At 62.1% G+C, this 57671-nt stretch carries 45 protein-coding genes (2 of these 45 cut by a window edge); 22 read left to right on the top strand and 23 right to left on the bottom strand.

From position 1 onward, the window contains the following. Window positions 1-619, bottom strand: the 5' portion of a protein-coding gene (locus ABD704_RS00510; protein ID WP_344697741.1) for a LacI family DNA-binding transcriptional regulator. It extends 482 nt beyond the left edge of the window; the window shows 619 of its 1101 coding nt (coding positions 1-619); its start codon is at window positions 617-619; its stop codon lies off the left edge, out of view. Between the two features lie 183 nt (window positions 620-802). On the opposite strand from ABD704_RS00510, the gene ABD704_RS00505 reads away from it, so the two are divergent. Next, complete coding sequence (locus ABD704_RS00505; protein ID WP_344697740.1) at window positions 803-1177, top strand: hypothetical protein; 375 nt, start codon at window positions 803-805, stop codon at window positions 1175-1177. Between the two features lie 137 nt (window positions 1178-1314). On the opposite strand, the gene ABD704_RS00500 is transcribed toward ABD704_RS00505, so the two are convergent. Continuing rightward, entirely contained in the window at window positions 1315-2673 is a 1359-nt protein-coding gene (locus tag ABD704_RS00500; protein WP_344697739.1) for an MFS transporter, read from the bottom strand. A 113-nt stretch (window positions 2674-2786) separates the two neighbouring features. Between ABD704_RS00500 and ABD704_RS00495 the strand changes: the two genes are divergently transcribed. Genes ABD704_RS00495 through ABD704_RS00485 form a run of 3 tightly spaced genes read left to right on the top strand, consistent with a single transcriptional unit; the run spans window position 2787 to window position 5766 of the window. Next, on the top strand, window positions 2787-4256 hold the full coding sequence (locus tag ABD704_RS00495) for a carboxylesterase/lipase family protein (protein WP_344697738.1): 1470 nt from the start codon (window positions 2787-2789) through the stop codon (window positions 4254-4256). Next, window positions 4253-4987 (top strand): GDSL-type esterase/lipase family protein, encoded by a 735-nt coding sequence (locus ABD704_RS00490; protein WP_344697737.1) that lies wholly within the window; start codon window positions 4253-4255, stop codon window positions 4985-4987. The genes ABD704_RS00495 and ABD704_RS00490 overlap by 4 nt, the downstream gene beginning before the upstream one ends. Further along, window positions 4984-5766: a type I phosphomannose isomerase catalytic subunit gene (locus tag ABD704_RS00485; protein WP_344697735.1), complete on the top strand. Its 783-nt coding sequence runs from the start codon at window positions 4984-4986 to the stop codon at window positions 5764-5766. Before ABD704_RS00490 ends, ABD704_RS00485 begins: the two co-directional genes overlap by 4 nt. Here the strand turns inward: ABD704_RS00485 and ABD704_RS00480 are convergent. Then, window positions 5747-6583, bottom strand: coding sequence for an ROK family protein (locus ABD704_RS00480; protein WP_344697734.1), 837 nt, complete (start codon window positions 6581-6583; stop codon window positions 5747-5749). The genes ABD704_RS00485 and ABD704_RS00480 overlap by 20 nt on opposite strands. Window positions 6584-6807: 224 nt before the next feature. Between ABD704_RS00480 and ABD704_RS00475 the strand changes: the two genes are divergently transcribed. Genes ABD704_RS00475 through ABD704_RS00450 form a run of 6 tightly spaced genes read left to right on the top strand, consistent with a single transcriptional unit; the run spans window position 6808 to window position 14199 of the window. Beyond that, window positions 6808-8394 carry an MFS transporter gene (locus ABD704_RS00475; protein WP_344697733.1) on the top strand — a complete coding sequence of 529 codons (1587 nt, stop codon included), beginning with the start codon at window positions 6808-6810 and terminating at the stop codon, window positions 8392-8394. A 45-nt stretch (window positions 8395-8439) separates the two neighbouring features. Then, window positions 8440-9897, top strand: a complete 1458-nt coding sequence (zwf, locus tag ABD704_RS00470; protein WP_344697732.1) for a glucose-6-phosphate dehydrogenase — start codon at window positions 8440-8442, stop codon at window positions 9895-9897. A gap of 23 nt (window positions 9898-9920) precedes the next feature. Further along, complete coding sequence (edd, locus tag ABD704_RS00465) at window positions 9921-11735, top strand: phosphogluconate dehydratase (protein ID WP_344697731.1); 1815 nt, start codon at window positions 9921-9923, stop codon at window positions 11733-11735. Continuing rightward, window positions 11732-12700: a glucokinase gene (locus ABD704_RS00460; protein WP_344697730.1), complete on the top strand. Its 969-nt coding sequence runs from the start codon at window positions 11732-11734 to the stop codon at window positions 12698-12700. Before edd ends, ABD704_RS00460 begins: the two co-directional genes overlap by 4 nt. Next, window positions 12697-13314, top strand: coding sequence for a bifunctional 4-hydroxy-2-oxoglutarate aldolase/2-dehydro-3-deoxy-phosphogluconate aldolase (gene eda, locus ABD704_RS00455; protein ID WP_344697729.1), 618 nt, complete (start codon window positions 12697-12699; stop codon window positions 13312-13314). The genes ABD704_RS00460 and eda overlap by 4 nt, the downstream gene beginning before the upstream one ends. 9 nt (window positions 13315-13323) lie before the next feature. After that, window positions 13324-14199, top strand: a complete 876-nt coding sequence (locus ABD704_RS00450; RefSeq protein ID WP_344697728.1) for a sulfotransferase domain-containing protein — start codon at window positions 13324-13326, stop codon at window positions 14197-14199. Here the strand turns inward: ABD704_RS00450 and ABD704_RS00445 are convergent. Together ABD704_RS00445 and asnB are read right to left on the bottom strand one after the other, a co-directional pair. Continuing rightward, window positions 14196-15077: a glycosyltransferase family 2 protein gene (locus ABD704_RS00445; protein WP_344697727.1), complete on the bottom strand. Its 882-nt coding sequence runs from the start codon at window positions 15075-15077 to the stop codon at window positions 14196-14198. The two genes, ABD704_RS00450 and ABD704_RS00445, sit on opposite strands and share 4 nt — an antisense overlap. Then, the gene (gene asnB / locus ABD704_RS00440; protein ID WP_344697726.1) at window positions 15074-17011 is read right to left on the bottom strand and encodes an asparagine synthase (glutamine-hydrolyzing); all 1938 of its coding nucleotides are present in this window, start codon (window positions 17009-17011) and stop codon (window positions 15074-15076) included. The genes ABD704_RS00445 and asnB overlap by 4 nt, the downstream gene beginning before the upstream one ends. Before the next feature lie 87 nt (window positions 17012-17098). Here asnB and ABD704_RS00435 point away from each other — a divergent pair, with 87 nt between their 5' ends. Next, window positions 17099-18151, top strand: coding sequence for an ELM1/GtrOC1 family putative glycosyltransferase (locus ABD704_RS00435; protein ID WP_344697725.1), 1053 nt, complete (start codon window positions 17099-17101; stop codon window positions 18149-18151). Here the strand turns inward: ABD704_RS00435 and ABD704_RS00430 are convergent. From ABD704_RS00430 to ABD704_RS00405, 6 genes are all read right to left on the bottom strand, one after another. Beyond that, window positions 18090-18992: a hypothetical protein gene (locus ABD704_RS00430; protein WP_344697724.1), complete on the bottom strand. Its 903-nt coding sequence runs from the start codon at window positions 18990-18992 to the stop codon at window positions 18090-18092. The two genes, ABD704_RS00435 and ABD704_RS00430, sit on opposite strands and share 62 nt — an antisense overlap. 39 nt (window positions 18993-19031) lie before the next feature. Then, entirely contained in the window at window positions 19032-19967 is a 936-nt protein-coding gene (locus ABD704_RS00425) for an alpha/beta hydrolase (protein ID WP_344697723.1), read from the bottom strand. Beyond that, entirely contained in the window at window positions 19964-21565 is a 1602-nt protein-coding gene (locus ABD704_RS00420; protein WP_344697722.1) for an alpha-amylase family glycosyl hydrolase, read from the bottom strand. The genes ABD704_RS00425 and ABD704_RS00420 overlap by 4 nt, the downstream gene beginning before the upstream one ends. Further along, window positions 21555-23342 (bottom strand): alpha-amylase family glycosyl hydrolase, encoded by a 1788-nt coding sequence (locus ABD704_RS00415; RefSeq protein ID WP_344697721.1) that lies wholly within the window; start codon window positions 23340-23342, stop codon window positions 21555-21557. The genes ABD704_RS00420 and ABD704_RS00415 overlap by 11 nt, the downstream gene beginning before the upstream one ends. Next, window positions 23342-24862 carry a tryptophan halogenase family protein gene (locus tag ABD704_RS00410; protein ID WP_344697720.1) on the bottom strand — a complete coding sequence of 507 codons (1521 nt, stop codon included), beginning with the start codon at window positions 24860-24862 and terminating at the stop codon, window positions 23342-23344. Before ABD704_RS00410 ends, ABD704_RS00415 begins: the two co-directional genes overlap by 1 nt. 62 nt (window positions 24863-24924) lie before the next feature. Further along, window positions 24925-27972: a TonB-dependent receptor gene (locus ABD704_RS00405; RefSeq protein WP_344697719.1), complete on the bottom strand. Its 3048-nt coding sequence runs from the start codon at window positions 27970-27972 to the stop codon at window positions 24925-24927. A gap of 156 nt (window positions 27973-28128) precedes the next feature. On the opposite strand from ABD704_RS00405, the gene ABD704_RS00400 reads away from it, so the two are divergent. The 3 genes from ABD704_RS00400 to ABD704_RS00390 are packed head-to-tail and all read left to right on the top strand — an operon-like array spanning window position 28129 to window position 32813. Continuing rightward, on the top strand, window positions 28129-29154 hold the full coding sequence (locus ABD704_RS00400) for a LacI family DNA-binding transcriptional regulator (protein WP_344697718.1): 1026 nt from the start codon (window positions 28129-28131) through the stop codon (window positions 29152-29154). A 57-nt stretch (window positions 29155-29211) separates the two neighbouring features. Then, window positions 29212-31683, top strand: a complete 2472-nt coding sequence (gene galA, locus ABD704_RS00395; protein WP_344700441.1) for a beta-galactosidase GalA — start codon at window positions 29212-29214, stop codon at window positions 31681-31683. Continuing rightward, on the top strand, window positions 31680-32813 hold the full coding sequence (locus ABD704_RS00390; RefSeq protein WP_344697717.1) for a glycoside hydrolase family 53 protein: 1134 nt from the start codon (window positions 31680-31682) through the stop codon (window positions 32811-32813). Before galA ends, ABD704_RS00390 begins: the two co-directional genes overlap by 4 nt. 1 nt (window position 32814) lies before the next feature. On the opposite strand, the gene ABD704_RS00385 is transcribed toward ABD704_RS00390, so the two are convergent. Continuing rightward, window positions 32815-34443, bottom strand: coding sequence for a sodium/sugar symporter (locus tag ABD704_RS00385; protein ID WP_344697716.1), 1629 nt, complete (start codon window positions 34441-34443; stop codon window positions 32815-32817). 146 nt (window positions 34444-34589) lie between these two features. Between ABD704_RS00385 and ABD704_RS00380 the strand changes: the two genes are divergently transcribed. Continuing rightward, complete coding sequence (locus tag ABD704_RS00380; protein ID WP_344697715.1) at window positions 34590-36095, top strand: MFS transporter; 1506 nt, start codon at window positions 34590-34592, stop codon at window positions 36093-36095. On the opposite strand, the gene ABD704_RS00375 is transcribed toward ABD704_RS00380, so the two are convergent. Beyond that, entirely contained in the window at window positions 36092-38167 is a 2076-nt protein-coding gene (locus ABD704_RS00375) for a glycoside hydrolase family 97 protein (RefSeq protein WP_344697714.1), read from the bottom strand. The two genes, ABD704_RS00380 and ABD704_RS00375, sit on opposite strands and share 4 nt — an antisense overlap. Before the next feature lie 268 nt (window positions 38168-38435). On the opposite strand from ABD704_RS00375, the gene ABD704_RS00370 reads away from it, so the two are divergent. From ABD704_RS00370 to ABD704_RS00360, 3 genes are read left to right on the top strand one after another with little or no spacing between them, the layout of a single operon-like run. Beyond that, window positions 38436-39653, top strand: coding sequence for an efflux RND transporter periplasmic adaptor subunit (locus ABD704_RS00370; RefSeq protein WP_344697713.1), 1218 nt, complete (start codon window positions 38436-38438; stop codon window positions 39651-39653). Between the two features lie 3 nt (window positions 39654-39656). Further along, window positions 39657-42845, top strand: a complete 3189-nt coding sequence (locus tag ABD704_RS00365) for an efflux RND transporter permease subunit (RefSeq protein ID WP_344697712.1) — start codon at window positions 39657-39659, stop codon at window positions 42843-42845. Then, on the top strand, window positions 42842-44329 hold the full coding sequence (locus ABD704_RS00360) for an efflux transporter outer membrane subunit (protein WP_344697711.1): 1488 nt from the start codon (window positions 42842-42844) through the stop codon (window positions 44327-44329). The genes ABD704_RS00365 and ABD704_RS00360 overlap by 4 nt, the downstream gene beginning before the upstream one ends. Here the strand turns inward: ABD704_RS00360 and ABD704_RS00355 are convergent. From ABD704_RS00355 to ABD704_RS00340, 4 genes are read right to left on the bottom strand one after another with little or no spacing between them, the layout of a single operon-like run. Beyond that, entirely contained in the window at window positions 44275-45258 is a 984-nt protein-coding gene (locus tag ABD704_RS00355) for a DUF2891 domain-containing protein (RefSeq protein WP_425565345.1), read from the bottom strand. The two genes, ABD704_RS00360 and ABD704_RS00355, sit on opposite strands and share 55 nt — an antisense overlap. Further along, window positions 45255-46211, bottom strand: a complete 957-nt coding sequence (locus ABD704_RS00350; protein ID WP_344697710.1) for a DUF979 domain-containing protein — start codon at window positions 46209-46211, stop codon at window positions 45255-45257. Before ABD704_RS00350 ends, ABD704_RS00355 begins: the two co-directional genes overlap by 4 nt. Continuing rightward, complete coding sequence (locus ABD704_RS00345; RefSeq protein ID WP_344697708.1) at window positions 46208-46882, bottom strand: DUF969 domain-containing protein; 675 nt, start codon at window positions 46880-46882, stop codon at window positions 46208-46210. The genes ABD704_RS00350 and ABD704_RS00345 overlap by 4 nt, the downstream gene beginning before the upstream one ends. Then, window positions 46879-50364: a hydantoinase B/oxoprolinase family protein gene (locus ABD704_RS00340; RefSeq protein ID WP_344697707.1), complete on the bottom strand. Its 3486-nt coding sequence runs from the start codon at window positions 50362-50364 to the stop codon at window positions 46879-46881. Before ABD704_RS00340 ends, ABD704_RS00345 begins: the two co-directional genes overlap by 4 nt. A gap of 53 nt (window positions 50365-50417) precedes the next feature. Here ABD704_RS00340 and ABD704_RS00335 point away from each other — a divergent pair, with 53 nt between their 5' ends. Further along, window positions 50418-51416 carry an NAD-dependent epimerase/dehydratase family protein gene (locus ABD704_RS00335; RefSeq protein ID WP_344697706.1) on the top strand — a complete coding sequence of 333 codons (999 nt, stop codon included), beginning with the start codon at window positions 50418-50420 and terminating at the stop codon, window positions 51414-51416. 3 nt (window positions 51417-51419) lie between these two features. Further along, entirely contained in the window at window positions 51420-52382 is a 963-nt protein-coding gene (locus ABD704_RS00330; protein WP_344697705.1) for an NAD(P)H-dependent flavin oxidoreductase, read from the top strand. Here the strand turns inward: ABD704_RS00330 and ABD704_RS00325 are convergent. The 4 genes from ABD704_RS00325 to ABD704_RS00310 all read right to left on the bottom strand — a co-directional run bounded on the left by ABD704_RS00325 (window position 52375) and on the right by ABD704_RS00310 (window position 54770). Then, window positions 52375-52806, bottom strand: a complete 432-nt coding sequence (locus tag ABD704_RS00325; RefSeq protein WP_344697704.1) for an acyl-CoA thioesterase — start codon at window positions 52804-52806, stop codon at window positions 52375-52377. The genes ABD704_RS00330 and ABD704_RS00325 overlap by 8 nt on opposite strands. Then, window positions 52803-53945: an iron-containing alcohol dehydrogenase gene (locus ABD704_RS00320; protein ID WP_344697703.1), complete on the bottom strand. Its 1143-nt coding sequence runs from the start codon at window positions 53943-53945 to the stop codon at window positions 52803-52805. The genes ABD704_RS00325 and ABD704_RS00320 overlap by 4 nt, the downstream gene beginning before the upstream one ends. Window positions 53946-53957: 12 nt before the next feature. Further along, a complete protein-coding gene (locus ABD704_RS00315; protein ID WP_344697702.1) occupies window positions 53958-54443 on the bottom strand; it encodes a DUF1465 family protein in 486 nt (161 codons plus the stop codon). 129 nt (window positions 54444-54572) lie between these two features. Further along, the gene (locus ABD704_RS00310) at window positions 54573-54770 is read right to left on the bottom strand and encodes a DUF465 domain-containing protein (protein ID WP_344697701.1); all 198 of its coding nucleotides are present in this window, start codon (window positions 54768-54770) and stop codon (window positions 54573-54575) included. Between the two features lie 158 nt (window positions 54771-54928). Between ABD704_RS00310 and ABD704_RS00305 the strand changes: the two genes are divergently transcribed. Then, window positions 54929-55093, top strand: coding sequence for a DUF465 domain-containing protein (locus ABD704_RS00305; RefSeq protein WP_344697700.1), 165 nt, complete (start codon window positions 54929-54931; stop codon window positions 55091-55093). 49 nt (window positions 55094-55142) lie between these two features. Here the strand turns inward: ABD704_RS00305 and dksA are convergent, their stop codons facing one another. After that, window positions 55143-55607 carry an RNA polymerase-binding protein DksA gene (gene dksA, locus ABD704_RS00300; RefSeq protein WP_344697699.1) on the bottom strand — a complete coding sequence of 155 codons (465 nt, stop codon included), beginning with the start codon at window positions 55605-55607 and terminating at the stop codon, window positions 55143-55145. 295 nt (window positions 55608-55902) lie between these two features. On the opposite strand from dksA, the gene surE reads away from it, so the two are divergent. Next, window positions 55903-56676, top strand: a complete 774-nt coding sequence (gene surE, locus ABD704_RS00295; RefSeq protein ID WP_344697698.1) for a 5'/3'-nucleotidase SurE — start codon at window positions 55903-55905, stop codon at window positions 56674-56676. A gap of 147 nt (window positions 56677-56823) precedes the next feature. Here the strand turns inward: surE and ABD704_RS00290 are convergent, their stop codons facing one another. Then, a protein-coding gene (locus tag ABD704_RS00290) for an aspartyl protease family protein (RefSeq protein WP_344697697.1) crosses the window boundary here: on the bottom strand, window positions 56824-57671 show its 3' portion. Its footprint extends 145 nt past the window's final position; the window shows 848 of its 993 coding nt (coding positions 146-993); its start codon lies beyond the right edge, outside the window; its stop codon occupies window positions 56824-56826.

Genomic DNA, 57671 nt, shown 5'->3' with positions numbered 1-57671 from the left:
GGCTGGCCACGTGATTGGGATGTCCCTTGATGAACCCAATTTCTCGATGCCCGAGTTTGAGAAGGTAGCGAGTCATCTCCATGGCTGCCGCATAATCGTCGATGCGTACATTGAGGCTCTGCTCATTGGGCGCGCCCATCGCGACCGTGACGAAGGGGATCTGCATGGAGTCGAGTTCAGCGAGGATCGGTTGCGATTCTGAAAGCGGCGGGGGCAGTACAACGCCTTCGACGTCGCTGGTGGCAAAGCAGCGCGTGACTTCGGCCTGCGCGTTCGCATCCTCGGATTCGCAGGACTCGCAGGACTCGATGACGAGGTGAACGCCCGCGCTACGCGCCGCGTGAAGCGCACCGATCAGGAATTGCGATAAATAGGCCGCGCTCGGGTTTGCATAGAGCAGGCCGATATGGGCTGCGCGGCCCGCCGCCAGGCTTCGCGCTGCGGTGTTCGGTGAGTAGTTGAGGCTCTCGATCGCGTCGAGGACGGCGGTCCGCGTAGACTCACGGACGTTGCGGCCCTGGTTGATGACTCGGGACACGGTCATCGCCGAGACGCCCGCTGCGCGCGCGACGTCCTCGATCGTGATCGCCCCTCGCCCGCGCCGGCTTGGCCTCGGCATCAACGCACCCCTTCTGGCCCAGCTAAGTGAGGCTCGGCACCAATGCAAATGAAGCGCGCCACACCTGATCCTCGCTCACGCCGCTTTCGTGGTACAAGGCCCATGCACTTCGTCGTGTCTCAGGTCTCTGGCCCCAAGGAATGACGAACGTTCCAAGCGCCAATTGGCGAAGGGAGAAGCACCATGCGTAAACTGATCGTGATCGCCGCTGTTGGGGTCTTGAGCTGCACGCGACCGGCTCAGCCTGCGCAGGATTCGTTTGCCAGAGAGCTTGCCGGCCATGTCGCCGAGGCGCCGAAGACCTGCATCAACAACTACCAGTCTCAAAACATCCGCATCATAGATTCGAGCACCCTCGCCTATGGCACCGGCCGCACAATCTATGTGAACAAGCTGCCTGGCTCCTGCCCCGGGATCCGAGAACTGAATACGCTGGAGGTCATGGCGCAGGGCAATCAATATTGCCGCGGAGATCGAATCCGCGGGATCGAGCCCGGCGCGATAATTCCTGGGCCCTGGTGCGTGCTTGGCGATTGGACTCCGTACCGCATGAAATAGCGAGGCGATCCGCTAGTCGACGCCATGCCCGGTCGAGAAGTAGTGCATGCAATGTCGGAACTCGCGCGCAACTACGAGTACGCGGCAAAGCGCCTCCCGGACGCAAGCCAGACCATCGATCGGAAGCTGGCCGCCGCCTAGTGAATCGACGCGGCGGCGGGCTCTTCACGCAGATGTACTTGCGCACGCCGCGACGCGACGGCGAACATGCAGAGCACGGCATAGCAAAGCGCCGGAATGATTAGCGCCGCGTGATAGCTCGTCAGCTCCGAGAACTTGCCGACCAGCAATGGCACCAACGCGCCGCCGACAATCGCCGTGCAGAGCAAGCCGGAAGTCGCCTCGGCGCTGGCCGATGAGCGCTCAAGCGTGATGGTGAAAATCACCGGAAACATGATCGAGTTGAACAGGCCGATGCACAGGGCCACAAAGCCAGCCGACACGCCGCCGACTGCCGCGACGTAAACGCACATGGCGCAGGCGATCGCTGTAAAGGTGGCCAGCAGGCCGGAAGCGTTGAAGCGCGCGAGTAGCGCTGAACCAACCGCGCGGCCCACCATGGCACCGCCCCAGTAGAAGGCGACGGCCTTGCCTGCTTCTTCGACCGAGACGCCGTGAATGCCGTCGCTTCCCATCGTGGCTCCTAGCAGCGGCACGCTGAATGGCGCGTCGGACAGTCCCCAGATCGCGTTGTCGTTCAGAAACGCGGTCATCTGCGTCCCGATCGAAACCTCGGCGCCAACATAGAGAAAGATCGCGAGACCGCCGAACATCGCCCAGCGCGAGCTAAGCGCATCACTAATCAGGGAGCCAATGCTCTGTTGCGACGTCCTCTGCGGCGCGTTGGGAAGCGCCGACGTCACAGTGCGACGGGACAAGAACATGAAGATCGTCAGAAGAGCGATGAGGCCGCATAGCCAGAGATAGGCCATGTCGATGCCGGCAAGCGCGTGGGCCCGGACTTCTGGCGTGATGACTGTCCCTTCCTTCACCTCGACGCCCTTCAGGAAGAGGTGCGCTCCAAGGATTGGCGCGATGAACGTGCCGAGCGAGTTGAACGTCTGGCTAAACGTCAGTCGGAAGTGGCTGTAGTCTGGATTACCAAGCGCCGCGACGAGCGGGTTGGCCGCCACCTGCAAGATGGTAATTCCGCTCGCCAGCACGAACAGGCCGACGAGAACGAGCGGGAAAACCGCGAGGTTCGCCGCCAGCAGTATCAGCGCACATCCGGCGATCATCGTCACCAACGCCATGACGATCGACGACATCGCTCGGGTGCGCGAAAGCAAAGCCGCCGCAGGGAATGAAATAAGCCCATATGCAATGAAGAATGCGAAGGCGATGAACTGCGCCTCGAACCGGCTCAGGGTGAAGATACCTTTGACGGCCGCGACGAGTGGATCATTCAGGGCGGTAATAAAGCCCCAGGCGAAGAACAGGCAGGTGACAATGATGAATGCACCGGTGACGCCGGCGGACTGCCGCTGTTGCTGCACTCGTTTTCCCCTCGATCGATTTGCGCTTTGGCCACAGACTTGGCATCGAAAAATCCGTCGCACAAGGCAGCGAGTTAGCGCTAACGTTGAGACGTCACGAACGGGAGCGGCGGTTGCTTAAACCTCTCCTCGTCGCCTTCTCCGCCCTAATTCTGGTTTCTTGCACCGAACCCAAGGCGCCGGTCGTCAAGGTGGATGGCGGCAGCATTCAGGGAAAGGCGTGGAACGGTGGCTTGCTGTTCCGGGGGATACCCTTCGCGGCACCACCGGTTGGCGACTTGCGTTGGAAGCCGCCGCAGCCCGTCCGCGTCTGGGCCGGAGTACGCGAGAGCCTCGATCAGCCGGCTTCCTGCATTCAGAACGACCAGGGCTGGAATCATGCCGACTTCGTGATCGGCAACGAGGACTGCCTGACTCTCGACGTCCGTACCCCTTCCATGTCCGGCAAGCTGCCAGTGCTGGTCTGGATCCACGGTGGCAGCAATCGCGCTGGCGGGCCCAACGACATCATCTTTTCCGACGTCGGCGAGAAGGTAATCATCGTTGGCGTTCGCTATCGGCTCGGCATGTTCGGATTCCTCTCGCATCGGAAGCTGACGGCGGAACAAGGCGCGTCAGGCAACTACGGCTTGATGGACCAGATCGCCGCGCTGAAGTGGGTGCAGCGGAACATCGCCAAGTTTGGCGGCGATCCTGCGAACGTCACCATCGCTGGGGAATCGGCAGGATCGCAGGATGTTAGCCTCATGCTCGCGGCGCCTGCGGCGCGTCCGCTTTTCGCCCGTGCGATCATGGAGAGCGGAACACCCCTGTTCGGGCTGACGCAGCGCAGCTTGCACGATGCGGAGATGATCGGCGATCAGGCGGATGCGCTGCTCAACACGGGTGGTGACCTTGCGAAGCTTCGTCGCGCTTCGCCCGCGGCAGTCCTTGCCGCCGACTTGAAGCTGCACGACGATACGTTGGAGGCCGATGATTTCATGTGGCTGCGGACGACCACCGACGGTTCGGTCATTTCGAAGTCCGTTCGGCAATTGCTGCAGGAGGCGCCCGCCAAGCCGATCATCATCGGCTCCAACCGCATCGAACTTGAACTTCCTGGGGGCCCGCCGCACCGGGATTCATTGGTCGCGAGATCCTTCGAGCGGAACAGCCAGGCCGCCCGGGCTTATTACAAGCTCGATGAGGCCGACCCGCCCGAAGATCCCCGCCTTGGTTCGCGCAACGTCCAGATAGCAACCGACATTACGTTCCGGTGCCCGGCGACACGCCTCGCGACCATCTGGGCCGTTAAGGGGGCCCCGGTCTGGCATTACGAGTTCGATTCAGTGCCCGGCGGCGGGAAGACCGCGCATGCCGCCGAGATTTCATATGCGTTCGGGACATTGGAATACGCCCCGGGTCTTCAGCTCAAGCCCTACTGGCTGAACTTCATTCGCAGCGGAAACCCGAACGGCGGCAACATGCCTCAATGGCCGCCCTTCACGGCCTCGCGGCCTTCACATGTGCTTTTCAGCGCCGCCGGCGTGACGCCGCAAGGTGCGCTTCGGCCGGAAATCTGTTCGCTGCTGGACCGTATATGATCAGCCGTCGGCGGATCCTCCAGGCGACGTTAGGCCTTCCTTTGATCGCCGCCGAGCGCGCACCTCCTGGCGTCGACTGGAACGCCTGGTTTAGAGGCTGGCTGCTGCGGGACTTCGGGATGGTCGGCTATTACGCCAAGGACAATGCGGCGCTTCTCGCGTCCGGCCGCCCAGTCGACATCGTGTTCATGGGAGATTCGATTACCGAGGGCTGGTACGACAAACGGCCGGGTTTCTTCTCCTCTGGCCGGATCGATCGCGGCATCGGCGGGCAGACGACCTCGCAGATGGCTTTGCGCATGTTCAGCGACGTCGTCGCCCTGAAACCCAAGGCGGTTCACATCATGGCAGGGACCAACGATATCGCCGGCAACACCGGCCCGATGACCGCCCGCATGACAGAAGACAATATCCGCGCGATGGTCGATATCGCGCAGCGGCACGGGATCAACGTCTTGCTCGCCCCCATCCCTCCCGCCGCCTCTCTTCCCTGGCGACCAGAGATCGAGGCGCGGTCGCGCATCGCTCAAATCAACGGCTGGCTCGAGAAATATGCTCGTGAGATTGGCGCGACATGGGTCGACTATCGGCCCGTTCTCGACGATGGCAGCGGTGCGATGAAACAAGGTCTTGCAAGCGACGGCGTGCACCCGGCGGAGGCTGGATACGACGCCATGGCGACGGTGATCGAGCCGATCCTCAAACGCCTTTTCGGCCCACCGCGCGCATGAAGCTCAATCGGCGCTTCGTCGAAAAGCCCTGGGGCCGCACCGAGCTTCCGCCGATATTCGACGCGCCGTCGGACGAGCGGATCGGCGAAGTTTGGTACACAAACGGCGAAGACCTGCCGCTCCTCGCCAAGTACATTTTCACGAGCGAGCGGCTCTCCATCCAAGTTCACCCCAATGACGAGCAAGCGCGCGCTCGCGGGCTCGCGCAGGGCAAGAGCGAATGCTGGTACATCCTCGACGCAGGTCCCGCAGCGACGCTCGGACTGGGGCTGAAGCGTGAAGTGAACAAGTACGAACTCCGCGCCGCTGCGCTCGACGGATCAATCGAAGAGCTGATCAACTGGCGGCCGGTGAATTCCGGGGATTTCGTGTTCGTTCCCTCGGGGACCATCCACGCGATTGGCGCCGATATTTCGCTGCTTGAATTCCAGCAGAATGCCGACGTGACCTATCGCCTTTACGATTATGGCCGCCCGCGCGAACTGCATCTGGACGACGGCATTGCCGTTTCGAACTCAGGTCCTTTCCCGAATGGGCTGGTGCAACATTTGTCCGGGACCGACGAGCGGCTCTTGGTCGCCAGCCAGCATTTCGTCTTACTTCAGTCGACATCTGACGCGCTTCTGGGTCAGCGTCGTTGGATCATACCTCTCGAAGCCGAGGTGCAGTCGGGCACGGAGATTGCCGGCCCAGGTGATGTGCTTCTCCTGGAGCCGAACGACAGGCTGGAAAGCTCCGGCGGTAGGCTATTGATCGGGGCTACGGCTGGACCGTCATAGCAAGCGCGATTGCGCCTAGCGGGCCTGCATTCGAACCCAGTGCGGGCGCCCGAACGTAGCCGCCCTCCACCGGCAATCTCATGTACCCGCCGAGAGATTGAACGAGCAGCGGTTCGATCCGCTGTAGCAGATGAGGCTGCCGTTCAAGAACGCCGCCGCCGACGGCTATCGAGCCAGGTGCCGCGGCACAGACAATGACGTGGCACGCTTGCGCGATCGCCCAGGCCACCGAATCCCAAACAGGATCGTCGTTTGATAGCTCGTCGATGACTCGAGGAGCGACCCGGGCCTTGATCGCTGGGCCAGATGCCAGGCCCTCGACGCATGCACCGTGAAACGGGCACGCGCCCGTCCATTCATCGCCGGCACGCTGGGCGACGCGAATATGGCCCAATTCCGAATGAAGGAAGCCTCGCGTCGGTTCTCCGTTAACGATCAAGCCTACGCCAACGCCCGTGCCAACGGTAATGTAAGCGAAGTCGCGCATGCCCTGTCCCGCGCCCCAACGCATCTCGGCCAACGCCGCGCCGTTTACGTCGGTCTGGAATGCAACCGGAACGCCCAGCCTCTCGCCCAAGCGGGACGCGATGCTCGTGTCGCTCCAACCCGGCTTCGTCGTCGTGACGATATGGCCCCAATTCGGCGAGTTCGGGTTGAGGCAGACGGGCCCGAAGCTCGCGATGCCCAACGCGCCCAACCCGCGCTCGCGCTGCCAGCCGAGGAGTATTTCGGCGACTGTATCAAGCGTTTCGCCCGGTGTCGTCGTCGGCACGCTTTCCCGCCCCAGGATTTCGTCCGGCCCTCGCGCCAGAATCACGACGCATTTGGTCCCGCCGAGCTCGACTCCGGCTAGCGGCGGGCAATTGCTCAAGCGGCGGAGCTTGCGGGCGGTGCCGCGCAGCAACCGGCGATGAGTGGTAGGGGAGTCGTGTGCATTGTCAGATTCTCGTGTCCCTCGCTGTTCGGGCTAACATACGCGCGACTGACAACTGAAGGACTTTTGACAGCGGGAGCCGAGCCGCTATCCGCGGACCAGGAAACATGATCAGCACTAGCACCCTTTCAGACCGGCGCGGGGTTTGGGCCTTCGCATTGGGCGTCATCGCGGTGACGGGCGGCGTCCTCATGCATGCGCCGATGTTCTTGATGGGCCGGCACAACCATTTCGTCCTCGCTGGAATGCCGATCGGTTGGGACATGATTCTTGGCATGATCGCCATCGTGGGTGGCATCGGGATAGCTGCTTACGGCTTGCTTCCACGCGACATCGCCAGCCAGCTCGCAGCTTCCCAAGATATAGTAGTCACCCCACCCGAAGACGCACCGCTCGGCCGCGCCCACTGGATGTTGATGGCCGTGCTGGTCATTGCCCTCATCATCGACATCATGAAGCCGGCGACGCTCGGCTTCACGCTTCCAGGTATGATGAGCGAATATCGGGTAACCAAGAGCACCGTCTCACTCTTCCCGTTCTCTGCGCTCGTCGGCACGGTCGTCGGGTCTATCGTCTGGGGCATTCTTGCGGACATTTACGGGAGGAAAGCCTCGATCCTGCTTTCAGCAGTAATGTTCGTTGGTACGTCGATTTGCGGCGCGATGCCCTCGCTCGCGTGGAATGTCGGCATGTGCTTCATGATGGGGGCGGCCGCCGGGGGGATGCTTCCGGTGACCTACGCGCTCCTGGCTGAGATGATGCCGAGCAAGCACCGGGGTTGGAGCCTCGTCCTCGTCGGCGGCCTCGGCGCCGTCGGCGGCTATTTCGCGGCGAGCGGTTTCTCGGCGTTGCTCCAGCCATTCTTCGGATGGCGCATCCTGTGGATCCTGAATCTTCCTACGGGTCTCTCGCTTGTCCTCCTGGGCGCTTTCATCCCGGAGTCCGCCAAGTTCCTCTTGGCACGCGGCCGGCGCCAAGAGGCGCGGCAAGTAATGGAGCGGTTCGGCTCGAATGCCCGCCACGTCCGGGTTGCGGAGCAAATTGCCCTACAACGTGGCCAATCAGTCGCACTCACCGGCCCGGCATTCTTCGGCAAACTGTTTGCCTTGAGCCTTGCAGCCGCCTGCTTCGGACTGATCAACTTCGGATTGCTACTGTGGCTTCCGGCTGACCTCGTCGCCAAGGGCCACAGCGTGAGCGTCTCAAGCAAGCTGCTGGCGGAATCGGCGCTGATCGCCTTCCCGACGGTCTTCGTTGTCGCCTACCTTTACAGTGCGTGGAGCACGAAGTGGTCAGTCGTCACGTCGCTGGGCCTCACTCTCGCTGGGCTCGCCGGCGTGCTGTGGCTCGAATCCTCCAGCGAAAGCAGCCCGGTACTGCCGGTCGCCTTGCTGATTGTCGGGACCAACGCATTGATTGCGATGATCCTCCCTTATGCCGCCGAAAGCTTTCCCCTGCGGATTCGCGGCCGGACAACCGGGACGGTTGCGGCCTGCACGAAGGCTGGCGGCGTCTTCGCGCAGTTTCTCGCGATCCTTGCACTGGTACCGCCGCTCGCCGTCGTCGCCGTGGCCGTTATCGTTCCCACTTTCGTCGCGATGGTCCTGGTGGCGATTTACGGCAAGGAGACCCGCGGTCGCGACCTTCGCGACCTTGATCCCGATGGCCACACATTCGCGGCGACGGGCATTTAGCGGTGGGGTTTGCGCCTTGCGCCCTGCACCTCTAGCAGTGCGCCCATGGCGGAAAAGGCATCTACCCTCCTGTTGTTCGGCGCGACCGGCGATCTTTCCCGGCGCATGTTGCTTCCTTCGCTTTACGGCCTCGATTCCGACGGGCTTTTGCCTGATCAGCTGCGCATCGTCGGCACTGCCCGCACAGAGCTCGATGACGCTGAATTTCGAGCGCGCGCACAAGAGGCCCTGAAGGAGCATCTTCCAGAGGGTTTCTACCAGCAGGGCATTGCCGACCGTTTTCTCGCGCGGCTCCACTATGTCCCCTTGGACATCAATGATCCGGCCGGCTTCGCGCGGCTGTCCAAAACCATCGGCGACCCATGCCATGGTGTGGCAATCTTCCTCTCGACCGCCCCATCGTTATTCAAACCGACGATCGACGGCCTGAAGCGAGCCGGCCTCGCATGCCCGACGGTCCGCATGGCGCTCGAGAAACCGCTCGGCACGGATCTCGAATCCAGCCGCGAGATCAACGACGCTGTCGCTGCCGCCTTTCCCGAGGATCGCACCTTCCGCATCGACCACTACCTGGGCAAGGAAACCGTACAGAACCTGCTTGCATTGCGGTTCGCGAATCTGCTGTTCGAACCGCTGTGGAACAGCGCTCACATCGACCACATCCAGATAACCGTAGCCGAGACCGTCGGACTGGAGGGCCGCGCCGATTATTACGAAAGCTCTGGCGCGCTCCGCGACATGGTGCAGAACCATATGCTCCAGTTGCTCGCACTGACGGCGATGGAGCCGCCGACCGACTTCAACGCCACTGCCGTTCGCGACGAGAAGGTCAAGGTGCTGCGCTCGCTCCGGCGGATCACCGAGGCGGATGTCGAGAGCCACACGGTGGTCGGCCAGTACGGCCGCGGCGCCATCGATGGCGAACCGGTGCCCGGCTATGCGGAGGAATTGGGCCGCGACAGCCCGACCGAAACCTTTGTCGCGATCAAGGCCTATGTCGACAACTGGCGCTGGAAGGGCGTTCCCTTCTACCTTCGAACGGGCAAGCGCATGCCGACGCGCGACACGGAGATCTTCATCCAGTTCAAGGATGTTCCCTACTCCATCTTCGCGGCGCGCGGCGCGACGACACGGCCGAACAAGCTGGTCATCGGCCTTCAACCTGAAGAGACGATAAGCCTGCACCTGATGTCAAAGACCCCGGGCCTGGACCGAGAGGGCGTTCGTCTGCGCGAAATCCCCCTCGACATCGGGCTTGCCAATGCCTTCAGCGAATACCGCCGTCGCATCGCGTACGAGCGCTTGCTTCTGGACCTCATCGAGGGCGACCCGACCTTGTTCGTCCGCCGGGATGAGGTCGAAGCGCAATGGGCCTGGATCGACCAGATCCGAGCCGCCTGGCGCGAAAAGGGAATGTCGCCACGATCGTATACAGCAGGCACCTGGGGCCCGTCCGCCGCCATCGCGCTGACCGAGCGCGATGGGATTAGCTGGCACGAGTAAGCGCGAGGGCCCAGATAGCCGCCATGAGTCTTCACCCCACACTCGCCGCCGTCACCGATCGCATCATCGAGCGGTCCAAGCCGACGCGACGCAAGTATCTCGACCTCATGGCCGACGAGAAGGACCGAGGGATCAGCAGGCCTCGCCTCAGTTGCGGCAATTTCGCGCATGGGTTCGCCGCATCCGGCGAGGACAAGGCCGCCATCAGCACTTTCAACGGTCCTAACATCGGCATCGTAACCGCTTACAATGACATGCTGTCGGCGCATCAGCCCTACGGCCGTTTCCCCGAGCAGATGAAGATCTTCGCTCGCGAAGTTGGCGCAACGGCGCAGGTCGCGGGCGGCGTTCCGGCCATGTGCGACGGTGTCACGCAGGGTCAGGCCGGCATGGACCTCTCGTTGTTCAGCCGCGACGTCATCGCGATGAGCACCGCGGTCGCGCTCAGTCACGGCATGTTTGATGCAGCCGCGCTGCTTGGCATTTGCGACAAGATTGTCCCAGGGTTGCTGATCGGCGCATTACGCTTTGGTCATCTGCCAATGCTGCTAGTCCCCGGTGGACCGATGCCATCGGGGCTCCCGAACAAGGAAAAGCAGCGCGTCCGCCAGCTCTATGCCGAGGGCAAAGTCAGCAAGGACGAACTGCTTCGCGCCGAAAGTCGCTCCTACCACTCCCCCGGCACCTGCACCTTCTACGGCACCGCCAATAGCAACCAGATGATGATGGAGCTGATGGGGCTGCACATTCCCAACGCTGCGTTCATCAATCCCGGCACGCCGCTGCGTCAGGCGCTGACGCGCGCGGCGGTTCATCGGCTCGCGGATCTCGCGAAGAGCGGGGAGCGTCCGCTGGCGCAAGTCGTCGATGAGAAGGCAATCGTAAACGCCATGGCCGGGCTGCTGGCAACGGGCGGATCGACCAACCACACCATCCATTTGCCCGCGATCGCTCGCGCGGCCGGGATCATCATCGACTGGCAAGACTTCGAGGAGCTTTCAGGGGCTGTCCCGTTGCTCGCGCGCGTCTACCCCAACGGTGCGAAGGACGTGAACGACTTCCAAGATGCCGGTGGCATGGCCTTTGTGACCTACACACTGGGTCGCGAAGGTTTGATCCACATGGACACCGTCACCGCGGGCGCGGAATCGATGGATGACTGGGTCGGCAATCCGGAGTTGCACGGCGACGAGCTCATCTGGAAGCCCGCGGAGGAAAGCGCCGACGTCGACATGCTCCGTCCTGCGACCGAGCCCTTCCTGGCCGACGGCGGTATGCGCCTTGTCAAAGGCAATTTGGGCCGCGCGGTCTTCAAGACCAGCGCCGTCGACTCCGACCGCTGGTTGATCGAGGCCCCTGCCCGCTGCTTCTCCGACCAGGATGCGGTGCTGGAGGCCTTCAAGGCCGGCGAGCTGGATCGCGACGTGACCGTGATCGTGCGCTTCCAGGGTCCACGGGCGAACGGCATGCCTGAGCTGCACAAGCTAACGCCGACGCTAGGCGTGCTTCAGGACCGCGGCCACCGCGTAGCGCTCGTGACCGACGGCCGGATGTCAGGTGCCAGCGGCAAGGTGCCCGCCGCGATCCACGTTTCGCCAGAAGCGCTTCCCGATGGACCACTGGCGCGGGTGCGCGACGGTGACATCATTCGCCTCGATGCGAATACCGGCACGCTGGAGGCAGTCGGCGTCGATCTGGCGTCACGTCCCGCGGCCAATTCGCCCCCGCCGCCGGTCGGCACCGGCCGTGAGCTGTTCGCGCTGATGCGCGTCACATCGAACGAAGCTGAGCAAGGCGCCTCCGCCATGCTTGCCGCAATGGAAATTGAACAAGCATGAGGACCATCGTTTCAGCCGACATCGGCGGCACTCATGCGCGCTTCGCGCTGGCTGAGATCGACGGCGGCCGCGTCGTTCGTCTCGATGATCCGATAAAGCTGCAAACATCCGAGCACGGCAGCTTCCAGCTTGCATGGGAGGAATTCGGCCGGCGTAAGGGCATCGATCTTCCGCCAGAGCTCGCGATCGCCTTCGCCGGTCCGGTAGGCGGCGAAGTGCTGAAGCTCACAAACAACCCTTGGGTGATCCGCCCGTCTCTGATGAAGGAGCGGCTTGGCGTCGATCGCTTCACCATCGTCAACGACTTTGGCGCGGTTGCTTATGCTGTGGCCACACTTCCGGACGCGGAATTCCGACACATCTGCGGGCCGGACAGACCGCTTCCAAAGACCGGTGTCCTTTCGATCGTCGGCCCGGGAACCGGCCTTGGCGTCGCTGCGCTGCTTCGAAAGCCCGACCATTACGAAGTGATCGAGACCGAGGGCGGTCACGTCGACTTCGCACCGCTCGACAAGCTCGAGGATCGCATCCTGACCGAGCTTCGCCGAAGCTTTCGCCGCGTATCCATCGAACGCATCGCCTCCGGCCGCGGCCTTTGGAATCTGTACGAGGCGCTTGGTGCCATTGAGGGCCAACCCCTCGCCTTTCACGATGAGAAAGAACTCTGGGCGGCGGCGATCGCTGGAACGGATAGTCTCGCGAATGCGGCGCTCGATCGACTGTGCCTGACGCTTGGCTCTGTGGCTGGAGACATGGCGCTCGCGCAGGGCTCGTATGGCGTCGTCATTGCCGGCGGCGTGGGACTTCGCCTGGCTGATCACCTGACGACTTCGGGTTTCCGGGACCGTTTCATCGCCAAGGGTCGCTTCGAGCGCCGCATGGACGACATGCCGGTAAAGCTGATCACCTATGCGGAGCCGGGACTTTTCGGCGCCGCGGCCGCTTTCGCTCGGGAGCATTCATGAACATCGACGAGATCATGCGCGCCGCGCCGGTCATCCCGGTGCTGGTACTCGAAGGCGAAGCGGATTGGGCCGAGCTGGCGCGCGTCTTCGTCGGCGAGGGATTGCCGGTCCTCGAAGTCACCCTGCGCACCAAGGCGGCCGTCGACGCCATCCGCACCATGCGCGAGGTGCCGGGGGCCATCGTCGGGGCCGGCACAGTGGTCGAGGAGTGGCAGCTTGCCGAAGCCAAGAAGGCCGGCAGCCAGTTCATCGTCTCGCCAGGGCTGACCGACCACCTCGCCCTCGCCGTCGCCAAAGCCCGCATTCCATACCTGCCCGGTATTTCAACTGCAGGAGACGTCATGCGTGGGCTTGACCTCGGGCTGAACCGCTTCAAATTCTTCCCGGCCGCTGCGTCGGGCGGAATTCCGATGTTGAAGGCGCTGACCGGCCCATTCGCGGATGTCCGCTTCTGTCCGACTGGGGGCATCCGCCCTGATAATGTTCAGGAGTGGCTGGCGCTTGAATCGGTTCTCTGCGTCGGCGGCACATGGCTCTACGCCGGACCCGGCGACACCACGGCAGAGGTTGCAAAGCGCGCTCGCGCATTGCGCGACAAGCTCGCCACCAATTAACCGGCGCGCGTGCCCAGCCGCAGCAATCTCAGCTACTACGCCAAGCGCGGGACCGCGCTGGTGCTCGGCCTGATTGCTGGCTCGGCCGCACTCCGGCTTAAGCGCGATCTTCGTGACTCGGCCTATCTGGCTCAGGCTGATGCGGTCGTAGTTTCATACCCGAAGTCAGGGCGGACCTTCGTCCGCGCAATGCTCGCGCGCCTGTTTCGGCGCCAGTACGGGATCGATGAGCGGCGCCTGCTCGAATTCGCCGACCTGCGCGGTGCGAAGGCGGGCGTTCCGCGACTGTTGTTCACCCATGCAGGCGACACGATGCGGAGGCCGGAGGAAATCCAACTCGACAAGCGAGCCTACGCCCACACGAAGGTCATTCTAATCGCTCGTCACCCGGGTGACATCGCCGTCTCGCGCTACCACCACCTTAAGTACCGAAGCCGGGACAAGGCGCGCAAGAAGCTCGCCGAACGGCAGCTCGACGAATTTGTCTGGGTTGATCAGGGTGGTATTCCCTCGATCGTCAAATTCCTGAACGACTTCGCCGAACTGGACCGCGAGCATCAGAACGTCACGATCGTGCGCTACGAGGACTTCCTCGCGCAACCAGAAGCAACTCTCGCAACGGTGGCGAAGGCGATTGGGCTTTCCGCCGGAAGCGAGGATATCGCGGACGCGGTGGCCTTTGGTAGCATCGAAAACCTGAAGCGCCTCGAACAAGACCGGTACTTCACTTCCTCAAGGCTCCGCCGTTCGAAGAAGGGTGACGAGAAGTCAGGCAAGGTGCGCAAGGGAGGAAGCGGCGGATTTCGGAAGGTGCTCGGTGCGCGAGAAGCGCGGCACATTGACGAATATGTGAAGCAAAACCTCGATTCGGTCTTCGGCTACTAAATCGCCGGACGCGGGAAGCAGGCTTCGAACAAAAGCCGGGCGGCGTTCGCCGGACCGAAGGCAGTAAAGATGTTACGGATATCGCGAAGCACCCCGCCGGCATTTCCAGCCTTGAGCCGCCGCCACAGGGAAAGACGGAGCGCATAAGCCAGACCCGGTCGATACTCCCGAACCGACAAATATTCGGGGTGTCGGCGCACCAGTTCGATATTCGCAGGTACCATATTGTCCTGTGCCGAGATCGCCGCTGCATCCCAATATTTTACCCACAAAACCTTGTCGGTGGAGGCGCAACTCGCAAATTCAGAAATACGGATGAGCAGGTCGAAATCCTGCAGCCGGCGGAGGCTTTCGTCGAACATGCCGCCAAGCAAGACCGTTTCGCGCCGCACCGTGATGGAGGGTGTCGCCTTCCATAACTGGCGCGTGAAGAGCGCTCGGCGGAATGTCTCGCGGTCCGCGATCACGGGGTTCTTCCGCGTGACCCTTTCCTTCGAGGAACCCGGCGGTTGGACCTTCACGAAGCTATCGATGAGCAATTCCAGGTCCGGGCGGCGTTCGAATTCCGCGACGACCCATTCCAGCTTCTCCGGCAGATAAGAGTCATCGCTATCGAGGAAGGAGATCAGCGGCGACTTGGCCGCGCGGATGCCCTGATTTCGCGCAGCATTGCCGCCGCGGTTTTGGCCAAGCTCGATGATTTGAATGCGCGGATCGCCGAATGATTTGGCCACTCTTACGCTGTCGTCGGTCGACCCGTCGTCGACGATGATCAGCTCGAAATCTAAAAAGCGCTGATCGAGAACACTCTGGATTGCGCGTGGCAGCACGTCCGAACGATTGTGGACGGGCATGATGACCGAGACAGCGGGGCTCATGTGGTGGCAAGTACCGGCTTCGCCGGACGGCTCATCTTCGCCGACGTCCGGCCCTGATCCTTCCACCAGCAGCTAAACATCGCAATCGCGTAGAGCATGCGCCCGTGATCGGCGGCGCCCGCGCGGTGCTCGTCGAATAGCTGCTCGACACCCTTTGGATCGAGCAGGCCAAGATCGGATGCGCCCGACGACCGCCACGCGTCCCGGGCAAAATCGTTGAGCCCGCCCATAAACCAATCGGCGAGCGGAAGCTGGAAGCCGATCTTCCGTTGGTTGAGCTGCCCCGGCGGCAGCCACGGCTCGACAGCCTGGCGCAGCACATATTTGCCCGTGTTGCCCTTCAACTTCAGGCCGGTCGGCACCGTCAGCGCAAAGTCGACGAACCGGTGCGACAGGAATGGCACCCGCGCCTCAAGCGAGTGCGCCATCGTCGCGCGGTCCAACCGCTGGCACATGGAAGCCGGAAGATGCACTGTCAGGTCGCCGAGCATGAACTCTTCGAGGTCGCTGAGCTGCGGGCGCTGCGCAGGAGGGAAGAACTCGCGGGCACGCTCCTCAAAGCTCTCCCTCCTTTGCTCACGAGCAAGGAACTCGGGGCGGAAGATGCGCGACCGCAGCTGCGGCGTGCTGATCGAGACTGCGGAAAAGAAGCGTTCGTAACCGTCCTTGAGCGACGCACCCTCGCGAAACCGACCGGCCAGCTGCCGAAAATAATTCCACTTCCGGATCGGCAGCTCGGGCAGCCGGTCGATTGCACCGCCGGTCGCCCGCATCAGCCCCTGCCACCGGGCCATTCGCTTTCCCCAGCGCTGGCGGTTGTAGCCTAGGAACAGTTCGTCCCCACCCTCCCCGCAAAGCACAACCTTCACGTGCTCGACTGCGGCCTTCGATAGATACCAGAGAGGAATGGCGCTGTTCGCGGCAGTGGGCTCATCGAATGACGCCTGCACGGCGGGCAGAACGTCCTCGGCGGTCTGCGGCTGCATCGGAAGCACGACATGCTCGCAGCCGAGATGATCGGCGATGCGCTTCGCCGCAGCCGTTTCGTCACGGGGCGAACCGGGGAAACCGGCGGTGAAAATCTTGAACGACGCAGAGGCAGTGCGTGCCATCGCCGCGGCAATCGCACCGGAGTCGACACCGCCCGACACGAATGCGCCCACTGGCACGTCGGATAGCTGGTGCTCCTTGACCGTCCGGAGCAACTCGGCCCGCGTTCGCTCGATCCAGTCGGCCTCGCTAATACCCTCCTGTACGTTCAGGCGTGCCTGCCAAAAACGGCGGATAGCCGGCCGCCCGACCGCACCCACCTGCAGCACATGGCCAGGCTCAAGCGGCCGGACTTGCTTGAAGATCGTCTGCGGCGGCAGCGTGTGACCGAAGCAGAAGAAGTCGTCGACGCCGTCCTCGTTCAGCTCGAACCGATGATTAGGCAGGTCGCGAAGCGCCGTGATCTCCGACGCGAAGGCGATGCCGCCGGCCTGCTCGGTGAAGAACAACGGCTTGATACCCAGCGGATCGCGCGCCAGCACAAGGTTCTTGGCGTGCTTGTCCCAGATGGCGACCGCATACATTCCCTCGAGTCGAAGCCAGGCGTCGTCACCCCACTTCAAGTACGCGGCGAGGATCGTCTCAGTGTCGCTATGGTCGGTATAGAACTTGTACCCACCCTCCAATTCCCGCCTCAGCGCTGGATGGTTCATGATCTCGCCATTGAAGACGATCGCGTAGCGGCCGTCGGGGCTGAAGATAGGCTGATGCCCGCCTGCAATGTCGATGATGCTCAGGCGGCGCATGCCGAAACCGAAATCGGCGTCGGTCAGATATCCTGCGTCGTCAGGACCACGGCTGACCAAGCGGTCGCATTGGCTTACGATTGCCTCCTGCGGGACCGGCCGTCCGCCGCGCCTGTACCAGCCGGCAATTCCGCACATATGCGCTCCTGACTTGCGGCCTGGCCGCGGCTCCGCCACCGATTACATGATGGAAGCCGGATTTGGGAACTCGGGATAGCCGCCTCAATGCCAGATGACCGCCAGCCGCGCGTTTGGGCGCTACTAGGACCGCATCGGGGCGACAATAACCAGGTGCTCGCCCTCGCCCAGGCCCTTGGCTTCCCGTTCGAAGAAAAGATGCTGCGTTACAACCAGTTGCGTCGCATCCAACCTTCGTTGCTCGGCGCAACATTCCGCAGCGTTGAGGCGGATTGCCGCGCCCAGCTTGAAGGCGAACCGCCAGATCTCACAATCTCGACTGGTCTGAGGAGCGTGCCTGTGGTGCGCGAGCTTCGGCGGCGCTCGGGCGAGCAAACCCGGTCGGTACACCTCGGTTTCCCCCGGATCTCGCCTCGTTACTTCGATCTCGTCGTCCCGACGCCGGAATATCCGGTGCCGGACGAATCCAACGTCACGCGCATTCCATTCGCGCTAAGCCCCCATGTGGAGCGCAGTGTCTCGCCATCCGACTGCGCCCTGCTTGAGAAATTTCCACGACCGCACCTGCTGTTGCTCGTCGGAGGTCCGACCCTTTACTGGGAGCTGCCCGTCGAGCAGATCCTCGGAGCCGTCCGAGATTTGCTCGCTCGGGCCGCATCGCAAGGAGGCTCGGTCCTCGTCGTTGGTAGCCCACGCACTCCCGCCGATCTTCATGAAGCGATTGCAACCGAGTTACGTAATGCGTCCCAGCCTACGCTGCTTGCGCCGAACGATGGGCCGCCCAGCTATCCTGCGCTGATCGAGGCGGCCGACGAACTGTTCGTCACGGCCGACAGTGTCGCCATGGCGGCCGACGCAGTGATGACGGGGAAACCGGTCGGCATCGTTCCGATTGCGAAGAGCGCGCTCGGTCGAGCCGTCACTGCGATCACCGACCGCCTACGCCCGGGCAAACGGCTTTACCCCCGAGATTTGCGCTTCTTCTGGACGGCTCTCGAAAGAGAAGGCTTCGGCGGCACGATCCACGAGCCGAAAGCGAGCAACCCGCCCGATTATGCGAAGCTGGTCGCCGAGCGCGTCAGGCAGCTTTTGGCGCAGCCTGCTCCGCCGGCCACAGATGCCCCCGATAGCGCTCAATAAGTTCGGGCGAGTCCGGCCGCACATGGCCAAGCCGAGCTTCCTTCTCGACTTGCTCCTGGGTGATTGATCCCAGGTCCATCGCCTCCGCCAGCAAAGCGTAGAAGTATGCCTCCTGGTTGCGGTCGGGGTGCCTTGTGTAACTTGGCGCCAGCAGCCTTACGAGCTTCGGTGCCAAATTCAGCAGGCCTTTGCGCTCCTTGAACGTGAAGTCGATCGGCAGCCCCGTCTTCCAAGGCTGCGTCCGGCGTTTGGTGTTGTGGACCAGCTTGGTCCGCGGCGTCAGATTGTCGAAGTCGTTCCACTCCCGCTCGAGGAGACCAATCGTGCTTAAGTTCTCGAGCTTGAGGTTGATCCAGTCGAGATAGTCGATCTTGTGCGACCAAAGGTCGGCGAGATTTCGCTCGAACCGCCAGTGCGGAAGCATCGCGCAATCGAGCAGCATGACCGACGTCGCCAACGGGTCGGTGATCTTTTCATAGCCTGGCCGTGGCCGGCACCAGATCGCCTTGCCCTCCAAGTCCCGCGCAAAGAGCTCGCCGACGTCGCCCACCGCGAAAATGTCGGGGTCCGTGACAAGCGCCAGACCCTGATGCCCCATAAGGTCGGGCACCGAAAAGCGAAGCGGCGTGAAAGATTGCAGATCGTTCGGATCCCACGGTCGCTCATGCCCACCGCGAAATATCGTCCGGCCGCTCTGCTGCAGTTCCGGATAGTCTTCGGCACGAATGATCTTGATGTCGAACGCGCTCGGGTCCCGGCTATTCCGGCGATGGCTGTGCGCAGCCACCAGCGCGCCCAGCATTTGCTTGTCGTTCGTATGGATGACGACCGTTGGCTTCATGCTCCCATATCTAGGGCGCGATGGGCGCGGCGGAAAGCGTCAACGCGGCGGAAGCAAGAACTCCAAAGGAACGTCCAGCCGCGACGCCCAGCTGATCTCGTTATGCTTCTGGCCCGGGAAGTTACGGGTCATCCAGTTGACGCCGCTCAGATACCCCCTTGCGGCTACAACCTTGTCCACTCGAGCCTGATAGCGCGCGTAAATGGCGTCCAGCGTCTCGCTGCCATGGTCGAAATAAAGCCGGTGCGTCTTTGGATCGGGCAACGCGGGCGCCAGATAGCGCTCGAATGTCGACGATACGGCCTCAAACTCCTCGTCGCTGAGTGTCTTGCCCTCCGGCTTGAACGACAGTGGCCAGTGCGTCGACATCATGCCCGCCGCACCAAAGACCTTCGAATATTCATCGATCGCATAAAGCGAGATCAGCGCGCCCATCGACGAACCCATGATGACCGTGTTTTCGCGATCGGTCTTCACCCTGAAGCGGTGATCGATCATCGGCTTCAGCTCATCGACGATGAATTTCAGATAGCCGTCCGACAGCGGATCGCCGCCGTAAAGGGCGCGCACCTGATCGCGATAAGCAGTCGGCAAGGACGCGAAAGCCCTTGATGGGACATATTCCAGAAGGCGCTTAGACGTATTCCAGATGCCGACGACGATGGTCGGTCGTACCTTCTTTTCTCGGATGAGCCGGTCGAGATGCTCATCTACCTCCCACTCCATTCCGTATCCGGCGGTCGCTTTGTCGAACAGGTTTTGCCCGTCGTGCATGTACAGCACAGCGGGCTTCGGTCCGCGAGAAGAATAGGAACTTGGCAACCATACGACGACGCGCCGAGGATCGGCATAGCGTGACTGCAGGATGCCGAGATCGACGATCGTGCCCGCTCCGACCTTTGGCACCGTGTCCGCTGAAGCCTGAACCGAGAAAGACAAAAGCGCGAAGCCTAACAACACTCTCACCACGCTCACGCAATCGCCTCGACAACTCCGGAATATCGGCCAAGCTCGCCCTCGACCGGCCCAGACGTCATCAACACCTTGCCTTTCGCTTCGAATGGAAACGGAGTCGCCGATAGGTTGAAGGTGCAACGTAGCCGCTGTCCGGCCTCGCTCCGCTCGAACACCAGTCGCCGATCGTCCGCATCTAATACCTTCATCGAGCCCACGCGCAGCGCCGGCTCGTTGTTCCGCAACGTCAGGCAGTCGCGTGTAAAGGCCAGGATCGATCCACTGCCCTGCTGACGGTCAACGGCGAGGTTTCGGTGCTGCGCCCCGATAGGAAGCCAAGGCTCACCGGACGAAAAGCCAAGGTTCGGCTGATCGGATTGCCATGGCATCGGTGTGCGCGCGCCATCCCGGCTGAGTGTATGCGGCCAATTGGCGATCGCTTCCGGATCCTTGAGACGTTCGAACGGCACATCTACCTGCGGTAGGCCGAGCTCTTCCCCCTGATAAAGGATGATTGAGCCGCGCAGAACACAGAGCAGAAGTATCTTCGTTCGAGCTAACTGTTCACGATGTTCCTCGCCCACCCACCGCGACAACGCCCGCGGCGCGTCGTGGTTTTCAAAGGCCCAGCTTGGCCAGCCAGCGCTCTCCGGCCAGTCCTCAGCGACGCGAGCGACAAGTTTCGGCGTCAGCGCCTCCGCATACAGAAAATCGAAGCCATAAGCGCTGTTGAGTCGCCGGTCCCCGGCAGTGAACTCATGCATCTCTCGAAGTGGCTCCGGCCCGCCCACCTCAGCGAGCGTGAACCGATCGCCATAGCTATCCGCCACACCTCGCAACCGCTCCAGGAACGCCACGATATCCGGGTGGGACATGTTGTAGAGGTGCTTCTGAAAGTCGAACGGCCGGGTGCGCTTGCCGCCCGGAGCAGCCGGCGGGTTATCGCGCAGTTGCGGGTCATGCATGGCGAAATTGATCGCATCGATGCGAAACCCATCGACACCGCGATCGAGCCAAAACCGTGCAGCATCGAGCAACGCATCCTGAACGGCCGGCGTGTGAAGGTTCAGGTCGGGCTGCTCGGGAAGAAAGTTGTGCAGATAGTACTGCCCGCGCCGCGCGTCCCACGTCCATGCCGGCCCACCGAAGACCGACTGCCAGTTGTTGGGCGGCGCGCCGTCCTCCTTGGCATCGGCCCAGACGTACCAGTCAGCCTTTGCGTTCGCTTTGCTCGACCGGCTTTCTTTGAACCAGGGGTGCTGGTCGGAACTGTGAGAATAAACCTGGTCGATGATCAGCTTCAGGCCGAGCGCGTGAGCTCGAGCAACCAAGGCGTCGAAGTCTGCAATGGTCCCGAAGATCGGATCGACGTCGCAATAATCGGCGACATCGTAACCGAAGTCGCGCATCGGCGAAGTGAAGAAGGGCGATAGCCAAACAGCATCGACACCGAGGCTTGCCACATAGTCCAGCTTTTCAGTGATACCCGGAAGGTCCCCGACTCCGTCACGATTGCTGTCGGCGAAACTGCGCGGGTAGATCTGATAGATGGCCGCGCCCTTCCACCAGGGCTGCGCTACCCCAATTGCCCCAGCGGCGCTGGCCTCTTCAGCGAGCATAGCAGACCGAATAGCCGAGCGCCGGGAGGTCGATCATGACACTGCCCGGCGCGTCTGCCTTTGTCGGACAAGTGCCGGCGAGGAGCTCGAACTCCTTCGAGCGCGTCTCGACGCGGACGAGCTCGTGCACTGGCGTGGTCGAGGTGTTGAACGCAAGCAACATCTCGCGCCCGCTCGCCGGATCGAAACGCGACACGGCAAATAGACCTGGCTTGTCCTGCGAATAGCGGATGAGCTGGAGGCCGCGGGTCAGAGCACGATGACTGGTGCGGATGCGCGCCAGCGCCGCGATCTCCTGGTACATCGGATGTTGCGGGTTGAAGTTGGACTGTGCCGTCGTCGAGCTGGTGCCGAGTAGCTTGTCCTCATTGTAGGTCGCGACCTTCGACGCGAACATGTCCTGCCGCGCATCTTGATCGCCCCCCTTGCCGACGAACCCCTGCTCGTCGCCTGAGTAGATGGTCGGCACTCCGCGAAGGGTCAACAGCATCGCGTGACCGAGCATGTCGCGCTTCAACAGCTCCGCCTCGCCGCCCTTGTAGCCGAACAGCTTCATCAACGCCGGAAAACGACCTGCGTCATGATTGCCTAGAAATGTGGGCAGCCGAAGCGCCGCGGGAGCCCCACCTTCGTAGAGCGGATCCGCGCGGAAGAGCTTCGCCAGCTCATCGGTGCCAGCGACGCCCGCTGCAACATCGATGACGGCCCGGCCGAAAGAGAAATCGAGCACGCTCGGTAGCTTGTCGACGCGCGTGTTCACTGCCGTGTGCGCGGGATCCATGTCGCCAGTCGCGACCTCGCCGAAGATATGGAAATTCGGAATGCCGCGTGCCTCCGCGCGCTTCAGGATCGCAGGCACGAATTGCTGCCAGAACTCGGCATTCACGTGCTGGGCGGTATCGATGCGAAAACCGTCAACGCCATATTTGTCGATCCACGCGCCGTAGATCTCGATCATGCCCCGGATTACGCGCGGGTTTTCAGTGAAGACGTCGTCCAGACTGGAGAAGTCGCCCATCGTGCTGGACTCGCCGCGAAACGTCGAGTTGCCGCGGTTGTGATAGTAAATTGGATTGTTCAGCCAGGCCGGGACCTTGATGTTGCGTTCGGTCTCCGGAACACGCACGGTATAGGCGTAGTTCGGGTCCTTGAGCTTTGCGAAGTTCGCCGGGCTGCCGTCCCGTTCACCTGCAAAACCTGAATTGATCGGCGCACCGTTAACGCCGCCGCGACGCTGGTACGGATAATCGGCTACGCTTCGGTACGGACAGTCGAGCTGGTTCTTGCACTCGGCAAGCTGAATCACGTCGGCGGTGTGGTTGACGACGATGTCCATGTAGACCTTCATGCCTTTGGCATGCGCCGCGTCGACGAAGGCCTTGAAGTCGGTGTTGGTCCCGAGGTGGGGATCGACCTTCGTGAAATCGGTGATCCAATAGCCGTGATAGCCGGCGCTTTCCCGGCCCGGCGGTCCCTGGACAGCCTTGTTCGCAAAGATGGGCGACAGCCATACGGTCGTCGCGCCAAGCCCCTTGATATAGTCGAGGCGGTGGGTCAGCCCCTTGAGGTCGCCGCCGTGGAAAAACCCCTTGTGCGTGGGGTCGAATCCCGTGGTCAGCCGGTCGCCGCTGAGGCCGCCGCGATCGTTCGACGGATCGCCATTCTCAAAGCGATCGGGGAGAAGAAAGTAGATGACCTCGTCCTCGGGGAGACGAGCGCGATAGGCCGGCGGCGACGAGGCGGTGGCAAGGAATGCCAGCGCGGCTAGCGCAGCCATTAAGCCGGCACCAAGTCGCGTTTCACAGGCGCAAATTTCGATACGAACTCACCGTGGTCCGGCATACGCGATACATCCTCGATATGAGCCCGCTCCAACCTGTCCAGAAACTCGCGCAGGCGCGATTCCGGGAGCAAGTCGGCGATCGGGTGATAAGTCTTTGGCATGATATTTTGGCCGATCAGCACCTGGATCCACGCCCGCGCGTCGAATAGCTCGTCGAAGCTTGCCGACACCCGCGCCGTGGACTGGAAAAGATCCATTTTGTGCTGCAGCGCTTCCGGCACTTCCATTGCCCGAAGCTCATCCCAGAAGGGTTCACCTTCGCGCTGGTTGGCGTGATAGTGGAGGATGATAAAGTCCCGCACCCGCTCCATTTCCAGGGCGCTGCGTTCGTTGAAGTCGTCGCGCGTCGCATCGGTTATTTCGCCGGCGGGCAAGAGTTCCAGCAGCCGGTTGATCGCGGTCTGGATGAGGTGGATCGAGGTCGACTCCAGCGGCTCAATGAAGCCGGACGAAAGCCCAATCGCGACGACGTTTCGCACCCAAGTCTTGCGCCGTCTTCCAGTCGTGAAGCGGATCGTTCGCGGGTCGGCTTTTGCCTCGCCATCAAGATTGGCGAGCAACGTCGCCGTCGCCTCATCCTCGCTGATCCGGCGAGATGAAAAGACATAGCCATTGCCGGTTCGATGCTGCAGCGGGATGCGCCACTGCCAGCCCGCCTCCCGCGCGATCGAGCGCGTCAGTGGAATCAGCGGCTCGACGCGCTCACACGGAACGGCGACGGCGCGGTCGCACTGAAGCCACTGCGTCCAATCCTCGAATCCGGCCTCCAGCTCTTGCTCGATGAGCAGTCCGCGGAACCCAGAGCAGTCTATGAACAGATCGCCGGTAACCCGCGTGCCGTTAGCGAGCAGCACCGCCGCGACGTCGCCGTTCTGCTGATCGCGCTCGACCGCGACGATCTTTCCTTCCTGCCGCACGACGCCGAGGTTCTCGGCGAAACCACGGAGGAAACGCGCGTAAAGGCTGGCGTCGAAGTGATAGGCGTAAGGGAGTGGCGGAAGCACGCTCCCGGGGGGGCGTTGCACGTGGGCGAACCGATTGCCGGCGACGGCAATTGTATGGAGGATGTAATGACCTAGCTGCTTGGCGATCCCGAGCTTTCGCCCGCGCAGCCAATAATGGTGGAAAGGCACAACGCCGAGTGCGCTTCCGACCAGGCCAAACGCGTGGACATAGGCCTCATCCGGTTTCCCCCAGCCATCGAATGCAATTCCAAGCTTGAAGGTGCCGCCGGTTGCGGCGACGAAAGCTGCCTCGTCAATCCCGAGTGATTGGTTGAATAAAGCGATGGACGGAATCGTCGCCTCGCCCACACCCACAATTCCAATCTCATCGGATTCCACCAGGGTGACGGACATTCCGGGCAAGCAAAACCGCCCGAGGGCAGCAGCCGTCATCCATCCCGCCGTGCCCCCTCCGACAACGACGATCCTGCGTTGGCCGACTTCAGTCATTGAGATCTTTCATAACGCGGACGGCCGGCGACACATAATTGGTGTCGCCGGCGCCGCTTAGATCAAAGGCCGCGTTCTGGTGCCGGTGCCGGTGGTGGCGGCGGAGGCGGCGGTGCTGGGCACGCACCGGTCGCCAAAATCACCGAGCCATCCGCGCAGGTTTGTGTCGCGGGTGCGGCCGGTGGCGGCGGCGGTGCAGGCGGTGGAGGCGGCGGCGGAGTGGGAGTGCTGCCACCGAACTTGTACGAAGCACCGATCATCCAGCGGCGGCCGTACTTTTGGTAGTCGATAACCTGGAGGTCTTCGCCCGGGTTAGTCGTTACGAACGGCTCGTCCGTCAAATTGAGTGCCTGCAGATAGACCGACAGTCCGTTGAGCATCGAGTTCGGCTGGAAGTCGTAACCGACCTGCGCATCGACGATCGTCTCCGGCTTGGCTTGGCGGAACACGTTGTTCTGAGCGAAGCCCGAAACCTCGCCCTGGAAGCTCGAGCGGTAACGGACGCTGCCCCGCGCGTTGAAGCCCCACTTTTCGAAATAGAGTGTACCGTTGGCAACCCACTTCGAATAGCCCGGAAGCATCGATGAAGGCGCGCCTGGATAAATGCGGACTTTGGACTGGGTGTAACCCACACCGCCCGTCAATCCGAAGCCATCGAGTGCAGATACGAAATCGCCGAACGGCAAGGTCGCACCGAGTTCGACGCCGTACATCTTGCCGCCACTTACGTTGTACGGCGCCTTGATGAAGCCATTCGTGATGCCTTCTGGCGGAAGGTAATTGCATCCGGATACCGAGGGATCGCACGGACTTGTCGTCTGCCACGGCGAGGGGATCGGGTAGCCGGTGTAATCGAAAGGAACGTTGGTCAGGTTCTGTTCTACAACGAAGGTATTGAACTTCTTGTAGAAGAACTGCAGCGACACGTATCCCTTCGTGCCCCAGTACTTCTCGAAGCTGAGGTCCGCGGCATTGGCGCGGTACGGTCTCAACTCAGGATTACCGGCGGTGCCAGTGATGACGGGGTACGGAGCGCAGCCGCTCCGGCAAACACCATATTCATTGGCGATCCGCATAGAATCCATGCGTGGGCGCTGGACTTCTCGAGCTAGGCCAAGACGGATGACCCAGTCGTCCGGAAAACGAAACGACAGGTTCAACGTGGGCATAACGTCCCAATATTTTGCGCCGTCGCTGGCCGGAAGAAGAACGGCAGGAGTTCCCTGGTTTCCGATCTTGAAGCCTGTCGAGAGCTGGTCGGTGTGAACGGCTTGCAAGCCGATGTTGCCGGTCAACTCAGCCGCACCAAGCTGCGATCGGATGTCAGCCTGGACGTAAAACGTCGTAAGCTTCTCATGAACGTCATAAGCTTTCGCTTGGACGTCAGGATTCAAATTGTTTGATACGAGCGTGTAGATACCATCGTTAAGCAGCTGCTGTGGATCGAACGCCAACGTATGGCCCATTCCGATCCACCCGAAATCCGCTCCGCCGAGGTTATACTGATCGGGAAGAACGAGATTGCGCAGCGTTGGATCGGTGAACTGGACGAATGCTTCGTCGGGAGTCAGCGACTTCGAGTGATCCGTGTAGTTCGCGCCAACACTGAACCTTGAGAGGAAGCTCGAATTCAGATCTTTCGAGAGCTCCGGATGCACCTGCCATATGCGGTCGTTGACTATCCGGTTGTTCCAATAGCCCGGCCTAAGCGCTCCGTTCGGCGCCGTTCCACCCCAGCCACGCGGATCGGTAACGAAGATCTGGCTGGGATCTGCGTAGTTGATATTGTGGTTTGTGAAATCGGTTCCGGTGTCGCCAGTGTGGAAAGTAAGATTGTCGCCCGGGCCCGAGAAGTTATACCCGCTGCCCGAATAGGTCTCGAACACCAGCTCATTGCGCTTCGTCTTGTTCCAGCTGAGGTCAAGGAAGGCACGCAAGCCGTTTGGCCCCTCATAGCGGTTGTTCCAACCGATTGAGTAGAGCTTGGCATGACGCGGCTGCAGTACGTTGCGAACAACACCAACGACGTTCGCATACGTGCCGTCGGTGATAAGTCCGTTCGAAGCAGTGTAGCCTGGCTGCAGGACCTCGTGTGGACCTCCCTGTCCCCACTGCAGCGGAATCTCGATGCCGCGGGCAATCTGGTCGTCCTTGAAGTCCGAATAGAAGCCGTCGATCGTCGAGGTAAAGTTTTCGGTCGGCTTGAACTCCAACGTACCGGCGAGACCCAGGCGCTTAAGCTCCGTCGACCGCGAATACGACTTCAGCCCGCCGACAACCTTGTTTCCGCCGGGCCCATCGGCGTAGCCCCAAGCATTGAATTCTTGGATTTCGTAAGGTTCATCATCCCAGCTCGCGGCAAGCGATATGCCCGCACGTCCGTCCAGAAACTGATCGACGTAAACGCCGTTCACCCTATAGCCGTACTTCTTTGCGTCCGGATTGAGCTTGCCGATATCCGGGTAAACGAAGCGGCCGCCAACCGAGATTACGCGATGGCCATATTCGAGCGGACGAATCGTACGTAGGTCGATCGTGCCGGCGATGCCCTGCCCGATCACCGACGCGATCGGCGTCTTGTAGACGTTGACCTGATTGATGATTTCGGCCGGATACTGATCGAACTGGACGGCTCTGTTATCGCCGGTCGAAGTCTGTTCGCGACCATTCAGAAGGGTAGTCGAATAGTCAGGTCCGAAGCCGCGGATCGAGATAACGTCCGCGCGGCCCGAGAGCCGCTGGGAAGTGATGCCCGGTAGACGCGCAATGGCTTCACCGATCGACGCGTCGGGCAGCTTACCGATATCCTCGGCGCTCACTGACTCAACGATCTGGTCAGCCTTCTTCTTCTTATTGATCGCGTTCTGAAGAGAAGCCCTATATCCCGTAATAACGATCCTATCGGAGCTGGAGTCGGTGGCTGCCGGGCTCGCGCCCTGATCGTTGGCCGTCGTCTGATCCGCCGGCTGCGCCGCGGTCGCGGCGGACGCCGCGCCGGTAATCGCGGGCTGAGCATCTTGCGCCCAGGCTGGAGTCGCTGAAAGCGCCATCGCCATCGCAAGCGGGCTCGCCGCCACAATCAACCGCGAGCGCGAAGAAATGCTGATCATCATGTCCCCCTTCGGCCAGCGCGTTGCGCACCGGCATAAGTCACCTGTTAGGGGCCAAGACCCCTCTCCCGACGATAAGGAATATCAGAGGATCGCTGCGGCGGAAGCTGCCCGAACGGCTATACATACGTATTCAGAACGCTAAGAATTAAACTGATGCAGAGGCGGCCGACCTCGTTCGATATTGCGGCGCTCGCGGGCGTCTCCCAGCCAACGGTCTCCCGCGCACTCAGCGGCAGCCCGTCCGTGAGTGAGGAAACGCGCGCGCGCGTGCTCGCTGCGGCGGAACAGCTTAATTACAAGGTCGACAAGAACGCCTCCGGCTTGCGGCGCCAGCAATCGCGCACGCTTGCATTACTTTTCTTCGAGGAATGGTCGCCCGAGGGCGCGACGATCAATCCCTTCTACCTTACCCTGCTCGGGCCGATGGTGCGGTGCTGCGCCGCCCATGGATATGATTTGCTGATCTCGTTCCAGCAGCTCTCGTCCGACTGGCACGTCGACTATGAAGACAGTAGAAAGGCCGATGGGATCATTCTGCTCGGCTACGGCGATTATCTGGAATATCGGCCGAAGCTCGTGCAGCTGATCGAGCGCGGTGCCCATTTCGTGCGGTGGGGTTCGGCCGCCGACGGGGAGCTAGGCGCGACTGTCTCATCCGATAACGAGCAGGGCGGCTTCGACGCCACCACGCATCTTTTGCAACAAGGCCGGCGCCGCATCGCGTTTGTCGGCACCGTCGACCCTGGCTATCCGGAGTTCCTTGGACGCTGGATCGGATACAGCCGCGCACTTCGCGCGGCGGGGCTAGACCTGGACGAACGGCTGCAGGTCGATGCCGACCCCAGCGAGGCAGCCGGACGGATGGCCGTCGAACGCCTCGTGGCCAGGCAGGCCAACTTCGACGCCGTCTTCGCAGCCTCCGATGTCGCGGCGATTGGCGCGGTGCACGCACTGCAGGCAATGGGGCGGCGCGTTCCCGAGGACGTTTCGGTCGTCGGGTTCGATGACATTCCTGCCGCGAGCCTTTCCAGCCCGCCGCTCACGACCGTTGCTCAGGACCCGCGCCAGGCGGCCGAAGCGTTGATCGACGCAATCCTCTGCTCGATCGAGCGCGGCAATGCGGCCAAGCGCGTTCTTCCAGTGCGCCTCACCGTCAGGGAGTCGAGCGTCACATCCTGACGCTTGCGCGTTTTCTCAGTCGCCCTAATCGTCGCATGAATAGCGGAGTTCGTGCGTATGGAAGACGGCTTTACGCGGCGCGAAATGATCGGGGCGAGCGCTTTAGCGATGAGCCTCGCGTCGACGAGCCCGGCCATTGCGCGGACAACCGTGCTCTCTCCAAACCCGCGACGTCGCCAGCGGCTTGAGCAATGGCGCTTTCACTTCGGCCACGCGGCAGATATCGACAAGGACTTCGGCTTCGGGCGCGACCAGCGGACCTTCGCCAAAGCCGGCAACGCCACTGAAGGGGCGATGCCGAAGTTCGACGACAGCGGCTGGGCTGAAGTCATCGTACCGCATGATTGGGCAGTCGCCCTTCCCTTTGCGCAGCCGAAAACGCCGCCGCCGAAGGATCGTTCAGACTCAATGGCTGCGCATGGCTTCAAGGCTATCGGGCGCGAATTCCCTGAGAACAGCGTGGGCTGGTACCGCACGCCTATCGCCGTCACCGCTGCGGAAAAAGGCCGCCGCTTCTGGCTCGAGTTCGACGGGGTGTTCCGCGACTGCATCGTCTTCGTGAACGGCTACGCCGCCGGCCGGAACGAAAGCGGTTATGCTCCCTTCAGCGTCTTGATCGACGACTTTCTCGACTATGAAGGCGGCCCGAACGTCATCGCCGTCCGTGTTGACGCGACGCTCGGCGAAGGCTGGTTCTACGAAGGCGCGGGTATCTATCGCCACGTAGAGCTCGTCAGCGCGGATCCAATGCACATCCCGCATTGGGGAATCGTCGTGACCAGCAAAGTCACGGCCAAAGGTGCCGAAATCCGCGTCGGCATTGACGTCGCCAATACAACCGACGCGCCGGCAGAGGCTGGACTTCGCCTGACCTTGATTGGACCGAGGGGAAGCTTCACCACCATCGAAGATGCCTTGCCGATCAGTATTCCGGCGGGCGAGCGCCAGACAATCGAGCGCCGCACCCGCTTCCCGATCCCGATGCTTTGGTCGCTGGAGACGCCTGATCTGTATACCGTTCGCGCTGAATTGATTGGCGACAGACAAGTCATCGATAGTGCAGAAGCCCGCTTTGGTCTTCGCACTGCCACCTTCGACCCGGAATGCGGCTTCCTCCTTAACGGCAAGCCCGTGAAGCTTCTCGGCACCTGCAATCACCAGGATCATGCCGGCGTCGGCACCGGAATCCCCGACACGCTTCATCGCTGGCGCATCAAACAGCTTCAGCAGATGGGCTCCAACGCCTGGCGCAGCGCCCACAACCCACCCGCGACCGCGCTCCTCGACGCTTGCGACGAGACGGGCATGCTGATGATCGTCGAGCAACGCTACAACAGCTCCGACCCTGAAAGCCTGTCCCAGCTCGAACGGATCATCCGCCGCGACCGCAATCACCCAAGCGTCATCCTCTGGTCGCTCGGCAACGAAGAGCCGCATCAAGCGACGGAGCGCGGAGCGCGCATCAACGCCGAGTTGGCGCGGCATGTGAAGAAGCTGGATCCGACGCGGCCGACCACTTTCGCCATGGATCAGGGCTGGGACACGGGGATCGGCCGCGTCGTCGACGTGCTCGGCTTCAACTATCGAACCAACCAGATCGAGGCCTATCACGGCCGACGTCCCGAGCAGCCGGTCTACGGATCCGAGACTGGGAGCACGGTTTCCACGCGCGGCGAATATGAGACCGATCCGGCGCGACACATCGTACGCGCGTACGACACTGAGCATCCCTGGTGGGCGACCACGGCTGAGGAATGGTGGACGATCGTCGCCGAGCGGCCGTACATCGCCGGAGGCTTTGTCTGGACCGGGTTCGATTATCGTGGCGAGCCGACGCCCTACGCCGAGTTCCCAAGCATCAGCTCGCAGTTCGGCATCCTCGACACCTGCGGATTCCCCAAGGACAATTACTATTACTACCGCGCCTGTTGGCGACCAGACCAACCGCTCGTTCACCTTCTCCCACATTGGAATTGGGCCGGAAGGGAGGGCCGGCCGATCGAAGTCTGGACGCTCGGCAATACTGAAGAGGTCGAGCTAGTTTTAAATGGTCGCTCGCTTGAGAGACAGGCGATGCCGCGTAACCGTCACCTAGAATGGCGCGTCCCATACGCGCCGGGTCGTCTGGAGGCGATTGGGTACAATGGAGGTCGCCGCGTTGCCCAAGACGTCCGCCAAACAAGCGGTCCCGCACACGCCGTGCGTCTCACGCTTGCCCAGCGGTTAGCCACAAGCGGGGACGTGCTCATCGCCAACGCGCAGGTCGTTGATCGTCGCGGCCGGCCCGTGCCGACGGCCAGCAACCTTCTAAAATTCGCAGTTCAAGGCGGGCAGGTGATCGGAGTCGGGAACGGAAACCCGAATAGTATTGAGGCCGATGTTGCATCCGAACGACACGCCTTCAACGGGCTCGCGCAAGCTATCGTGAGAGTCGGCGCCGCCGGCCTCGTCGACGTCTCGGTCGCGAGCGAGGGCTTGGGTGGATCAAGCATTAGAGCCGTTGCTGCCGCTTCAGGAGATCGCCGATGAATCGACGCATGCTCACGGGCCTGCTCGCGATAGCCGCCACTGCCGCACAGGCCGGTTCGCCCGTGGCGCCTCCTTCCGGTGGCCTCTATTTGGGCGCTGACCTATCGTACGTGAACGAAATGGAGGATTGCGGCGCTGTCTATCGCCTGCGCGGAAAACCCATCGACGCGTTCCGGCTGCTCAAGCGCGAAGGCGGCAACATCGTCCGCGTGCGCATCTGGAACAACGCGACCTGGACCCGGTACAGCAACTATGACGACATCCTAAAGACCATCCGCCGCGCCCATGAGGCAGGCATGCAGGTCCTGCTCGACTTCCACTACTCCGACGACTGGGCAGACGGCGGCAAGCAAATCGCGCCGGCTGCCTGGGCCAACCTCACTGTCGACCAGCAGGTGAAGGCGCTGCACGATTACACGCTCGCCACGTTGAGCAAGCTAGATGCCGATCATGGGATGCCGGAGATGGTCCAGATCGGTAACGAGACCAACCCCGAGATGCTCGGCGGCAAGGTTCCGGGCGACCCGATCAATTGGGCGCGCAATGCGCGGTTGCTGAATGCCGGCATTCAGGCAGTGCAAGAAGCCGGCCGCGCGGGTTCGATCGCGCCGCGGATCATGCTGCACATCGCCCAACCCGAGAATGTGGTGCGGTGGTTCGACGCAGCGACAAAGGCTGGCGTGACTGGCTACGACGTGATTGGCATCAGCTATTACAGCAAATGGTCAAAGTGGAACCTGGCACAGCTCAAGGACACGATCGCTGAAGCAAAGCGCCGCTACGGCAAGGACGTGATCGTCGTTGAAACGGGATATCCATTCACGCTCGAAGGCGCGGACACGGCGACCAACCTGCTCGGCACCGACGCACTAGTTGCGGGCTTTCCTGCCACGCCAGAGGGCCAGCACAAGTTCATGATCGACCTGACCCAGTTGACGATCGACGCCGGCGGCATCGGTGTCGTCTACTGGGAGCCGTATTGGGTCTCGACCCGCTGCGGGACGCGCTGGGGCAAAGGCTCAGACTGGGAAAACGCGACCTGGTTCGATTACCGAAAGCGCGATGCGCTTCCGGTTTTCGAATGGCTGCGCCACAAGTATCGACGTGCCCCGAAGGGCGAACGCGGCTAGCTCACCACCACGTCGCGTAGAGCGCGATCAGGATCAGGATCACGCCAAGCGCGCCAGCATTAAAGCCGGTGCTCGTCTTGTAGCGGACGTTCGCCGTGTCGATCGTGTCGACGCCCGGACGCGGCCGCGTTGCCAGGCTGACGACGACTGCGAGTGCGAGTGACACCAGGAACACGATGCCCATGCGGTTGATGAACGGCGTCAGATAGTCGTTCACGCCTTGCGAGAGGGCGCCTGACGGCAGCGTATACTTCATGACCGTCGACAGCAGCACCGATGTCACGGCCGCAACGATCGCGCCGGCCTCCGTCGCGCGCTTCCAGAAGAGGCCGAGCAGGAAGATCACGGTAATGCCCGGCGTGAAGAAGCCGCTGAACTCCTGGATGAACTGGAACGCCTGTTCGGAGCTTCCGACCAGGGGTTTGGCGAGGAGGATGGCGATGATGATGGCGACGATCGCGGTTATGCGCCCGACCAGCACCAAATGCTTTTCCTCGCCGACGCTCTCGCCCGTGTCGTCCTCCGCCTTGGTCTTCTCGCCGCGGAACTTGGCGTAAAGGTCGAGGGTGAAGATGGTAGCGATCGAATTGATCTTGGATGCGGTCGACGCGATGATCGCCGCGACCAGCGCCGCGAACACCAGGCCGAGCAGGCCCCTCGGGAGCATCTGCATCATCATGGGATAGGCTTCGTCGGGCTTGGTCAGGCCCGGCGCCAAAACCACCGCCGCAATGCCTGGAAGCACGATGATCACCGGCATGAGCAGCTTGAGGAAGGCAGCGAAGATTACGCCGCGCTGCGCTTCGTCGAGGTTCTTCGCCGCAAGCGCGCGCTGGATAATGTATTGGTTGAAACCCCAGTAAGCGATGTTCGCGATCCACATGCCGCCGACGAGCACGCTGAGCCCCGGCAAATCGATGTAGTGCGGGTCGCCTTTCTGCAGAATCATGTGGAAGTGATCCGGCGCCGTCGTCACGAGTTGATGAAAACCGTTGAACAGGTCGCCGCCGCCGATCTTCGTCAGCGTCAGGAAAGCGACAATCAGCCCGCCGAGCACAAGCAGGGTCACCTGCACGATGTCTGTCAGTGCCACGGCCTTCAGGCCCCCACGAATTTGGTAAAGGAGCGCGAAGGCGCCGAGGATGACCAAAGCAACGCTCTGGTCGATTCCCGCGACTTTATTCACCGCGATCGACCCCAGCCAGATGATCGAGGTCAGGTTCACGAACACGTAAAGCGCGAGCCAGAAGATCGCCATGATCACCGGCAGCACCTTGCCATACCGCCGCTCGAGGAACTGCGGCATCGTGTAGATGTGGTTCTTGAGGAAGATCGGCAGGAAGAACTTGCCGACGATCAACAACGTCAGCGCCGCCATCCATTCGTAGGAAGCAATGGCCAGCCCGATCGCGTAGCCGGATCCGGACATGCCGACGATCTGCTCGGCCGAAATGTTCGCCGCGATCAGCGATGCGCCAATCGCCCACCACGGCAGGTTTTTTGACGCCAGGAAGTAGTCGGAAGTATCCTTCTGGTGCCCGGCCTTCTCCCGGCTGACCCACTGCGCCAGGCTGAAGATGCCGATCGCGTAAGCGATGACCACAATGATATCGAGGTTCGAAAGCCTCATGCCGGTTTCCCCTCCAGGCGTGAGCGGCGAAACTTAGCCGCTCATCCGCGTCTGTCTATGGCTTTGCGTATTCGTATGCGCTGCACTGCAACAGCAATTGTGCCCTGCCCGCCCGCGTGCCAGCTAGGCGGCGGGGAGATTCTTGAATGGACAGCGTGACGACGACGGAGAAGCCGCGGCAATCGCTCGCTGGCCTGTGGAATATTTCATTCGGCTTCTTCGGAATCCAGGTCGGCTTCGCGCTTCAAAACGCGAACATGAGCCGGATATTCCAGTCGCTCGGGTCTAGCGTCGACGACCTTCCGGCGCTGTGGATCGCGGCCCCGCTGACGGGTTTGCTGGTGCAGCCGATCGTCGGCCATCTCTCCGACCGTACGTGGCTGGGCAGGCTCGGGCGGCGGCGACCCTACTTTATTGCGGGCGCGCTCCTTGCTGCCTTGTCGCTGCTGCTAATGCCCCTTTCGAACCAGCTGCTGATGGCGGCTGTCCTGCTGTGGACGCTCGACGCCAGTCTCAACATTTCGATGGAGCCATTCCGAGCTTTCGTCGGCGATATGCTGCGAAAGGACCAACATACCGCCGGGTACGCCGTGCAGACCGCCTTCATCGGCGCGGGCGCGGTGCTAGGCTCGATCTTCCCCTACGTGCTCGAGCACTTAGGAGTATCGAACGACGCGCTTGGGAACGGCATTCCCGACACCGTCCGCTTCAGCTTCTGGTTCGGCGGTATTGCACTGTTCGCGGCAGTACTTTGGACCGTTCTGAGCACCCGCGAATATTCACCCGAAGAAATGGCGGGGTTCGGTGACGCCGCCGATCATGCCGGCGCCGATCAAACCATCCGCAAGCTTGCGAACCGCAGTTTTGGGTCGAGCGTCCTGTGGATCGCACTTGGGCTTTGCATTTTGTTCGCGGTTCGAAACTTCGGTCTCGAGAAAGAAGTTTACCTGCTCGGCGGACTTCTCGTCGCATACGGCGTTGCGACCGGGGTGGGCATCGAGCTCGCCAGGCGCGGCCGCTCGAGCAACATGCTTGCCAATATCGTCGGTGATTTTTCCGGCATGCCAGCGATCATGAAACGGCTCGCGTTGGTGCAGTTCTTCAGCTGGTCGGCGCTCTTCATCATGTGGATTGACACCACGCCGGTCGTCGCCCGCAACTTCTACGGCTCGCCCGACCCGGCGAGCGCGGGGTATCAGGACGCAGGCAACTGGGTCGGCGTGCTGTTTGCCGTGTACAACGGCGTCGCGGCCGTCGCAGCGCTGGCTCTGCTCCCTTGGCTAGCGCGAAGCATCGGGAAGTCCCGCACGCACATGCTGTGCCTCCTCGCTGGCGCTGCCGGCTATGCGAGCTTCTTCATCATCCATGATCCGAAGATGTTGGTGATCGCGGAAGTTGGCATTGGTATCGCATGGGCTTCGATCCTCGCGATGCCCTACGCGATCCTCGCGAGCAGCCTGCCGCAGCGGAAACTCGGCATCTACATGGGCCTGTTCAACGTCTTCGTCGTCGTGCCGCAGCTTCTGGTCGCGACCGTCATGGGCTCGATCATGAAGGCATTTTTTCCCGATCAGCCGATCTGGACGATGCTCGCCGCCGCGATTGTGATGACCGCCGCCGCGCTGGCGATGACGAGGGTGCGCGCCGACTAGCGGATCGGCACGAACCTGACCGCCGCGCCGCCGCCGGGCGCAAGCCGGAGCGCCAATCGATCGGCTGAGGTCACGGTGCGTTGCTCGACCACCATCGAACGGGGGTTGGTGCGATAGTCTGCGTCGTCGCCGTCGCGGTAGATTTCGGCGCGATAACGGCGTCCGGCGTCGAGGAAACTCAGCTGCACATCGCAGCGCCGTTCATTCTCGTCACCGACCGCGCCGATGAACCACACGGGCGATCCGCGGGTCTTACGGGCGAACACGGCAAGATCGCCGACCTCACCCGCTAGCATCCGCGTGTCGTCCCAATCGACCGCGACATCCTTGATGAACTGGAAGGCCTTCGGGTTGGCTTCGTAATTCTCCGGCAGATCCGCCGCCATCTGAATGGGCGAATAGATGGTGATGTAGAGCGCGAGTTGCTTGGCCAGCGTCGACAGGATCGGGGTGTTGCCCTTCCCCTTCAGGCTGACGATGCCCGGTGTGAAATCCATCGGGCCCGAAAGCATGCGCGTGAAGATGAGGTTCGCCTCATGCTCCGGCGGGTTCTTAGGTTCGCCCCAGGCATTATATTCCATGCCCCGCTCGCCCTCGCGCGAGACCCAGTTGGGATAGGTGCGGCGAAGGCCGGTGTCCTTGACCGGCTCATGCGGATCGACGGCGACCTGACGCTTCGCCGCCTCGGTCACGACCTTCAAATGGTGGTTCACCATCACTTGGCCCTGGTGCCACTCGAAGTGGATCTTGCCATCGGTGCCGAGCGCCTGGATCCCGCCAGCATCGGCGACATAACCGGTCTTCACCGCATGGATGCCGAGTCGCTGATAGAGATCGAGCGCGCCATCGAGCTGCTTTTCATAATTGGCGGTGTTGCCGGCCGTCTCGTGGTGCCCGATCAGCCCAACGCCCTTCGACTTCGCGTAGCGCGCGAGGGCCGGTAGGTCGAAGTCCGGATAAGGCTGCGTGAAGCTGAAATCCCAGCCCCAGGCGAACCAGTCGTTGTCGCCTACCTTGTCCCATCCCTTATTCCAGCCTTCGACCAGCACGCCGCCGAAACCATTCTTGGCCGCAAAATCGATCATCCGCTTGGTGTTGGCGGTCGTCGCGCCGTGCCGCGGCCCCGATTCCCACGTGTTCTTGTCGAGATGCATCTGCCACCAGATGCCGACATACTTCATCGGTTTCACCCAGCTGACATCGCCGAGCTTGTTCGGGTCGTTGAGGTTGAGGATGATCTGCGCTGACTTGTAGAGCGCAGGCGCATCGGGAGCGATCATGATCACCCGCCACGGCGTCGCCAGCGGCAAGTCGCGGCTCACCTTTGCGCCCGTCGAGGAGGGCATCAGGTCCGCCTTGAGCACCCTGCCCTGCACCCGCCGCAAATCCATGCCGGAATAATCGACCAGCGCGGCTTCATGAAACGACAAGTGCAGCCCGCTAGCCGTCCGCACGGTCAGCGGCGTCTGCGCAGTTCCGATCTCCTCAATCGGAGTTTTGCGGATAAGGTATTCCTCGCGGTTCCACTCGAGCGCTTCGTCCCACCAGGCCTTGCCCGGCTCAGCAACGTTGAACTCGGTCAGCTCGTCGGCGACGTTCGCGTGAGACCAATTCGGGCCGCTCGGAAGCTCGTAGCGGAAGCCGACACCGTCATCGAACACGCGGAACACGACGGTCATTCGCCGATGCATCCACTTCTGCTCGTCGAAGCTGACCGTCAGCTCGTTGTAGTGGTTGCGGATGTTCCGGTATTCGCCCCAAGGCTCTTCCCAGGTCTCGTCGAAGCTGCGTGCGGACTGGCCTGCGAACTTGAAGTTCCGGAGCATCTGCGGGGCGTCTGTGAACAGGAAGCCCAGCCGGCTTTCATCGATTACCAGTTTGCCCTGCCGCGAGACGATGTAGCCAACGCGCCCGTCCGGACTGACCGTCACGTCAACGTGAAGGACGCGAGACGGCGAGACGGCGCTGGCGACGATCGTCGATCCGGAAGGCGTCTGCGCGACACCCTGTCCTGCGGCGGGAATGGCGGCGAATGTAAGAACGACGGCGGCAATCAGCCTGATTACGGACATTCCAGCTCCCCAGCACGCAATGCGATTCGGTTCTACGTATCGCTTCAATGCGGCTTCGGCGACTGCCATTTGGAAGTGGTTCAGAATGCCGGAAGGGGAAATATTCGCCGCCGAAACTTCTTAAGCATTCGTCGGTTGAGAACGGCCGTTAGTCGATCAGTTGCGTAACCATACTGATCCGTCTTCTAGCGGCACCCCTCCCATGATTGGTTACGAACACGCTCCTATCTCTTGCAATTGCAACATCAACCGGGAAGGGCCTCGCCCGGTGAGGAGCAGGATTCGCCAGGCCGCAATCATCTCCGCTGGCGCGCTCTTGCTCGTGGGGTGCGGCGGTTCCAAAGAATCTGGAGTCACCGGCGGGCGTGGCGGCGGTCCCAAAGGTCCCATCACCGTCGGCTTCGTCGTCGTCCAGCAGGGCAGCGCGCCGATCGTGCAGGACTTGCCCGCCCGCGTCTCCGCCTTCCAAACCTCCGAGGTCCGGCCGCAGGTCAGCGGCGTCATCCTCCGTCGCCTCTTCCGCGAGGGTTCGGTCGTCCAGCAAGGCCAGACGCTCTATCAGATAGACCCAAGTGTCTATAATGCTCAGGCCGCGCAGGCTAAGGCGAATTTACAGGCAGCGCGTGCCCAGGCCGAAGCCGCCCGCACCCTGGCCTCGCGCTACAAGCCGTTGGTCCAGCAGCAGGCGATCTCGAAGCAGGACTACACCAATGCCGTTGCGCAGGCGCGGCAGGCTGACGCCTCGGTAGCGCAGAACAATGCGAGCGTCCGAAGTGCGCAGATCAATCTGCGCTTTACCCGCGTGCCGGCACCCATCACGGGCCGGATCAGCCTGTCGAATGTGACCGAAGGCGCGCTTGTGACAGCCAACCAGACAGACGCGCTCGCGACTATAACTCGGCTCGACCCAGTGTTCGTCGACATCCAGGAATCCGCGGCCGATCTTCTCACGCTCCGCCAGTCTCTCGCGCAGGGCGGTGCGACGCCGACGACGGCGCAGGTGCGCATCAAGCTGCCGGACGGCTCCTATTACGCGTACACCGGTTCGGTCGAGTTCAGCCAGGTGATCGTCGATCAGACCACCGGCACCGTCACCATCCGCGCCCGCTTTCCGAACCCGCAGTCGCTGCTCCTGCCCGGCATGTTCGTAAGCGCCCGATTCGCGCAGGCCATCGATACCTCGGCCTTCCTCGTTCCTCAGTCGGCCGTAACGCGCGACCCAAAGGGCAACGCCACTTTGTGGGTGGTCGGGCCTGGCAATCGCGCCGTCCAGCGCGTCATCGTCGCCGAGCGCACGCAAGGTACCTACTGGGTCGTGACGCAGGGTTTGGCACCCGGAGAGAAGGTCATCACGCAGGGCACGGCGAACCTTCGCGACGGCGCGGAGATCAAGCCCGTGCCGGCCAGCTCCCCCCAACGCGTAAAGGCACCACCGGCCGGCGCAGGGGCTGGAGGCGTCCCCGCCGGTTCGCGCCGGTCCGGCTAGCGCATGTCGAAGATCTTCATCGATCGCCCGATCTTCGCATGGGTGATCGCGATCATCATCATGTTGATGGGGATCGGCGCCATTACCTTGCTGCCGGTAGCGCAATATCCGGACGTCGCGCCCACGCAGATCAACGTCCGCGCGACCTATCCCGGCGCATCGGCCGCTACGCTGGAAGGCAGCGTCACGCAGGTGCTCGAGAGGCAGCTGACCGGCATCGATGGCCTGCTCTATTTCCAGTCATCGTCAACTGCGCGCGGCCAGGTGAGCATCTCCGCCGTGTTCCAGAAAGGCGTCGATCCCGACATCGCGCAAGTCCAGGTACAGAATAAGATTCAACAGGCGATTTCCCGCCTCCCGACCCCGGTTCAGCAACAGGGCGTCACGGTCACCAAGGGGGCGCCGGACCTTCTGCTGATTGTCGGCATCTATGACGAGACCGACAAGAGCACGAACTTCGACGTCTCCGACTGGCTCACAACCAACATGCAGGACGAGCTGTCGCGCGTCCCAGGCGTCGGCGACGTCAACGTCTTCGGCTCCTCCTACGCAATGCGCATCTGGCTCGATCCGCATAAGCTGTCGAGCTTCAACCTAATGCCCGGTGACGTGGTCACCGCAATCGCCAACCAGAACACCGAAGTCGCGGCCGGCGAAATCGGCGGACTGCCACAGCCTCAGGGCCAACTGCTCAACGCCACCGTCACGGCTCAATCCCGTCTCCAGACGCCTGAGCAGTTCCGGAATATCATAGTGAAGGGTGAGCCGAGCGGCGCGAGAGTGCTGCTAAGCGACGTAGGGCGCGTCGAGCTGGGCGCGGACAATTATTCCGCGACCATCCGCGCCAACGGCCACCCAGGCGCTGGCATCGGCATCTCGCTGGAGCCGGGTGCGAACGCGCTCCGCACCGCCAACCTCGTCAAGGCGAAGGTCGAGGAAATCGCCCCGCGAATGCCGCAGGGCTACAATTACGCCTACGCCAACGACACGACCAACTTCATCAAGCTGTCGATCTGGGAGGTCGTGAAGACGCTGTTCGAGGCGATCCTTCTGGTCGTCCTCGTAATGTTCGTCTTCCTGCAGAGCTGGCGGGCGACGATGATCCCCTTCATCGCCGTGCCGGTCGTGCTGCTTGGCACGTTCGGAATCCTCTACGCGCTCGGATTCTCGATCAACACGATGACCTTGTTCGGGCTCGTGCTGGCCACCGGACTGCTGGTCGATGACGCCATCGTCGTCGTCGAAAATGTCGAGCGGCTAATGGACGAAAACCCGGAGTACAGCCCGCGCGAGGCAACGATCAAATCGATGGAGCAGATCCAGATGGCGCTGGTCGCCATCGCGCTCGCTCTTTCGGCGGTGTTCCTGCCGATGGTATTCTTCGGCGGGTCGACCGGCGTCATCTACCGGCAGTTTGCGGCGACGATCGTCTCGGCAATGGGCCTGTCCGTGTTCATCGCCCTCACGCTCAGTCCGGCGATCGCAGCGAACCTCCTCAAGCGAAATCACGGCACTGTCGAAGAGAGTTGGCTGGGCCGAAGGGCGCCAAAGGTCGCGCACAGCGTCGAGCGCTCCCGCGTAAAATTCAACGAGGGCTTCGAAAAGCTCAACAACTGGTACGTCGGGTCGGTCACCACCGTAGTCAATCGCAAGTGGCTGTTTCTCGGCATTTACGGCGGTGTCGTCGTAATCCTGGCGCTGCTGTTCCTGCGGTTGCCGACGGGGTTCTTGCCGACAGAAGATCAGGGCGCGGCGCTTGTGCAATTCCGGCTTCCGGCCGGAGCGACACTGACCCGGACGCGCGAGGTTCAGCTCGCCGTGGAGAATTACTTCCTCAACGGGCCCGAGAAGCACAACGTCAAAACCTATTTCACCGTGGCTGGCGGCGGACAGGGCGCGGCCGGCCAGAATACGGGCCAGGCCTTCATTAACCTCGCTGACTACGAAAACCGCCACGGCAAGGACAACAGTGCCGACGCCATCGTGCAGCGTGCTTCCGGTGCGTTCCGCGGCCTTCGTGACGCGCAGGTATTCGCGCTCGTTCCGGGCGCGATCCGCGGCCTCGGCCAGTCGACTGGGTTCACGATGGAGATCCAAAACACGGGAAGCATGAGCAACGAGGAGTTTGCCGCTGCGCGCGACAAGCTGCTCAGTCAGGCGTCGGCCAACCCGAAACTGACTTCCGTCCGCCTTAGCGAGCTACCCGACGTCGCCAGCCTGAAGGTCGACATCAACCAGGAACGTGTTGCGTCACTTGGGCTGAGCGCCGGCGACGTCAACAATACCATCTCCACCGCCTGGGGCGGCCGCTACGTCAACGACTTTATCGATCGCGGACGGGTCAAGCGCGTTTACGTTCAGGGCGACGCACCCTTCCGCGCGGAGCCGAGCGACATCAATCAATGGTACGTCCGCAACAACCAAGGCGGCATGGTCCCGTTTGGGTCATTCGCGCAGACTTCGTGGATGACGACGCCGACCAGTCTGTCGCGCTTCCTCGGCTACCCATCTTACGAACTCTCAGGCCAGGGCGCTCCGGGCGTCAGCTCCGGCGACGCGATGAATATCATGGAGCAACTCGCTTCGCAGATCCCGGGTATCGACGTCGCCTGGGCCGGGCAGTCCTATCAGGAGCGGCTGTCCTCCGGCCAGGCGCCGATCCTCTACGGCGTTGCCTTGATCGTCGTCTTTCTTTGCCTTGCCGCCCTCTATGAGAGCTGGTCGATTCCGGTCGCCGTGCTGCTCGTCATCCCGCTCGGCCTGGTCGGCTCGATTTTCGCCGTGACGCTGCGCAGCATGCAGAATGACGTCTATCTGCAAGTAGGCCTGATCACGACGATGGGCCTGTCCGCAAAGAACGCAATCCTGATGGTCGAGTTCGCCGAGCGGGCCGAGCGAGAAGGCATGCGCGTGATCGATGCGGCAATGGAGGCTGCGCGTATCCGGCTCCGGCCGATCCTGATGACCAGCTTCGCGTTTATCTTCGGCTGTCTGCCGCTTGCGTTCGCCACCGGCGCCGGCGCCAATAGCCGCGCTGCCATTGGTACCGCAGTGGTAGGCGGAATGCTGACGGCGACGATCCTCGCCATCTTCTACATCCCGTTCTTCTTCGTACTCGTGCGGCGCGGCGTTCGCGACGGCATCAAGGCGGTTCGCGAGCGGCTGCGCGGTCGGAAGGAGGCCGAAGTATGAGGCGCTCCGTCGCATTTCTCGCGCTTCTGAGCACCGGGTGCGCGACAATGGAGCCGAAGCTCGGCCAGGCCGATCCGGCGATCCCAACATCATGGCCCGTCGGGAGCCCCTACCTCGCCCAATCCGAAGCCGCTCTCCCTGCGATCACCTACAAGCAGATTTTCACCGACGTTCGGCTTCAAACGCTGATTGCGCAGGCGCTGGTCAATAACCGCGACCTGATGGTGGCCGCGGCAAACATCGCTGAGGCTCGGGAACAGTACCGGATTCAGCGGGCACAGCAGTTTCCGCAGCTGAACGCGTCGGCTGGCGTAACGCCAACGATCACCCGGTCGAGCAGCGGATCCGGCTCAAGTTCTGGCGGTTCCAATGGCGTGACGGCCGATTATTCTCTCGGCCTTAGCGTGCCGAACTGGGAGATCGACCTGTTCGGTCGGCTTCGCTCCCTGACAAAGGCGCAATTCGAGCGATATCTGGCGACCGAGGCAGGAGCTCGCTCAACACGGCTGACGCTCGTTGCCGACATTGCCAATGCCTGGCTCGATTATGCGGCGGACTCGAGCCTGCTTCTGGTTTCCCAGCAAACGGTGAACACCGCCCAGCAAAGCGTTCGCCTGACCCGCATTCGCCTCGAAGGCGGAATCGCGCCGCGTACTGATCTTAGCCAAGCACAAGAGATACTGAGCCAGGCCCAAGCCAACCTTGCGCAACAGAAGACGCTCGTCGCGCAGGACATGAATGCGCTGCAATTGCTCGTCGGGGGACCCGTCGCTCCTGTCCTGCTTCCGGCCTCAATCGATCAAGCGGGCAAGACGATTGCCGAACTTCCCGCGGGCGTGAACTCCTACGTTCTCCTGAGGCGACCTGACGTCGTGCAGGCCGAGTATCAACTGCGCTCCGCCAACGCGAATATTGGCGCTGCACGCGCCGCACTCTTCCCAAAAATCACGCTGACCGGCGTCCTCGGGTTCGCAAGCTCGGCGCTGACCAGCCTGTTCACCGGTGGCGCGTTCGGCGGACAGGCCGGCGCCAACGCCACTTATGCGATCTTCCAGGCTGGGGCCGGCCGCGCCAACGTTCGTCTCACCGAAGCGCAGCGCAACGCGGCTCTCGCGACATACCAGCGTACCGTCCAGACCGCCTTCCGAGAGGTTTCCGACGCGCTCGCCAGGCATGGAACGATGGACGAGCAGATTGCGGCAACCGGCCGGCAACAGGCCGCGGCAGCCGACGTCCTGCAACTGACCGAAGCCCGCTACCGCGCCGGCATCGACAGCTTCCTCAACGTGCTTGACGCGCAGCGATCATATTATTCGGTTCAGCAGACCTATGTGGAGACGAAGCGAACGGCGGCGCAAAACCGCGTGACGCTCTACCAGACGCTTGGTGGCGACGCCCTGCTCCAGAACGCGCCGCTGTGCGACGTGACCTACGTCAGCAGGGCAAGCAGCGCGAAGCTCGCGAGCCAGTGCTCGCCCATGTAATCGCCTGACAGGTGCGGCATCGCGGCGGCCAGATGTTCGTCTGCTGCAGCCTCGGCAACCGATCGCTCAGTTGGCGGCAGCAGCGGCGCGATGCCCCGCCAGCACCACGCGCGGCTGAGGTTTAGCCCATCGAGATGCGCGATCTTGCCGTCGCTCCGGTCGCTGACGATCGCCGGCATGAACAAGGTCGCTGGCTCCCGAGCGCCGACCCTCGGCAGGAATTGCTCAAACCAGATCGGGAATAGCGACGGGTGCGTGCGAGCCATGCACAAGGCTTCCGTCAGTGCCGACGACAGGAACTCATCACCGCCCGGTTCCCAAGCCTGGCAGTCGCGATCTGCCCCGAACCAATGCCGCGTTCGATCCCGGATGGCCGACGCTAACCCGCGATCGAATGCATCCGCCCATTCAAGCGAGAGCACCAGTGCAAAGCAGGTGTTGAAATGCGTGCCGACGCGGATCGGATAGGTCAGGATCGAAAGATAAGCGCGCAGCCGTTCGGCAAACGCGGTCGCAAGCGGCTCAAGCGCCGAAGCCCAATCTTCGGAATGTCGAGTTGCCTCGAGATGCAGGTAAAGCAGCCAAGCCCAACCATAGGGCCGTTCGAAGCCACCGCTGAGCGGACGGTCGAGATAGGCGAGCTCGACCGCGACCTTGACTCGCGTGAACGTGTCATTCGCGAGTTTGGCGATCTGATCGGCCTCGTCGGTGTCGGGAAAGAGCCGCCGAAGCGTAAGTAGCATCCACCAGCCATGCACGCAGCTGTGCCAGTCCAAGCTGCCGAAAAAGAGAGGGTGGAGAGCGCGCGGCGGCTTCGCATCCTCGTCGCAAAGCAGTACGTGATCAAGCTTGTGCGGATATTCCTTCGCGACATGAGCGAGGGCAATGCCGGCCATGCTTGAGGCGGTCGAAGCGTCGAGGCCGGTCACAGATGGAACCCCGCGACGTAAAGGATCACGACGTTGGCGATCAGCAGGACGATCGCAGTCGGCGCCTGCGCCCTGATGACTCCGTACTGGTCTTTAAGCTCGAGCAGCGCCGCTGGGACGATGTTGAAGTTCGCCGCCATGGGGGTCATCAACGTCCCGCAAAATCCCGCAAGCATTCCCACAGCGCCGATCACGGCCGCATTGCCGCCGTCCTGATGGATCAGGATGGGCACACCGATTGCCGCAGCCATGACTGGGAATGCGGCGAAGGCGTTGCCCATGATCATCGTGAATACGACCATCCCGAGGGCGTAAAGAAGCACGGCGAGCAGAATGCTGCCGTGCGGGATTACGGCGCTGGCCATCGACCCGATGGTCGTGCCGACGCCGGCAGCCGCAAAGACTGCGCCGAGTGCTGCCAGCATCTGCGGCAGGACCACGGCCCATCCGATCGAGTCGATGAGCCGCCTTCCCTCTTCCACCGCAGCGAAGACGGGAGGTCTCAGCCAGACATAACAGACCGCCAAGGCGACGATGACGCCGACACCGAGCAGGACAAGCGTCACTGACTTTGGATCGATGAGGTTCAGGGCCTTCAGCGGCGTGTAATTGAACAGCAGGGTTCCGAGGAACGCCGTGAATGGGACCACCAGCGCCGGTAGGAATAGCTTGTTGCCGAGGCGCTCGGAGCAAGCCGAGCGCTCTTCCTTCCTCGTCGACTCGCCTGAGCCTCGGCCCAGAAGGTGCGTCCCTGCAATAGCCACCAGAGCAAGGACGAGGATGCCATTGCCGAAGTCCCCAAGGATGTCGCCGAACCAGAAACTGATCGCCAGCAGACCCCAGAAGGCAGCATTGCCGAACCGCTTCGGGTTTGATCGGTCGCGCGCGCTGAAGACGGACCAGGCGCCGAACACCGCGCCTACCAGCACATAGACCCAGTGAAGATTGATCACTTGGGCCCGCCCTTCAGCTTGCGGTCGAGCAACAGCAGTCTCGTGCCGTGAATGATGAAGGCGCAAATAGCCGTCGGAATTGCCCAAACCGAAAGCTGGAAAGGCGTCAGCTGAATGTCGAAACCCGCCAACGTTCCCTGGATCAGCAGGATCGACGCGATGGCCAGGAAGATGTCCTCGCCGAAGAAAAGCCCGACATTGTCGGTCGCCGCGGACATGGCCTTCACGCGTTCTTCTGTGGCTTCGTCGAGCTTGCCGTGCTGCTTCTCCGCCGCTGCGACGGCCATGGGCGCGACGAGTGGCCGAACCGTCTGCGCATGTCCCGCGACGGAGGTGAGGCCAAGGGCGGACAGGACCTGGCGCAGCCCGAGGTAGGCGATCAACAGGCGGCCGGTTGTCGCACCGCGCATTTCAGCAATGATCGTGCGCGCCCGCTGCTGCAGGCCATAGCGCTCCAGCAGGCCGATCACCGGCAGCACGATATAGATCAAGGTGACGTTGCGATTGTCGTTGAAGCCCTTGCCGAGCGTCCCGAGCACCCTCTCGAACGGCATGTGGCCGAGCAGGCCGGTAGCGATGGCGGCAACCGCCACCACAAGCAGTGGATTGAATCGCAGCGCGAAACCGACCACGACGACGGCAATGCCCAAGAGCGGCCAGTAATCGATCATTCGCCGCGACTCCCGAATCCGCCGCCGCCCGGCGTCTCGATGACGAAGTGGTCCCCAGGCTCGACATCTGCGGAGGCCGTCGCGCTCAGCATTTCGATATCGCCGTTGGTCCGCACCACCCAATTGCGGCCGGCCGCTGCGTCGGCACCGCCCGCGAGGCCGGACGGCGGAACGCGTCGACGATTGGCGAGAATGTTTGCGCGCATCGGTTCAAGGAACGTCACTTCTCGAATGATCCCGTCACCACCGCGATGAGCCCCCGCACCGCCCGATCCGCGCCGGATCGCGAATTGTTCCAGCCGAACGGGCAAGCGTGTCTCGAGAACCTCGGGATCGGTGAGCCGGCTGTTGGTCATGTGCGTCTGCACCGCGCTGGTACCGTCATGGTCTGGACCAGCGCCCGACCCGCCGGCAATCGTCTCGTAATATTGGTGGCGATCGTTGCCGAAGGTGAAGTTGTTCATGGTGCCCTGGCTCGGCGCGAGGCGTCCGGTCGCGGCGAACAATGCATCCGTCACGACCTGGCTCGTCTCGACATTCCCGGCGACGACGGCGGCCGGATACCTCGGATTCAACATCGACCCGTCCGGCACGATGAGCCGGACTGGCCGCAAGCATCCATCGTTCATCGGGATCGCATCGTCGATCAGCGTGCGCACGACATATAATGACGCGGCGCGCACGATTGAGAATGGTGCATTGAAGTTGTCGGGAAGCTGATCGCTGGTGCCGGTGAAATCAAAGGTCGCCGTCCGAGCCGCTTTGTCGACGCTGATCCGGACGCGGACATACGCGCCATTGTCCATTTCATAGTCGAACTCGCCATCGTCGAGCCGGTCGAGGAGGCGTCGCACCGACTCTTCGGCGTTGGCGAGAACGTGGTCCATGTAAGCCGCAACCACCTCCGATCCATACTCGCGTGCTGTCCGCGCCAAGACCTCGGCACCGCGTGAGCAGGCAGCGAGCTGCGCCTTCAAATCCGAGATGTTCCTGTCCGGACTGCGCGCAGGCCATTGGCCCGCCGTCAGGAGGGCCCGCATCTCGCGCTCGCGGAAATGGCCTTCATCGACCAGGAGAAGGTTGTCGATGAGGACTCCTTCCTCGTCGATGCTACGGCTGTCGGGCGGCATGGAGCCGGGCGTGATCCCGCCGATGTCCGCATGATGCCCGCGCGCCGCCACGAATGCTGACGGCGCCGCCTCGTCGCCGTAAAAAACCGGAACAATGACCGTAATGTCAGGCAGGTGTGTGCCGCCGCGATAGGGGTCGTTCAGAACATAGGCATCGCCGCGCCTGATCCCGCGCCCGTCTCGGCGTTCGCCTCGAGTGTCGAGAATGCGGCGGATGCTCTCTCCCATTGAGCCGAGATGCACAGGGATGTGCGGCGCGTTGGCGATCAACGCACCTTCGGCGTTGAAAATGGCGCAGGAAAAATCGAGGCGTTCCTTGATGTTCACGCTTGTCGCCGTCGCTTGCAGTGCGACGCCCATTTCTTCCGCGATTGCCATGAGCAGGTTGTTGAAGATCTCCAGCCTGACCGGATCGACTTCGGTGCCCATCGCTCTTTCACGCTTCGGCGGGACGGCGCGAGTAAGAACTAGCGTGCCGTCGGCCACGCGTTCGGCGCGCCAGCCGGGTTCGACGACGATGGTGCTCGTCGGATCGAAAATGAGCGAAGGGCCGTTCCAAGTTTCCCGAGCGCTTGCGGCGTCCTGCCCCATTTCCGGCAGTTCGGAACTAGCGATTGCCTCAGCGACCAAGGCATCGACGACGACCTCCGCATCTTCGTCGAAATAGCCGAAGCGTTGCTTGTGGAGATCCGCGAAGGCGGACCGCATCACCGTCGCATCGGCAATGTCGATCTCCAATGTCGTATCACTGCCCGCGGTCCGCAGTCGGGCCCTCCGTTTTGATTGAATGCGCTCCGCGTGAATGTCCTGATCCAGCAGCGTATCCGTCGCGGCCTGCTCGAGATCGGCGAGCGCCTTCGAAAAGTCGCTGCCGAGCGGCTGAAGCAGGCTCACCTCGCGAATAGCTTTCACATCCGCGATGCCAATCCCGAAGGCGGACAGGACGCCGGCAAGTGGATGAATGAGGATGCGCTCCATTCCGAGCGCGTCGGCGACCTTACAAGCGTGCTGACCGCCCGCCCCCCCGAAACAGGCCAGCGAATACAGACTTACGTCGTGGCCGCGCGCGATTGAGATCTTGCGGATGGCCGCGGCCATATTGTCCACGGCGATGTCGAGGAATCCCTCGGCGATCTCCGCATGGCTCTTCGAGCCGCCGAGCAAATCCGCAACTTCTTGCAGACGCTTTTCGGACATGGCGTGGTCCAGCGGCTGATCTCCGTTAGGCCCAAACACCTTTGGGAAATGCTCGGGATCGATTCGACCGAGAAACAGGTTGCAGTCAGTGACGGTAAGCGGCCCGCCGTTGCGATAACAGGCCGGACCAGGGTTCGCGCCCGCCGATTCCGGCCCGACCCGGAATCGCATGCCATCAAACCGGCAGATCGATCCACCCCCGGCCGCGACGGTATGAATCTGCATCATTGGGGCGCGGATGCGCACACCAGCGACCACGCTTTCGTCCGCCAGCTCGTACGACCCGGCGTAGTGCGAGACATCTGTGGATGTTCCGCCCATGTCGAAGCCGATGAGCCTGTCGCCGCCATGCGCCTTGCTTGCTGCGACCATGCCCACGACACCCCCGGCCGGGCCCGAAAGAATAGCGTCCTTGCCCCTGAACGCGCTCGCCTCGGCTAGCCCGCCGTTCGACTGCATGAAGTGAAGCCCGGTCTCCGCATCCAAACCGGCGGCGACGCGATCGATGTACCGCCGGAGCACAGGCGAAAGATAAGCATCGACCACAGTCGTATCGCCGCGCCCGATCAGCTTGATGAGCGGCGCGACCTCGTGGCTGACGGAGACCTGCGAAAAGCCGAGTTCCCGTGCGATCGCCGCGACTCGTGCCTCATGATCGGTGAACCGCCAGCCGTGCATGAGGATGATTGCAAGCGCATCAATCCCAGACGCCCGTACGCCTGCCAAGGCATTTCGGGTCTGCCCTTCATCCAGCTCGGCCAGCACGTCTCCATCGCCACCGACACGCTCGTTGATCTCGACCACCTGCTCGTACAGCATCGAAGGCAGAACGATATGCCGGGCAAAGATGTTTGGCCGCGCCTGATAGCCGATCCGCAGTGCGTCACCGAACCCTCGCGTGATCGCCAGTGCGACCCGCTCGCCCTTCCGCTCGAGCAGTGCATTCGTCGCAACCGTGGTGCCCATCCGCACCTCGGCGACCGAACCGCCTTCCTCCGCGAGCACCCGTCGAACCGCCTCGAGCGCCGCATCCTCATATTGGCCCGGATTCTCCGACAGCAGCTTCTCGACGCGCGTCCTTCCATCCGACGAGCGCGCAACGACATCGGTGAAGGTACCGCCACGGTCGATGGCGAAGGTCCAGCTGCGATTCACGCCTGCGCTCTAGGGCCTTTCTGCGCGCGGCTGCACCCCCTATGGGACGGGCCATGGCTGTTCTCGTCACCGGTGCTGCAGGTTTCATCGGCGCAACCACCTCGCGCGCACTTCTCGAACGCGGTGAAGAGGTCATCGGGATCGACAATCTCAATGACTATTACGATCCGTCGCTCAAGCAGGCGCGGCTGGACAACCTGGCGCGGCAATATGGCAACCGCTTCCGTTTCGAGCGCGTCGATTTCGCCGATGCCGACGCACTGAATAAGGTCGCGGACGCGCGTCCGATCGACCGGATCGTCCATCTCGGGGCGCAGGCTGGGGTTCGCTACAGTCTCGAAAATCCGCAAGCTTATGTGCAGTCCAACCTCGTCGGCCACTGCAACATGCTGGAGCTGGCGCGCTCCCTGCAGACCAAGCACATGGTCTACGCTTCCTCCTCGTCGGTCTACGGCGGAAACAAGGATCTACCATTCCGGGTCGAGGACCGCGTCGATCACCCGCTCTCACTCTATGCGGCCACGAAGAAGGCTGACGAACTGCTCAGCGAATCCTACGCGAACACCTACCGACTGCCTTTGACCGGTTTGCGGTTCTTCACCGTCTACGGTCCATGGGGCCGTCCAGACATGGCAATGTGGATCTTCACCAGGGCGCTGTTCGCGGGCCAGCCGGTGCCGCTTTTCAACCGCGGCGAGATGCGGCGGGACTTCACCTACGTTGACGACATCGTGCGCGGTGTAATCGCCTGCCTGGACGGCCCGCCCGCCGACGATGGATCGGAAAAAGCCGGCGGTAGCATTTCGCCACATGCACTCTACAACATCGGAAACAGCCGCAGCGAAGACCTTATGCGTGTCGTTCAGCTGCTGGAGGAAGCGACCGGGAAAACGGCGATCCTCGACCCCAAGCCGATGCAGATCGGCGACGTCAAAGACACTTTTGCCGACATCAGCGCCATCCAGCGCGACCACGGCTTTGCACCAACGACCAGTATCGACGAGGGCGTGCCGCGCTTCGTCGCCTGGTACCGCGATTATCACAGAGTCTGACGCTTGAGCCTGCCGCCGATCCTTCAGCGCCTGCGCATCCCGGTCATCGCGGCCCCGCTCTTCATCGTTTCGAACCCGAAGCTTGTCATTGCCCAATGCACTTCGGGCGTCGTCGGCAGCTTCCCATCCCTAAATGCTCGTCCTGACACGAAGCTCGACGAATGGATGCACGAGGTAACCGAAGCGCTGGCCGCATGGGATCGCGACCATCCAGAGCGTCCGGCGGCGCCATTTGCCGTCAACCAAATCGTGCACCGCTCCAACGATCGGTTTCAGCATGACATGGAGGTCTGCGCAAAGTGGAAGGTGCCGATCGTCATTACTTCGCTGGGTGCGCGCGTGGAGCTGAATGAAGCGGTCCATTCGTGGGGTGGCATCACGCTTCACGATGTCATCGACGACCGCTTCGCCCGTAAGGCGATCGAGAAAGGCGCAGACGGAATCATCGCCGTCGCCGCGGGAGCAGGCGGTCACGCGGGCCGCTGGTCCCCCTTCGCTTTGGTTCAAGAGATCCGGCAATGGTTTGAAGGACCGCTGATCCTTTCCGGATCTATCGCCAGCGGCGGAGCCGTGCTGGCCGCGCAAGCCGCCGGCGCCGATCTCGCCTACATCGGATCACCCTTCATTGCGACGGACGAGGCGAATGCTTCCGATCCGTACAAGCAATCGATTGTCGACAGTCGCGCCGCGGACATCGTGTACAGCGATCTCTTCACCGGTGTTCACGGCAATTACCTGCGTTCATCGATCGTCAACGCCGGGTTGGACCCGGACAATCTCGCTGCAGGCAATCTCGACACGATGAAGTTCGGTTCGGAAGGTGGTGCGAAAGCGAAAGCCTGGCGTGACATCTGGGGCTCGGGCCAGGGAATTGGCGTGATCGACCGGGTGCAGCCCGCCGCGGACTATATCGACCTTCTCGCAGCGCAATATGAAGCCGCCAAAGCCCGGATCTGCGCTAACTGATCGCTTCTAGTGATTGCCGCCATGCTGGCGGTATTTCCGCGGGCCTTCGCCCTGCGCGATCGACGACAACGTGGACGAATTCGCCCTGAGCCGCCGCTCGGTCTCCGCCGACGGCGAAGATTCCAATTCGATAACGGATGCTCGAACGCCCGAGACTAGCGACCGCTAATCCAACCTCGACATCCTCCGGAAATGCGAGTGGTGCGAAGTAGTTGCAGCGCGTCTCGACGACGAGGCCGATTGGATCGCCGTGCTCGATATCGAGCATGTCCTGCTCGACCATCCAGGCGTTCACCGCCGTATCGAACCACTCATAGTAGACCGTGTTGTTGACGTGGCCGTAGGCATCATTGTCGGCCCACCTCGTGGTGAGCCGACGCCAAACCTTGAATGCGGATCGGTCCGCCGGTTCTTCCCGGCTCACCAGGCGGCCTCGTAGAGCCGCTGGGCATCGCTTTCACTAATTTCACACGGGTTGTTCACGAGCAGACGCGTCTGCTTCATCGCTTCGCGCGCGAGAGTCGGCGCCTCATCGAACGCGACCCCGTGGTCGCGCAGGCGGAGCGCGAGACCGCTGCTTCGGGCAAGTTGGTCGAGCCGTTCAATGAGCAGCGCGGCGCGCGCCTGGCTTCCCTGCCCCGCGCAATCCGGAACAAGGATCTCGGCCAATTGCGCATAATGGTCGCGAGCCGCCTCCAGATTATGGGCAAGGACGTGGCGCAACATTAGGGCGTTGGTCAGACCGTGCGGCAGGTGGTGCAGCCCACCGAGCGGATAAGCGAGTGCATGAACCCCTGCGACTGGCGCGTTCGAGAAGGCGAGTCCCGCCAGATGCGCGCCCAGCAACATCGCCGAGCGAGCTTCGAGATCCTGGGGTTGTTCGATCACCGTCAGCAGACTGCCATTCAGCAGCCGCAGCGCCTCGCGCGCCAGCGCATCGGATAACGGGTTTTTCAATCGCGCCGACGTATAGGCCTCAACCGCATGGACGATGGCATCGATGCCGGTGGCAGCAGTGACGTGCGCCGGCAGGCCGAGCGTGAGCGTGGCATCCAGAACCGCCCAATCCGCAATCAAGGGCGCCGAATTGACGGCAAGCTTCACGCCGCCTTCGCAGGTGATCACCGAGATCGGCGTGGCTTCAGATCCGGTGCCGGCGGTTGTCGGCACGAGAGCAAGCGGAAGGCGCCTCCCCTTCGCGACCCCGACGCCCCAAATCTCGTCGAGATTGTCGCCTGATCCTAGCAGGTAGGCCGCAAGTTTCGCGACATCCATCGGACTTCCGCCGCCCACCGCGACGACTGAAGCCGCGTCGCAAGCACGCCCCGCCTCGACCGCCTCGAGCAATGTTTCTTTGGACGGATCGGCTTCGACGGAATCGAAGATCGTCAGCGCGCGCGTCCCACCAATTGCGTCGCGGTATGCATCGACGAGACCAAGCCTTAGCAGGTCGGCATCTGTCACCAGCAGACACGGACCCTCGGGCAGAAGCTCGGCAACCGACGCGGCCTGGTCCGCTCCGGCCAAAAGCCGCGGTCCGGGATTGAAAGTGAAGGGCCGCATTAAGCGGCGTTGTTAACTGCTGTGGCCGCCGAGTCCACGCTCTAGGCGGCCCATGAGCGCGCGCGCCGGGCTCTGCGGAACTTCGGTCTCCAGCGTGCCTTCGTCGATCCGCTTGATGCGCGCATATAGCTCGGCGCTACTATTGATCAGCTTCTGCGCCGACTCCGGCAACTGATTGACCACAGCGGGATCGCTTTCCTGCGCATGACCCAGCCGACGCTCGGGCCGTCGCCCTTCGAAATTAGCGATTTCACCCGACTCGATCGCGCGCTGGGTCAGAAGCCATGCGACGATATGCATGATGCGCGTCGTCACCTTCAGCGACTCGCAGGCGAACCCGACACGCGCGAAAGGTTCTAGCGTCTGCCGCTCATCACGGCCGGCATCGTCAAAATACGACCTTGCCTCGTCGGCCAGCAACATCGCTTCCGTGTAGAGCGAGTCGATCAGGCGCGACGTGATGCGCGTCTGTGACTGGGGCAATTCCGATTCGTTCATTGTCAGCATAAGTGCCACCGTTACCTGTCCCTGAAAACGTCCGACTCGCTCGCCCGGCTTGTTCCAGCGGCGGTCTGTCTCTCCCTGAGACGGTGGCGAGGGCCTTGATTGTCCAACAATGGGACAGATTCAGGCGATGATATCTGGAGTCCGTGTATCAAGGATTTGTTGGATCTGATCCTTTAGCCGGAGCTTTCGCCGCTTGAGACGGGCGATCTCAAGCTGGTCGGTGTCGGGATCGTCCAAAAGTCGCGCGATTTCCTCGTCCAGCCTGCGATGCTCGGCCTTCAACGCGTCGAGGTCGGTCGCCGGTTCGTCATCATTCATCTGGGTGCACCTAGGCGAAAGACGGCCTGCGGAAAACTCACTACCGTCATCGGCAAAGCGCGCCGAAGACCCGCCGAGCGGTGCAATGGCCCAAGACATCCGGCGCGTTTCGTGTTTTATTACGCGGTGGTGACACTAGCCTGAAAGGAACTGCACCAATGGACAAGGCAATGGTCGAGGAATTGGAGTCAAAGCATGCGGCTCTTCACTCTCTGATCGAAGAGGAAGAGCACAGGGCCCACCCCGACGAAGACCTTCTCCACCGGCTGAAAAAGGAAAAGCTGAAGCTCAAGGACGAAATGGCCGGCCACCTCACACACTGAGGCGGCCTTTTTTATGCGCGGCGACCTTAGTCGCCGCGCACTGATCCACTCAATCGTCGCGCGAAACGCGCTCGATCCGCTCGTGGCGCTCTTGCGCTTCGAGGGTCATGGTCGCGATCGGACGGGCCTCGAGACGCGCTAGAGAGATCGGCTCGCCAGTCACATCGCAATAGCCATATTCGCCCTCGTAGAGGCGACGGATCGCGCAATCGATCTTCGAGATAAGCTTACGTTGCCGGTCGCGAGTGCGAAGCTCGATCGACCAATCGGTTTCGCTCGACGCTCGGTCGGCAATGTCAGGCTCGCGAAGCGAGTCGACCTGGAGCTGCGCCATTGTCTGGCGAGACTCCTCGACGATCGCCTCTTTCCAGGCCTTCAATTTTCTCAGGAAATATGCACGGTGCTTGCCGCACATGAATTCTTCGCCGTCGGATGGCCGATAGCCTTCCGGAAGAATGATCCGGTCGAAGGGTAGTTCACTGCCGCCATAAAGGTCGACAAGAGCAGTCGCCATAAAACCTCCCCCGCACATCATCTCTGCAGCCCCCTGCAGAGATTTGCCCATACGCCGCCACCTGCTGCGGCCGGCCCGCCGGTGCAGCCGGAGGCAATTACGACTGACTTTTTCGGGACTTAACCGAAATGAAGCCAGTCATCCCCAACGCCGGCCTATAAATATGCCTCAGAGCCTTAACAAGCACTGACGGTTAACCAGTGAAGAAATCGCCAAGATGTTGCGAATATGGCGCAATGTCGTTGCGAGCCCTGACACAGTTGCTGGTTAGAACCCTTCCCGCCATAGCCGCCAAATGCGCATTCTTCTGACCAATGACGACGGCATCAACGCCCGCGGCCTGAAACTTCTCGAAGCGGTGGCACGCAAGCTCAGCGACGACGTCTGGATCGTCGCACCGACTGAGGAACAATCGGGCGCAGGCCATTCGCTCACGCTAACGACACCTGTGCGGCTTCGGCGCCATGACGACCGGCGTTTTTCCGTCACGGGGACGCCCACGGACGCCGTCATGCTGGCGCTGGCGCACATCATGAAAGACTCGCCACCTGACCTCATCATGTCGGGGATCAATCGCGGCGCGAACCTGGCCGAGGACGTCACTTACTCTGGCACCGTCTCCGCGGCGATGGAGGGAGCGCTCGCAGGCGTCCGATCGATCGCCCTGAGCCAAGCCTATTCGCGTGAAGGAATGGGCGACACGGTCCCGTTCGCGGCCGCCGAAGCATGGGCCGAGCGAGTTCTAGCGCCCCTGCTCGAGCTAGAGACGGAGCCCAAGACGCTCATCAACGTGAACTTCCCGGCGATGCGCCCGGAAGACGTCAAAGGCATCCGCGTTTGCCGCCAAGGCATCCGCGACTACGGTCGGCTCCGCATAGTGGAGCGCACCGATCCGCGTGGCTACGGCTATTACTGGTTCGGGCTAGGACCGATGGTCGAAACGCCCGGCCATTCAACTGACCTCGAGGCGGTCGCCGACGGCTATGTGAGCGTGACCCCGCTCCATCTCGACCTCACGCACGACGCATCCCTTGCGGCCCTGCACGACCGGTTCGCCGAGAAAGTATAATTCGCGACTATTTACCGCGTTCGCCTCGCTCGACAGGCGGGGGCGGTGCGTTCGTCGCCGCGGCGAATATCCACCTGAACCCGCACCGAAATGGCTGTTTATCCGGCCTTCTAGGCAAGCGCCCGGACAGAGCACAATCGGAGCGCGTTAAAGCGCGCTGGCGACGCGGACTTCGAGTTGGCTTTCCTGTGGCACGATGACGCGCAGCGTTTTGCGCGCGAAGTCGATCGATACCTTCTTAAAGGACCTGATCGCATTCATGCCGAGCAACAGAGCAGGCTTATCCTCGAGCTTCAGCTGTTTGAACGTGTGTGCCGGCGCGAAGACGACGGCCAGGTTCCTGAGGCCGATGCCACCCATCTCGACCTCTTTGACGAACATGTAGTCGCCTGCCAGCTTGTCGCCGGTTACAGACTGAAGCTCCACCGGCTGCGAACCAGATAGCGACTTAGCCGTGAGCATCGTCTTCAGCGCTTCGTTGCCAATGCTGATCTGCGAGCCTGTATCCAGCACGACCGTGATGTGCTGGCCGTTCGCATAGGCGTCGGTGACCACGAGCCGTCCGTTACGCCGCTTGGCCTCAACGACGATGGTACCAGGCTCGTCATGCCAATCCGGACTGGCCGATGGCACGATCGACATAGTTTGCGCGGGAAAATCGAAAACGACACGCTGCGAGGCGAGCGAGTCCGTGCCGAGGATTCCGTCAGCGCCCATGTTGGCGCTGTCGAGCAGGGGTGCATCGGCGATCCGGACCGGTTTCCGCGTCAACTGAAGCGCCGGCACCGTCGCGGTATCGACGCTAGAAACGCCGGAAATGCTGTGAAGCGAGACACCCTGCCCGGCCGTCAGCTTCAGCCGCGTCGCAAGATCCCGTGAAATCGCCGTCCGGTCGGCGCCGGTATCGACGAGGAAGCGGTAGGGGCCATTGCCCGAAAGTGTAACCGGAACGGTCATCCGGTAGTTATATTCGTTGCGGAAGCGGACTTCCTCGG

The sequence above is a fragment of the Sphingomonas limnosediminicola genome, assembly GCF_039537965.1.
Lineage (GTDB): Bacteria > Pseudomonadota > Alphaproteobacteria > Sphingomonadales > Sphingomonadaceae > Sphingomicrobium > Sphingomicrobium limnosediminicola.
Note: the sequence above shows the minus strand (reverse complement) of the source record. Positions and strands in the feature narration are given on the sequence as shown.

Bases quoted from the DNA above. Each gene is read 5' to 3' on its own strand.
- ABD704_RS00505 (WP_344697740.1), top strand. From the start codon at position 803: ATGCGTAAACTGATCGTGATCGCCGCTGTTGGGGTCTTGAGCTGCACG.
- ABD704_RS00490 (WP_344697737.1), top strand. From the start codon at position 4,253: ATGATCAGCCGTCGGCGGATCCTCCAGGCGACGTTAGGCCTTCCTTTG.
- ABD704_RS00485 (WP_344697735.1), top strand. From the start codon at position 4,984: ATGAAGCTCAATCGGCGCTTCGTCGAAAAGCCCTGGGGCCGCACCGAG.
- ABD704_RS00475 (WP_344697733.1), top strand. From the start codon at position 6,808: ATGATCAGCACTAGCACCCTTTCAGACCGGCGCGGGGTTTGGGCCTTC.
- zwf (WP_344697732.1), top strand. From the start codon at position 8,440: ATGGCGGAAAAGGCATCTACCCTCCTGTTGTTCGGCGCGACCGGCGAT.
- edd (WP_344697731.1), top strand. From the start codon at position 9,921: ATGAGTCTTCACCCCACACTCGCCGCCGTCACCGATCGCATCATCGAG.
- ABD704_RS00460 (WP_344697730.1), top strand. From the start codon at position 11,732: ATGAGGACCATCGTTTCAGCCGACATCGGCGGCACTCATGCGCGCTTC.
- eda (WP_344697729.1), top strand. From the start codon at position 12,697: ATGAACATCGACGAGATCATGCGCGCCGCGCCGGTCATCCCGGTGCTG.
- ABD704_RS00445 (WP_344697727.1), bottom strand. From the start codon at position 15,077: ATGAGCCCCGCTGTCTCGGTCATCATGCCCGTCCACAATCGTTCGGAC.
- asnB (WP_344697726.1), bottom strand. From the start codon at position 17,011: ATGTGCGGAATTGCCGGCTGGTACAGGCGCGGCGGACGGCCGGTCCCG.
- ABD704_RS00435 (WP_344697725.1), top strand. From the start codon at position 17,099: ATGCCAGATGACCGCCAGCCGCGCGTTTGGGCGCTACTAGGACCGCAT.
- ABD704_RS00430 (WP_344697724.1), bottom strand. From the start codon at position 18,992: ATGAAGCCAACGGTCGTCATCCATACGAACGACAAGCAAATGCTGGGC.
- ABD704_RS00420 (WP_344697722.1), bottom strand. From the start codon at position 21,565: ATGCTCGCTGAAGAGGCCAGCGCCGCTGGGGCAATTGGGGTAGCGCAG.
- ABD704_RS00415 (WP_344697721.1), bottom strand. From the start codon at position 23,342: ATGGCTGCGCTAGCCGCGCTGGCATTCCTTGCCACCGCCTCGTCGCCG.
- ABD704_RS00410 (WP_344697720.1), bottom strand. From the start codon at position 24,862: ATGACTGAAGTCGGCCAACGCAGGATCGTCGTTGTCGGAGGGGGCACG.
- ABD704_RS00405 (WP_344697719.1), bottom strand. From the start codon at position 27,972: ATGATCAGCATTTCTTCGCGCTCGCGGTTGATTGTGGCGGCGAGCCCG.
- ABD704_RS00400 (WP_344697718.1), top strand. From the start codon at position 28,129: ATGCAGAGGCGGCCGACCTCGTTCGATATTGCGGCGCTCGCGGGCGTC.
- galA (WP_344700441.1), top strand. From the start codon at position 29,212: ATGGAAGACGGCTTTACGCGGCGCGAAATGATCGGGGCGAGCGCTTTA.
- ABD704_RS00390 (WP_344697717.1), top strand. From the start codon at position 31,680: ATGAATCGACGCATGCTCACGGGCCTGCTCGCGATAGCCGCCACTGCC.
- ABD704_RS00385 (WP_344697716.1), bottom strand. From the start codon at position 34,443: ATGAGGCTTTCGAACCTCGATATCATTGTGGTCATCGCTTACGCGATC.
- ABD704_RS00380 (WP_344697715.1), top strand. From the start codon at position 34,590: ATGGACAGCGTGACGACGACGGAGAAGCCGCGGCAATCGCTCGCTGGC.
- ABD704_RS00375 (WP_344697714.1), bottom strand. From the start codon at position 38,167: ATGTCCGTAATCAGGCTGATTGCCGCCGTCGTTCTTACATTCGCCGCC.
- ABD704_RS00365 (WP_344697712.1), top strand. From the start codon at position 39,657: ATGTCGAAGATCTTCATCGATCGCCCGATCTTCGCATGGGTGATCGCG.
- ABD704_RS00360 (WP_344697711.1), top strand. From the start codon at position 42,842: ATGAGGCGCTCCGTCGCATTTCTCGCGCTTCTGAGCACCGGGTGCGCG.
- ABD704_RS00345 (WP_344697708.1), bottom strand. From the start codon at position 46,882: ATGATCGATTACTGGCCGCTCTTGGGCATTGCCGTCGTCGTGGTCGGT.
- ABD704_RS00335 (WP_344697706.1), top strand. From the start codon at position 50,418: ATGGCTGTTCTCGTCACCGGTGCTGCAGGTTTCATCGGCGCAACCACC.
- ABD704_RS00320 (WP_344697703.1), bottom strand. From the start codon at position 53,945: ATGCGGCCCTTCACTTTCAATCCCGGACCGCGGCTTTTGGCCGGAGCG.
- ABD704_RS00315 (WP_344697702.1), bottom strand. From the start codon at position 54,443: ATGAACGAATCGGAATTGCCCCAGTCACAGACGCGCATCACGTCGCGC.
- ABD704_RS00310 (WP_344697701.1), bottom strand. From the start codon at position 54,770: ATGAATGATGACGAACCGGCGACCGACCTCGACGCGTTGAAGGCCGAG.
- ABD704_RS00305 (WP_344697700.1), top strand. From the start codon at position 54,929: ATGGACAAGGCAATGGTCGAGGAATTGGAGTCAAAGCATGCGGCTCTT.
- dksA (WP_344697699.1), bottom strand. From the start codon at position 55,607: ATGGCGACTGCTCTTGTCGACCTTTATGGCGGCAGTGAACTACCCTTC.
- surE (WP_344697698.1), top strand. From the start codon at position 55,903: ATGCGCATTCTTCTGACCAATGACGACGGCATCAACGCCCGCGGCCTG.